44 protein-coding genes, 1 pseudogene and 1 riboswitch (1 of these 46 running past the window's edge) are annotated in these 57,671 nt (G+C 70.7%); of the genes and pseudogenes, 31 read left to right on the top strand and 14 right to left on the bottom strand.

Annotated features, from left to right (window positions below):
• Nucleotides 1-2,495, top strand: partial view of a vitamin B12-dependent ribonucleotide reductase gene (locus ACFU5O_RS34010; RefSeq protein WP_384246299.1) — the 3' portion only. It extends 400 nt beyond the left edge of the window; 2,495 of the gene's 2,895 nt are visible here — the last part of the coding sequence; its start codon lies off the left edge, out of view; it ends in the stop codon at nucleotides 2,493-2,495.
• A gap of 425 nt (nucleotides 2,496-2,920) precedes the next feature.
• Here ACFU5O_RS34010 and ACFU5O_RS34005 read toward each other — a convergent pair whose 3' ends face one another.
• Nucleotides 2,921-3,466, bottom strand: coding sequence for a TerD family protein (locus ACFU5O_RS34005; protein WP_384246297.1), 546 nt, complete (start codon nucleotides 3,464-3,466; stop codon nucleotides 2,921-2,923).
• Between the two features lie 92 nt (nucleotides 3,467-3,558).
• Nucleotides 3,559-4,181, bottom strand: a pseudogene (locus ACFU5O_RS34000) (hypothetical protein).
• Nucleotides 4,182-4,272: 91 nt separating this feature from the next.
• On the opposite strand from ACFU5O_RS34000, the gene ACFU5O_RS33995 reads away from it, so the two are divergent.
• The 7 genes from ACFU5O_RS33995 to ACFU5O_RS33965 all read left to right on the top strand — a co-directional run bounded on the left by ACFU5O_RS33995 (nucleotide 4,273) and on the right by ACFU5O_RS33965 (nucleotide 10,906).
• Nucleotides 4,273-4,878, top strand: coding sequence for a YdbC family protein (locus tag ACFU5O_RS33995; RefSeq protein WP_384246296.1), 606 nt, complete (start codon nucleotides 4,273-4,275; stop codon nucleotides 4,876-4,878).
• 92 nt (nucleotides 4,879-4,970) lie between these two features.
• Nucleotides 4,971-5,630, top strand: coding sequence for a histidine phosphatase family protein (locus tag ACFU5O_RS33990; RefSeq protein ID WP_384246295.1), 660 nt, complete (start codon nucleotides 4,971-4,973; stop codon nucleotides 5,628-5,630).
• A gap of 12 nt (nucleotides 5,631-5,642) precedes the next feature.
• Nucleotides 5,643-6,569: an ADP-ribosylglycohydrolase family protein gene (locus tag ACFU5O_RS33985; RefSeq protein ID WP_384246294.1), complete on the top strand. Its 927-nt coding sequence runs from the start codon at nucleotides 5,643-5,645 to the stop codon at nucleotides 6,567-6,569.
• 207 nt (nucleotides 6,570-6,776) lie between these two features.
• Nucleotides 6,777-8,753, top strand: a complete 1,977-nt coding sequence (locus ACFU5O_RS33980; RefSeq protein ID WP_384246293.1) for a DUF4153 domain-containing protein — start codon at nucleotides 6,777-6,779, stop codon at nucleotides 8,751-8,753.
• A 236-nt stretch (nucleotides 8,754-8,989) separates the two neighbouring features.
• On the top strand, nucleotides 8,990-9,343 hold the full coding sequence (locus ACFU5O_RS33975; RefSeq protein ID WP_384246292.1) for a TetR-like C-terminal domain-containing protein: 354 nt from the start codon (nucleotides 8,990-8,992) through the stop codon (nucleotides 9,341-9,343).
• A 118-nt stretch (nucleotides 9,344-9,461) separates the two neighbouring features.
• Nucleotides 9,462-10,178 carry a ribonuclease HII gene (locus tag ACFU5O_RS33970; protein WP_384246291.1) on the top strand — a complete coding sequence of 239 codons (717 nt, stop codon included), beginning with the start codon at nucleotides 9,462-9,464 and terminating at the stop codon, nucleotides 10,176-10,178.
• 107 nt (nucleotides 10,179-10,285) lie between these two features.
• Nucleotides 10,286-10,906: a hypothetical protein gene (locus tag ACFU5O_RS33965; RefSeq protein WP_384246290.1), complete on the top strand. Its 621-nt coding sequence runs from the start codon at nucleotides 10,286-10,288 to the stop codon at nucleotides 10,904-10,906.
• Between the two features lie 211 nt (nucleotides 10,907-11,117).
• On the opposite strand, the gene ACFU5O_RS33960 is transcribed toward ACFU5O_RS33965, so the two are convergent.
• Together ACFU5O_RS33960 and ACFU5O_RS33955 are read right to left on the bottom strand one after the other, a co-directional pair.
• Nucleotides 11,118-11,747, bottom strand: a complete 630-nt coding sequence (locus tag ACFU5O_RS33960) for a hypothetical protein (RefSeq protein WP_384246288.1) — start codon at nucleotides 11,745-11,747, stop codon at nucleotides 11,118-11,120.
• Nucleotides 11,748-11,961: 214 nt separating this feature from the next.
• Nucleotides 11,962-14,133, bottom strand: coding sequence for a RecQ family ATP-dependent DNA helicase (locus ACFU5O_RS33955; RefSeq protein WP_384246287.1), 2,172 nt, complete (start codon nucleotides 14,131-14,133; stop codon nucleotides 11,962-11,964).
• A gap of 110 nt (nucleotides 14,134-14,243) precedes the next feature.
• On the opposite strand from ACFU5O_RS33955, the gene ACFU5O_RS33950 reads away from it, so the two are divergent.
• From ACFU5O_RS33950 to ACFU5O_RS33930, 5 genes are all read left to right on the top strand, one after another.
• On the top strand, nucleotides 14,244-15,863 hold the full coding sequence (locus ACFU5O_RS33950) for a DUF4192 domain-containing protein (RefSeq protein WP_384246285.1): 1,620 nt from the start codon (nucleotides 14,244-14,246) through the stop codon (nucleotides 15,861-15,863).
• Between the two features lie 251 nt (nucleotides 15,864-16,114).
• Nucleotides 16,115-16,876 (top strand): NUDIX domain-containing protein, encoded by a 762-nt coding sequence (locus ACFU5O_RS33945; protein WP_384246284.1) that lies wholly within the window; start codon nucleotides 16,115-16,117, stop codon nucleotides 16,874-16,876.
• A gap of 649 nt (nucleotides 16,877-17,525) precedes the next feature.
• Nucleotides 17,526-18,479: a FadR/GntR family transcriptional regulator gene (locus tag ACFU5O_RS33940; protein ID WP_384246282.1), complete on the top strand. Its 954-nt coding sequence runs from the start codon at nucleotides 17,526-17,528 to the stop codon at nucleotides 18,477-18,479.
• 486 nt (nucleotides 18,480-18,965) lie between these two features.
• Nucleotides 18,966-20,522: an RNA polymerase sigma factor gene (locus tag ACFU5O_RS33935; protein ID WP_384246280.1), complete on the top strand. Its 1,557-nt coding sequence runs from the start codon at nucleotides 18,966-18,968 to the stop codon at nucleotides 20,520-20,522.
• 169 nt (nucleotides 20,523-20,691) lie between these two features.
• Nucleotides 20,692-21,525: a S1 family serine peptidase gene (locus tag ACFU5O_RS33930; protein WP_384246279.1), complete on the top strand. Its 834-nt coding sequence runs from the start codon at nucleotides 20,692-20,694 to the stop codon at nucleotides 21,523-21,525.
• Nucleotides 21,526-21,697: 172 nt separating this feature from the next.
• Here ACFU5O_RS33930 and ACFU5O_RS33925 read toward each other — a convergent pair whose 3' ends face one another.
• Nucleotides 21,698-21,928, bottom strand: a complete 231-nt coding sequence (locus ACFU5O_RS33925) for a hypothetical protein (protein WP_384246278.1) — start codon at nucleotides 21,926-21,928, stop codon at nucleotides 21,698-21,700.
• Nucleotides 21,929-22,367: 439 nt separating this feature from the next.
• Between ACFU5O_RS33925 and ACFU5O_RS33920 the strand changes: the two genes are divergently transcribed.
• The 3 genes from ACFU5O_RS33920 (at nucleotide 22,368) to ACFU5O_RS33910 (ending at nucleotide 26,852) form a co-directional block, all read left to right on the top strand.
• Entirely contained in the window at nucleotides 22,368-24,485 is a 2,118-nt protein-coding gene (locus ACFU5O_RS33920; RefSeq protein WP_384246276.1) for a type IIA DNA topoisomerase subunit B, read from the top strand.
• A gap of 136 nt (nucleotides 24,486-24,621) precedes the next feature.
• Complete coding sequence (locus ACFU5O_RS33915) at nucleotides 24,622-25,263, top strand: DUF485 domain-containing protein (protein WP_384246275.1); 642 nt, start codon at nucleotides 24,622-24,624, stop codon at nucleotides 25,261-25,263.
• On the top strand, nucleotides 25,260-26,852 hold the full coding sequence (locus tag ACFU5O_RS33910; protein ID WP_384246274.1) for a cation acetate symporter: 1,593 nt from the start codon (nucleotides 25,260-25,262) through the stop codon (nucleotides 26,850-26,852). Before ACFU5O_RS33915 ends, ACFU5O_RS33910 begins: the two co-directional genes overlap by 4 nt.
• Nucleotides 26,853-26,915: 63 nt before the next feature.
• Here the strand turns inward: ACFU5O_RS33910 and ACFU5O_RS33905 are convergent, their stop codons facing one another.
• The 3 genes from ACFU5O_RS33905 to ACFU5O_RS33895 are packed head-to-tail and all read right to left on the bottom strand — an operon-like array spanning nucleotide 26,916 to nucleotide 29,942.
• Nucleotides 26,916-27,521, bottom strand: coding sequence for a hypothetical protein (locus tag ACFU5O_RS33905; RefSeq protein ID WP_384246272.1), 606 nt, complete (start codon nucleotides 27,519-27,521; stop codon nucleotides 26,916-26,918).
• A 10-nt stretch (nucleotides 27,522-27,531) separates the two neighbouring features.
• Nucleotides 27,532-28,281 (bottom strand): response regulator, encoded by a 750-nt coding sequence (locus ACFU5O_RS33900; RefSeq protein ID WP_384246271.1) that lies wholly within the window; start codon nucleotides 28,279-28,281, stop codon nucleotides 27,532-27,534.
• Nucleotides 28,278-29,942, bottom strand: a complete 1,665-nt coding sequence (locus tag ACFU5O_RS33895) for an ATP-binding protein (protein ID WP_384246270.1) — start codon at nucleotides 29,940-29,942, stop codon at nucleotides 28,278-28,280. The genes ACFU5O_RS33900 and ACFU5O_RS33895 overlap by 4 nt, the downstream gene beginning before the upstream one ends.
• 279 nt (nucleotides 29,943-30,221) lie before the next feature.
• Between ACFU5O_RS33895 and ACFU5O_RS33890 the strand changes: the two genes are divergently transcribed.
• From ACFU5O_RS33890 to ACFU5O_RS33880, 3 genes are read left to right on the top strand one after another with little or no spacing between them, the layout of a single operon-like run.
• Nucleotides 30,222-31,313, top strand: a complete 1,092-nt coding sequence (locus ACFU5O_RS33890) for a CobW family GTP-binding protein (protein ID WP_384246268.1) — start codon at nucleotides 30,222-30,224, stop codon at nucleotides 31,311-31,313.
• Nucleotides 31,314-31,355: 42 nt separating this feature from the next.
• Nucleotides 31,356-32,528 carry a DUF1266 domain-containing protein gene (locus ACFU5O_RS33885; RefSeq protein ID WP_384246267.1) on the top strand — a complete coding sequence of 391 codons (1,173 nt, stop codon included), beginning with the start codon at nucleotides 31,356-31,358 and terminating at the stop codon, nucleotides 32,526-32,528.
• Complete coding sequence (locus ACFU5O_RS33880) at nucleotides 32,525-33,667, top strand: DUF1266 domain-containing protein (protein ID WP_384246266.1); 1,143 nt, start codon at nucleotides 32,525-32,527, stop codon at nucleotides 33,665-33,667. The genes ACFU5O_RS33885 and ACFU5O_RS33880 overlap by 4 nt, the downstream gene beginning before the upstream one ends.
• Before the next feature lie 45 nt (nucleotides 33,668-33,712).
• Here ACFU5O_RS33880 and ACFU5O_RS33875 read toward each other — a convergent pair whose 3' ends face one another.
• Nucleotides 33,713-36,163: a DNA topoisomerase (ATP-hydrolyzing) subunit A gene (locus ACFU5O_RS33875; protein WP_384246264.1), complete on the bottom strand. Its 2,451-nt coding sequence runs from the start codon at nucleotides 36,161-36,163 to the stop codon at nucleotides 33,713-33,715.
• 203 nt (nucleotides 36,164-36,366) lie between these two features.
• Between ACFU5O_RS33875 and ACFU5O_RS33870 the strand changes: the two genes are divergently transcribed.
• The 4 genes from ACFU5O_RS33870 to ACFU5O_RS33855 all read left to right on the top strand — a co-directional run bounded on the left by ACFU5O_RS33870 (nucleotide 36,367) and on the right by ACFU5O_RS33855 (nucleotide 41,138).
• Nucleotides 36,367-37,710, top strand: a complete 1,344-nt coding sequence (locus ACFU5O_RS33870) for a M16 family metallopeptidase (RefSeq protein WP_384246263.1) — start codon at nucleotides 36,367-36,369, stop codon at nucleotides 37,708-37,710.
• Between the two features lie 17 nt (nucleotides 37,711-37,727).
• The gene (locus tag ACFU5O_RS33865) at nucleotides 37,728-39,110 is read left to right on the top strand and encodes a M16 family metallopeptidase (RefSeq protein WP_384246321.1); all 1,383 of its coding nucleotides are present in this window, start codon (nucleotides 37,728-37,730) and stop codon (nucleotides 39,108-39,110) included.
• Nucleotides 39,111-39,318: 208 nt separating this feature from the next.
• A riboswitch (cyclic di-AMP (ydaO/yuaA leader) is annotated at nucleotides 39,319-39,483 on the top strand.
• Nucleotides 39,484-39,495: 12 nt separating this feature from the next.
• The gene (locus ACFU5O_RS33860; RefSeq protein WP_384246261.1) at nucleotides 39,496-40,269 is read left to right on the top strand and encodes a M23 family metallopeptidase; all 774 of its coding nucleotides are present in this window, start codon (nucleotides 39,496-39,498) and stop codon (nucleotides 40,267-40,269) included.
• 185 nt (nucleotides 40,270-40,454) lie between these two features.
• Nucleotides 40,455-41,138, top strand: coding sequence for a GntR family transcriptional regulator (locus ACFU5O_RS33855; protein WP_384246259.1), 684 nt, complete (start codon nucleotides 40,455-40,457; stop codon nucleotides 41,136-41,138).
• 179 nt (nucleotides 41,139-41,317) lie between these two features.
• On the opposite strand, the gene ACFU5O_RS33850 is transcribed toward ACFU5O_RS33855, so the two are convergent.
• Entirely contained in the window at nucleotides 41,318-41,599 is a 282-nt protein-coding gene (locus ACFU5O_RS33850; protein ID WP_384246258.1) for an HPr family phosphocarrier protein, read from the bottom strand.
• Between the two features lie 197 nt (nucleotides 41,600-41,796).
• Here ACFU5O_RS33850 and ACFU5O_RS33845 point away from each other — a divergent pair, with 197 nt between their 5' ends.
• The 4 genes from ACFU5O_RS33845 to ACFU5O_RS33830 all read left to right on the top strand — a co-directional run bounded on the left by ACFU5O_RS33845 (nucleotide 41,797) and on the right by ACFU5O_RS33830 (nucleotide 47,657).
• A complete protein-coding gene (locus ACFU5O_RS33845) occupies nucleotides 41,797-45,099 on the top strand; it encodes a GNAT family N-acetyltransferase (RefSeq protein ID WP_384246257.1) in 3,303 nt (1,100 codons plus the stop codon).
• Between the two features lie 39 nt (nucleotides 45,100-45,138).
• Entirely contained in the window at nucleotides 45,139-45,732 is a 594-nt protein-coding gene (locus ACFU5O_RS33840; RefSeq protein ID WP_384246255.1) for a DUF5998 family protein, read from the top strand.
• Nucleotides 45,732-46,928 carry an alkaline phosphatase family protein gene (locus ACFU5O_RS33835; RefSeq protein ID WP_384246254.1) on the top strand — a complete coding sequence of 399 codons (1,197 nt, stop codon included), beginning with the start codon at nucleotides 45,732-45,734 and terminating at the stop codon, nucleotides 46,926-46,928. Before ACFU5O_RS33840 ends, ACFU5O_RS33835 begins: the two co-directional genes overlap by 1 nt.
• Before the next feature lie 78 nt (nucleotides 46,929-47,006).
• Nucleotides 47,007-47,657 (top strand): thymidine kinase, encoded by a 651-nt coding sequence (locus ACFU5O_RS33830; RefSeq protein ID WP_384246252.1) that lies wholly within the window; start codon nucleotides 47,007-47,009, stop codon nucleotides 47,655-47,657.
• A 74-nt stretch (nucleotides 47,658-47,731) separates the two neighbouring features.
• Here ACFU5O_RS33830 and ACFU5O_RS33825 read toward each other — a convergent pair whose 3' ends face one another.
• On the bottom strand, nucleotides 47,732-48,508 hold the full coding sequence (locus ACFU5O_RS33825) for a VOC family protein (protein ID WP_384246251.1): 777 nt from the start codon (nucleotides 48,506-48,508) through the stop codon (nucleotides 47,732-47,734).
• 228 nt (nucleotides 48,509-48,736) lie between these two features.
• On the opposite strand from ACFU5O_RS33825, the gene ACFU5O_RS33820 reads away from it, so the two are divergent.
• Entirely contained in the window at nucleotides 48,737-49,567 is an 831-nt protein-coding gene (locus ACFU5O_RS33820) for a sulfurtransferase (RefSeq protein ID WP_384246250.1), read from the top strand.
• Nucleotides 49,568-50,222: 655 nt separating this feature from the next.
• Here ACFU5O_RS33820 and sepH read toward each other — a convergent pair.
• Nucleotides 50,223-51,269, bottom strand: coding sequence for a septation protein SepH (sepH, locus tag ACFU5O_RS33815; protein WP_384246248.1), 1,047 nt, complete (start codon nucleotides 51,267-51,269; stop codon nucleotides 50,223-50,225).
• Nucleotides 51,270-51,736: 467 nt separating this feature from the next.
• On the opposite strand from sepH, the gene ACFU5O_RS33810 reads away from it, so the two are divergent.
• The gene (locus tag ACFU5O_RS33810; RefSeq protein WP_384246247.1) at nucleotides 51,737-52,600 is read left to right on the top strand and encodes a hypothetical protein; all 864 of its coding nucleotides are present in this window, start codon (nucleotides 51,737-51,739) and stop codon (nucleotides 52,598-52,600) included.
• On the opposite strand, the gene ACFU5O_RS33805 is transcribed toward ACFU5O_RS33810, so the two are convergent.
• The gene (locus ACFU5O_RS33805) at nucleotides 52,597-53,919 is read right to left on the bottom strand and encodes a D-arabinono-1,4-lactone oxidase (RefSeq protein WP_384246245.1); all 1,323 of its coding nucleotides are present in this window, start codon (nucleotides 53,917-53,919) and stop codon (nucleotides 52,597-52,599) included. The genes ACFU5O_RS33810 and ACFU5O_RS33805 overlap by 4 nt on opposite strands.
• Nucleotides 53,876-55,120, bottom strand: coding sequence for an MFS transporter (locus ACFU5O_RS33800; RefSeq protein ID WP_384246244.1), 1,245 nt, complete (start codon nucleotides 55,118-55,120; stop codon nucleotides 53,876-53,878). The genes ACFU5O_RS33805 and ACFU5O_RS33800 overlap by 44 nt, the downstream gene beginning before the upstream one ends.
• Before the next feature lie 157 nt (nucleotides 55,121-55,277).
• On the opposite strand from ACFU5O_RS33800, the gene ACFU5O_RS33795 reads away from it, so the two are divergent.
• Nucleotides 55,278-56,420 (top strand): ferrochelatase, encoded by a 1,143-nt coding sequence (locus ACFU5O_RS33795; RefSeq protein WP_384246242.1) that lies wholly within the window; start codon nucleotides 55,278-55,280, stop codon nucleotides 56,418-56,420.
• Between the two features lie 53 nt (nucleotides 56,421-56,473).
• Nucleotides 56,474-57,274: an inositol monophosphatase family protein gene (locus tag ACFU5O_RS33790; RefSeq protein ID WP_384246241.1), complete on the top strand. Its 801-nt coding sequence runs from the start codon at nucleotides 56,474-56,476 to the stop codon at nucleotides 57,272-57,274.
• Nucleotides 57,275-57,671 lie beyond the last annotated feature (397 nt).

Here is a 57,671-nt window from a genome sequence, read left to right as displayed (position 1 = left end):
CGTACGCCCTCCTGCACCAGATCTTCAGCTTCAACTCGCCGGTGTGGTTCAACGTCGGCACGCCTCAGCCGCAGCAGGTCTCCGCCTGCTTCATCCTGTCCGTCGACGACTCCATGGAGTCGATCCTCGACTGGTACAAGGAAGAGGGCATGATCTTCAAGGGCGGCTCCGGCGCCGGCCTGAACCTCTCCCGCATCCGCTCCTCCAAGGAACTGCTGTCCTCCGGCGGCAACGCCTCGGGCCCGGTCTCCTTCATGCGGGGCGCCGACGCCTCCGCAGGAACGATCAAGTCCGGCGGGGCGACACGCCGCGCCGCCAAGATGGTCATCCTCGATGTCGACCACCCGGACATCGAGGACTTCATCGAGACCAAGGTCAAGGAAGAGGAGAAGATCCGCGCGCTGCGCGACGCGGGCTTCGACATGGACCTGGGCGGCGACGACATCACGTCCGTCCAGTACCAGAACGCCAACAACTCGGTCCGCGTGAACGACGAGTTCATGAAGGCCGTCGAGTCCGGCGGCAAGTTCGGGCTGCGCGCCCGTATGACCGGCGACGTCATCGAGGAGGTCGACGCCAAGTCGCTCTTCCGTAAGATGGCAGAGGCCGCCTGGGCCTGCGCCGACCCGGGCATCCAGTACGACGACACCATCAACCACTGGCACACCTGCCCGGAGTCGGGCCGGATCAACGGCTCGAACCCGTGCAGCGAGTACATGCACCTGGACAACACCTCGTGCAACCTGGCCTCGCTGAACCTCATGAAGTTCCTGAAGGACGACGGCAAGGGCAACCAGTCCTTCGACGTCGAGCGCTTCAGCAAGGTCGTCGAGCTCGTCATCACGGCGATGGACATCTCCATCTGCTTCGCGGACTTCCCGACGCAGAAGATCGGCGAGAACACGCGGGCCTTCCGCCAGCTCGGCATCGGCTACGCCAACCTCGGCGCCCTGCTGATGGCGACCGGCCACGCGTACGACTCCGACGGCGGCCGTGCCCTGGCCGGCGCCATCACGTCCCTGATGACGGGTACGTCGTACCGGCGCTCGGCCGAGCTCGCCGCGGTCGTCGGTCCGTACGACGGCTACGCCCGCAACGCCGCGCCGCACAAGCGCGTGATGAAGCAGCACGCCGACGCCAATGCCACGGCCGTCCGCACGGACGAACTGGACACGCCGATCTGGGCCGCCGCGACCGAGGCCTGGCAGGACGTGATCCGCCTCGGCGAGAAGAACGGTTTCCGCAACTCCCAGGCGTCCGTCATCGCCCCGACCGGCACCATCGGTCTGGCGATGTCCTGCGACACCACCGGCCTGGAGCCCGACCTCGCCCTGGTCAAGTTCAAGAAGCTGGTCGGCGGCGGCTCGATGCAGATCGTCAACGGCACCGTGCCGCAGGCACTGCGCCGACTCGGCTACCAGCCGGAGCAGATCGAGGCGATCGTCGCCCACATCGCCGACCACGGCAATGTGATCGACGCCCCCGGCCTGAAGACCGAGCACTACGAGGTCTTCGACTGCGCCATGGGTGAGCGCTCCATCTCCGCCATGGGCCACGTCCGCATGATGGCCGCGATCCAGCCGTGGATCTCCGGCGCCCTGTCCAAGACGGTCAACATGCCGGAGTCGGCGACCGTCGAGGAGGTCGAGGAGATCTACTTCGAGGCGTGGAAGATGGGCGTCAAGGCGCTCGCGATCTACCGCGACAACTGCAAGGTCGGCCAGCCCCTCTCCGCGAAGAAGAAGGAGAAGGAGAAGGCCGAGCTCACCGAGAAGGCCGAGGAGACCATCCGTACCGCGGTCGAGAAGGTCGTCGAGTACCGCCCGGTCCGCAAGCGCCTTCCGAAGGGCCGTCCCGGCATCACGACGTCCTTCACGGTCGGCGGCGCCGAGGGCTACATGACCGCCAACTCCTACCCGGACGACGGTCTCGGCGAGGTCTTCCTGAAGATGTCCAAGCAGGGCTCGACCCTCGCGGGCATGATGGACGCCTTCTCGATCGCCGTCTCGGTCGGTCTGCAGTACGGCGTGCCCCTCGAGACGTACGTCTCGAAGTTCACGAACATGCGCTTCGAGCCGGCCGGCATGACGGACGACCCGGACGTGCGGATGGCCCAGTCGATCGTCGACTACATCTTCCGACGCCTGGCGCTGGACTTCCTGCCCTTCGAGACCCGCTCGGCGCTCGGTATCCACTCCGCGGAGGAGCGGCAGCGCCACCTGGAGACCGGCTCCTACGAGCCGGCGGACGACGAGGTGGACGTCGAGGGTCTGGCCCAGTCAGCCCCCCGTCAGCAGGAGCCCCTGAAGGCGGTCGCCCCGCCGAAGGCCGAGGTCCCGGCCCCGAAGCAGGCGCACACCTCCGCCGAGCTCGTCGAGATGCAGCTGGGCATCAGCGCGGACGCGCCGCTGTGCTTCTCGTGCGGTACGAAGATGCAGCGGGCCGGCTCCTGCTACATCTGCGAGGGCTGCGGGTCGACCAGCGGCTGCAGCTGATCCCGGGCGCCTGCTGGACTTGAACCAGCTGGTCAGGGCGGTGGAGCCGGTATCCGGCTCCACCGCCCTCGGCCTTCTCGGCCCAGCGCTGCTGTGTCTGATGCGTCGGATCGCGCGCCTGCGATCCCGGACACCGCCGTTGCCGGGTGGTGCGGTGGACGGCACACGGGGTGACGCGGAGGGCGCCGACCTGCGGTCGGCGCCCTCCGTCGTGTCGTGAACCCGTCCTGTGTCACATCGCGCCGGGTATCTCGGGCCGGTCGATGATCCGCAGCCACGCCCCGTCCGGCCGGCGGCGCGGGACCTGTACCCGGCCGCCCGTGCCGTCGGCCGGGCGGTGGAGGTAAGGGCGAGGTCGCCGTAGCGGACCGTGGGAAAGGGCTCCTCCACCGGAAACGGCAACGGCGCATCCGAACGGCCGTGACTCAGAGGAACCGGGCGCCCATGAGCTTCGCGAACTCCGCCGGGTCGGCTTCGAAGCCGCGGACGGAGGTGCGGAGTTGCCATGCTCCCGTGTCGTCGCGGGTGAATTCCGCGATCGTCGCCGCGGTGGCGTCCGGTACGCCTGAGAGGTCGTCGTTCGCCAGCTCGACGGGACCTTCGAGTATCCGCACACCGGTGTTCGCGATTCCGGAGAACGTCTTCTCCGCCCTGCGCTGCTGGATGACCACACCCACCACGACCCGTGCGTAGCCGTCGGCCAGGCGGTCGAGCTCCAGGGTCATGATCTCGTCGGCCCCGAAGCCCTGGCCGGTCGTGCTGTCCCTGTTGAGGGTGATGGTGCCGTCGGGGGAGCGGCTGCCGAAGTGCACGAGATATGCGGGCTCGCCCTGCGGACCGTCCGTCGTGTAGGTCGCGGCGACGATGTCGAGATCGATGGGTGGTTCGCCGATGGGGCTCGGGTCCCATTTGAGCGTCACCTGGACCTTACGGAGCCCCTTGCTGAGACTGCTCACCCTGCTTCCCTTCATCGTGGACAGCCGTTGCGGACGTCAACGCCCCTGTGGAAGGCCCATGTTGTCACGTGTGGGAGTTCGTACTCCGAACGCTTTCGGCCACGTGGTCAGTGCGGGATGCGCCGGGGCGGGCGCTGCGGTACGGCTTCGTCCCGGAACAGCTCTATGGCGCTGCTCACCTGCCGCATCAACTGTGTGTGCTCGATCTTCTCGAGGTAGAGGCAGCGCCGTGCGACGCCCTCCAGTTCGAAGGCGAAGTAGAGCGACATCAGCGGATTGATGAACAGTTCACTGCCGCGAGTGCGTGAGGTGAACCGGACGTCTCCGAACGCGCCCTGGACGGCGGCCGCTATGGAGCCGCTCACGATGCTGGGATGCTCAGGAGTGCTCGCCCGGGCGTGCTCGACGGCGTCGAGGAAGAGGGCCCCCTCCCGGGTCGTACGCGAGACGGAGAAGCTGCCCAGGTACGCGCCGTCGCGCTCCAGGGCCGCGATGTTCTCCAGGACGAGACCGTGGCCGCGATGTCCGGGGCGAGCCACGCGTCGAGCGGCAGACCCTCGAGAGCGCTGAACGACAGGTTGCCGAGATACACGTCCTTGCCTTGGTGGAGCAGCGAGAGCGCCACGGGCAGCCCCGCGTAGACGTCGAATCCGCCGCCCGCGCCGGCGACGAGAACGCGCTCGGCGGACTCCAGGCGTGCGAAGACGGGGTTCATATGGAGCGCGGTCATGTCGATCATTGTGTGCGGTACCGGGTGACGGCCGGTATCGCTTTCTGCCGGAGAGTGACCAGGGCCACGTCCCGGGCCGTACGATGGCGCGGTGCTGGTCAAGTGGATTCGCTGCACCGTCGTGGACCGTCGAGGGTTCGAGCGGGGGCAGCGGAGGTGGGCGGGGCTGCTGGGTGAGCCGGGATTCCGGGGGCAGGGCGGAGGGTGGAGCCGGGGGCGGCCGGGTGTGGCACACGTCTTCGCGTTCTGGGAGACGCGCGCCTTCTACGACTCGTTCATGGCGCGCTCCCACGACAGGCTGGCGGCGGCGCAGTCGGGTACGTTCACCGACACCCAGGTCAAGCTCTTCGACCATCGCTTCGACGTGAAGACCGGCTTCGAGCCCCGCTTCACCGATGCCGACGTCCTACGCGTCGCCCACTGCAAGGTGCACGAACACAGGGTCGAGCACTTCTCGCTGATGCAGGAGAAGGTGTGGAATCCGGCGATGGCGGGGTCACCCGGGATGGTGCGTGGGCTGTTCGGGGAGGCGCCCGGGAACGAGTTCCTGGTGCTCTCCATGTGGCAGTCGGCCGCAGAGCACGGTAAATATCGCGTGGAGCGGGTGGAACGGCTGTCGTTGCGCGCGCAGACGGAGGCGGACGTCGCCGCGCTCGCCGGCGATGTGGTCGAGCTCGAGCCTTCCTGGACCGTGTGATCGACCCGGCGTCCGCGCCCCTTCGCAGTGACACGCGGACGGGCGCTGTGCGGGGGGCTCGTCCTGGCCCCGCCCGATCTAGTGTTTGTCGTATGGCACGACCGCGGCGCATCGTTCTTGTCCGGCACGGCGAGTCGGAGGGGAATGCCGACGACTCGGTGTACGAGCGTGAGCCGGACCACGCCCTGCGGCTGACCGAGCGCGGTTGGCGCCAGGCAGAAGAGACCGGGCAGCGGCTGCGTGAGCTCTTCGGGCGGGAAGGGGTCAGCGTCTACGTCTCGCCGTACCGCCGCACCCATCAGACGTACAAAGCGTTCCGTCTCGACCCGGATCTCGTCCGGCTCCGGGAGGAACCGAGGCTGCGTGAGCAGGACTGGGGGAACTGGCAGGACAGGGACGACGTACGGCTGCAGAAGACCTACCGCGACGCTTACGGGCACTTCTTCTACCGCCTGCCACAGGGTGAGTCCGGCGCCGACGTGTACGACAGGGTGGGGGCGTTCCTGGAGAGCCTCTACCGGAGCTTCGAGGCACCGGACCACCCGCCCAATGTGCTGCTCGTCACCCATGGTCTGACCATGCGGCTGTTCTGCATGCGCTGGTTCCACTGGACGGTGCCCGAGTTCGAGTCTCTCTCCAACCCAGGCAACGGCGAGACGAGAATGCTGCTGCTGGGCGAGGACGGGCGGTACACACTGGACAGGCCGTTCGCGCGCTGGTGCACACCCGAGTGGTACGGCGTCACCGGATAGAGTGGCCGGGCGATGACCGCTGATTCCTCTCCCACCCCACCCGACTCCGTCGACCGGCGTTTCGACCGCGCCCTGGCCAGCCTGCGTGGGCTGTGCGTGGGGGACGCCCTGGGCTCCCAGTTCTTCGTGCCCTCGAACTATCCGCTGCTCAAGCGGCGCGAGCTGCCGTCCGGCCCCTGGCAGTGGACCGACGACACCGAGATGGCGTGTTCCGTGCTGGCCGTCCTCGCCGGCCACGGCCGGATCGACCAGGACGCACTCGCCCGCTCGTTCGCCGAGCGCCATGACTTCGACCGCGGCTACGGGCCCGCCGTCAACCGGATGCTCCGGTTGATCCGTGAGGGCGACGACTGGCGAGAACTCGCCTCGGCGTTGTTCAACGGTCAGGGCTCGTGGGGGAATGGTTCGGCGATGCGGATCGCCCCGCTCGGCGCGTGGTACGCCGATGATCCGGAGCAGGCCACGCACCAGGCCGAGATCTCGTCGTACACGACGCATCAGCATCGCGAGGCCGTGGTGGGCAGCATGGCCGTCGCGGCAGCCGCGGCGCTGGTCGCGTCCCCGGACGGGCCGCCGACGCCGACCGAACTGCTCGACGGGGTGGTCGCTCTCGTGCCGCGCAGTGCCGTGGGCGCGGGACTTCGCCGGGCACGGGACATGCTCGACTACGGCGATGCCGGGACGGTCGCCGCGGTGCTCGGCAGCGGGCGTCGCACGAGTGCGCACGACACGGTGCCGTTCGCCCTGTGGTCGGCCGCCCGCGCGCTCGGCGACTTCGAGCAGGTCTTCTGGACGACCGCTCAGGTCGGCGGGGACGTGGACACGACCTGCGCGATTGCCGGGGGAGTGGTCGCGGCTGCGGACGCCGGTGCTCCGCCGGTGGACTGGCTGGAACGTACCGAGGCTCTGCCCGAGTGGCTTCCGACCCGAGTCGGCTGAGTGCCGGGCGCCAGCTGAGTGGCTGCAGCCCTGTGGCCCGACTGTCACGGTCCTGCCACAGCGTCTCCGCGGCGGCCTGAGCCGGCCAGGGGAGGGCTACCCTTTCGGCCACGCCGCGCGTTGATCATGACCGGCGCGTGCCGACGAGACGCCGGGACCTGCGGGCGGCCATAGGCCGGGCAGGGGAGCCCGGTCGGGAGGGGTCCCGTGTCAGACGTACCGTCCACGCCAGAGGGAACAGAACCGGAACCGGGCCCGGGCAAGGAATCGGGCCCAGGGGCGGACCAGGTTCAGGACCGAATACCGGATCAGGAGCGGGGAGCGGCAGAGGATTCACGCACGGAGTCGGGCAGCGAGCCGGAGCCGGTCCGGAAGCAGCAACAAGGGCCGCCCGCCGACACCGAGCCGCGTGTCTCCGTCAACAAGTCGCAGTCACCGGGTTCCGAGCCGCGAGCTGCTGCCCGGGCGTCGCAGCCGCAGCCGCAGCCGCAACCGCCTGGTCCTGGTCCTGGTCCTGGTCCTGGTGCTGTTCCTGGTCCGGGGCCCGCGCCGGGCCCAGGACATGTGCCCCCTTCGCCCTGGCCGCACCATGCGCAACCCTGGCCTCCGCCGAGGCCCCGCCCCGAGTCCCGGCTGGCCGGGATACGACCCGGCCCACCCGCTCCCGTACGTGTCGCAACACTCTGGTGCGCCCTCGCCACCGCGCTGCTGAGCGCACTGCTGCTCGGCGAGGGGCTCGGAGTGAACCTGCTGATCGTGGCCGTGCCGGCCGCGCTCGCCGCGTTCTTCGCGGCCCGGACCGCAGGCCGCCGGCTCCGCCCCTGGACGGCGGTGTGGGCACTCGGCGCCCTGGCCCTGCTGACCGTTCCCGCACTGCGCGACGCAGGCTGGCCCACCTTCCTGGCCGTCGTCTCGGCGCTCGCGATCGGCTCGCTCGCCCTGCACGGTGGCCGCAGTTGGCCAGGGGTGCTGTTCGGACCGATCGGTCTGTTCGACACGCTCGTCACCGGCCCGGCCTGGGGCTGGCGGGGGCTGCGTGAGCGGGCCGAGGGTTCGCGCGGCCGCTGGGGACCCGTGGTCAGGACGATCGCGGTGGCAGCGGTCCTGCTGATCGTGTTCGGCGCCCTGTTCGCCGGTGCCGACGCCGCTTTCGCCGATCTGCTCGGCGAGCTGATCCCCGATGTCTCGCTCGTCGACGGCCCGTGGCGGTTCTTCCTCTTCCTTCTCGGCCTCGCCGGCGCGCTCGCCGCGGCACGCACCGCGGCCGCCCCGCTCCGCTGGGACCGCCTCACCATGGGGAAGGGCAAGGCCAGAGGCAGGCTCGAATGGGCGCTCCCGCTCGTCGTCCTCAACCTTCTCTTCGCCGCGTTCATCGCCGTCCAGCTCGCCGTCCTTTTCGGTGGGTACGACAAGGTTCTGGACGAAACGGGACTGACCTACGCCCAGTACGCCCGGCAAGGGTTCTGGCAGTTGCTCTGGGCCACCCTGCTCACGCTGATCGTCATCGGGCTCGCCCTGCGCTGGGCACCGCGCGACGGTGCCCGCGACCGCACCCTCGTACGTACCGTGCTCGGCACCCTGTGCGTGCTCACCCTGGTCGTCGTGGCGTCCGCACTGCGCAGGATGGACCTCTACGTCGATGCGTACGGACTCACGCGGCTGCGCGTGTCCGTGGCCGCGATGGAACTGTGGCTCGGTCTGGTGATCGTACTGATCATCGCCGCGGGGCTCTTCGGCAACCGCCGGCTGCCGCGCGCCGTGGTGGGCAGTGCCGCGGCCGCTGTGCTGGCGTTCGGCCTCGCGTCCCCGGACGCGCTGATCGCCGAGCGCAACGTGCAGCGCTACGAGAAGACCGGCAAGATCGACGTCGACTATCTGCGCGATCTGTCGGCGGACGCCGTACCGGCCCTGGACCGGCTGCCGGAACCCGTGCGTTCGTGCGCGCTGCGATCGATCGAGCTCGATCTCGAGGATCCGGGCAAGCCTTGGTACGTGAACAGCTGGGGCGAGGCCCGTGCCCGCTCGCTCCTGGCGGAGCGCCCTGCCGATCGCGGGTCCGACTGCCCGGACGAGGGGGACGGGCCGTTCGGCGGGGACCGCGACGAGTACGGCGAGGATTCAGGGTTCGACGGCGGCACCGGGGAGGGCTACGAAGAGTACGACCCGGGCACCGGCATGGACTGAGCCACGTCGCGCGCTGTGCCGGCTTTGGGGATGTCGGTACAGCCGCCGGCGCCAAGCGCGGTGAGCGTCAGGTCACGAAGTCGAGGCCCGTTCCACATCCGAAGAGCACGGGATCACCATGAGTTGGCAGATGGTGACGACGGCGAGGGCGACTCCCGGACGCCCCTCCCGACGTGCGGCGCCCGGCTTTCGCCGTGCTTCGAGTTGAGGGGTTGTCACTATGGCCCCTCCCACACATGAGTTACCTCTGTCAGCTCTGCCGGCGCATGCGTGCGGCCATGTTCTCCAAGTCCGGGTATGCGCTTCGCTCGGTACTTCACGAATGTGACTCCTCCACGGCTGAGCGCCTCCAGGCCTTGATCCTGGATGGGGTCGTCGAACCCTCGAACCGGCTCGTCGATGAGGTGGTGAGCCGCGGAATCGAGCGGAGAGACGTCCGCCCCGACGTCACCGGCGGCATGCTGTTCGATGCGATCCCGGCGATGATGATGTACCGGTCGAAGGTGTGCGGCAGCGAATGGTTGGATGCCGACATCGCCGAGATGATCGATCAGATCATCGTGCCTCTACTGCGCCCGCAAGCCGGCTGAACCCGGGTCCGCGGACCGGCCGAACACCGGTCGGCGGCCCTGCCGATCCGGCCCCGGGTCGGGAGATCGGGATCCGGGGTGTCGTGGCCCGCCCGAGCGGCGTACCCTGTCTGGCGCCATGCCGTACGAACCACCCACACATACCGTTGAGCGCTCGCTCCGGGCCACCACTGGTGCCAAGATCATCGCCGGAGTCGATGAGGTCGGGCGCGGGGCGTGGGCCGGACCGGTCACGGTATGCGCCGCCGTCACGGGGCTGCGCAGACCGCCTGACGGGCTCACCGACTCCAAGCTGATCAGCCCCAAGCGCCGTACGGAGCTGGCGGGCAGGCTGGAGGAGTGGGTGACCTCGTACGCCCTCGGGCACGCGACTCCGGAGGAGATCGACGACCTGGGCATGACCGCGGCGCTGCGGCTCTCCGCCGTGCGCGCCCTGGACGCGTTGCCGGTGCGGCCGGACGCGGTCATCCTCGACGGCAAGCACGACTATCTGGGTCTGCCCTGGCGTGTCCGTACGGTCATCAAGGGCGATCAGTCCTGCGTCGCCGTGGCGGCCGCCTCGGTGATCGCCAAAGTGCGCAGGGACGCGCTGATGGCCGAGTTGGGGCAGGAGTCGGTGTGCGAAGCCTTCGGGTTCGCCGACAACGCGGGCTATCCTTCGCCCGTCCACAAAGCAGCGCTGGAAGCACTCGGCCCCACGCCGTACCACCGTCTGTCCTGGGCCTTCCTCGATGGCCTCCCGCAGTGGCGGCACCTCAAGAAGATCCGGGTCCCCGCACAGGCGGCCGCGCCGGAGTGTCTGGAGAGCGGGGGCCAACTCGGCTTCGACTTCTGACCCGGGCCGGTCCACCGACCGCTGTGCGAACCGGTTGACCAGTCCGGTCGCGCTTATGTGCCCACCCGCCGATGCCGGATGCACCGGCGTTTGATAAATATCCACTCATGCCTCTCATCCCCGAGGAGCCTCAGATTCACGAGAGCGCCCAGGGTCCCCGCGTCACGCCGGCCGCCGGCCGCACCGCGCCGACCCCCCGTCCCGTACCCGGTCCGCGTACCGCGGCCACGCCCCGTCCCGGACGCCCGGGCCCCGGCCCGGCCCGGCCCACTCCACCGGCACAGCGCACGCACGGCTCTGCCGGGACGACGACGTCGCCCCGGTCGGAGAATCGTTCCGTACCGCAGATCCAGCTGATCCCCGCCCCGGCCGGCGGAGCGCTCGACGCCGCCGGCGAGGCTGTCGACCTGCTGCTCGACTCCGGTCGGGCTCCCGGCGACATCCTGGTGCTCACCACCGGTGAACAGCACCCCTGGGCGGCCCATGAACTGTCCTTCGGCGAGAGCGCGTACTGGGCGCAGCACGACGCCGGAGACGATGTCTTCTACGCGGACGCCGCCTCCGTGGGCCGTGCGTCGACCCGGCCTGTGGTCGTCGTCGCGGTCAACGGCGCCAACGAGGACGAGATCGCCCGGGCCCTGCCCGTCGCCATGGACCGCGCGGGAATGCTGCTCATCGTGTGCGGTGACCCGCAGCGCGTCAACGCCGTGCTCGGCGCGGGCGTCTGAGCCTGCGCCGCGCCGTCGGCGGCGCCGCCGGCCCTCGTTGCGGGGTGCGGTCGGGACGCCGGACCGCCGTGCACCGTGCGATGGCCGGTTGGGTCGACGTGCGCGCGGGATTCGACGTGACGGTACGTGGGGGCAGGAGACGGTCAAGGCGTAGCGGGACCGGGACGGGTACGCGCAGTGAGCGTCGCGCGAACTCGTCGCGAGCACGCGGTCAGCGGGCCGCCGTGCGCCGCAGAATCTCGGCAGCCCCGCTCGCCGATCGCAGCGGGAGCATTCCCGTCTCGACCGCCAGGCCGTCGAAACCGTCCGGCCTGGACTCGAAGTTGGGCCGACGGCCGCCCCGCCCCTCACCGAGCACCTGCCACCCGTCGCGCGTCAGCGTGATGTACGCGCCGCAACGCAGCCCGTGCAGGGTGCAGGCGTCACGCAGCCCCCACATCCACGCGCCGTCCTCCTCCGTCCAGCGTTCGTCGCCCTCACGGCAGTAGAGCAGCACCGCGGTGCGGGTCGGCGTACGGCGGCGCAGGTCGTGCGGGATCACCCGGCGCAGATGCGCCAGCAGGGCATTGCGGAAGTCCCAGCCGTCGGCGGGGACGGCACGCCGGGCGAACGATGCGCTGGCCGTGAGCCGTTCCTCATGGTCGAGCACCGCCACCACGGCCGTCGACGGGGTTGGCCGGTGGCGTGAGTGCAGGCCGCTGACGACCTCGCGGGGATTGCGCAGCAGAGGTATCCCCGCTGCCGTCCACTCGGCAGGTTCGAGCATCCTGGCGAGGCGGCTCGCGGAGTCGGCCGATCCTTTGATCGAAGTGTCTGCGGACGAAGCGAATCCGAAGGTCACGTTCCTCCCTTCGCATACGCGCCCACAGTGCGGGCAGGGGTCGGTGAGGCGCACCGTGGCACAGCCCTTCGAACCGCGACCGGGCCGTGCGGGGGGCGGATCCAATTCTTGCGGGCCTGCGGGCGGGCGGCAACGAGCAATTGAGGCCGCTGACTGGAATGGACAGGTATGACGGTCATATCCCTGCCCAATCAGGCCAACTGTCACGCGCAATTCATGCTGACACGGCGAGGACCAGCGGAAACACCCCCTCTGCTCCGGATCGGCGCAGCAACCGCGACGCCACGGCGAGGGTCCAGCCGCTGTCCGAGAGATCGTCGATGAGCAGAACAGGCCCTCCGGCGGACCCGATCGCCCGAGCCAGTTCCGGCGGAACGGTCAGTGCGTCGTGCAGACCGCGTACCCGCTGAGCGCTGTTCGTGCGAGAGAGGCGTGTGTCCTCCGAACCGGGGGTGTACTCGACCGAGCCGAGAAGCGGCATACGGCCGACCTCCGCGATCCGGGACCCCAGAGAGGCGACGAGCTGCGGCTTGCTCCGCGAGGCGACGGTGACCACCCCGGCGGGACGAGGCGGCGCGTCGGCGGCTCCTGACGACCAGCCACCGGGCCCCTTGGCCCAATCGGCCAGCACACTCACCACGGCGTTCACGACGTCGTCCGGAACCTGCCCGTCCGGCGACTGAGGAGTGAGCATGGGACGAAGCCGATTGCCCCATCCGATATCGGAAAGCCGCCCGAGCGCCCGGCCCGTGAAGGACTGCTCCTCGACCGGAATACGGCCCTTCAGATCGACGCCCACGGCGGCCAGTCCGGTCGGCCACATCTTGCGCGGCTCCACCTCCACGCCTGGCCTGCCCAGTTCCCCGCGCGCCGCATCCAGTGCCGCGGTCGACACCGCGGGGTCGAAGCGGCCTCCGGCGCAGTTGTCACAACGTCCGCACGGGGCGGCCTCCTCGTCGTCGAGCTGCCGCCGCAGGAACTCCATCCGGCAGCCCACGGCCGACGCATAGTCACGCATCGCCTGCTGCTCGGCCTCGCGTTGCCGCGCCACCCAGGCGTACCGCTCGGCGTCGTACACCCAGGGCTCGCCCGTCGACGTCCAGCCGCCCTTCACGCGGTGCACCGCGCCGTCCACGTCGAGCACCTTGAGCATCGTCTCCAGGCGCGTACGCCGAAGCTCGACCAGCGGCTCCAGCGCGGGCAGCGAGAGGGGCCTGTCCGCCTGTGCCAGGACGTCCAGTGTGCGGCGCACGAGCTCCTCCGGAGGGAAGGCGACCGATGCGAAGTACTGCCAGATCGCCTCGTCCTCCTTGCCGGGCAGGAGCAGCACCTCGGCATGCTCCACTCCTCGCCCTGCCCGGCCCACCTGCTGGTAGTAGGCGATGGGGGACGAGGGCGAACCGAGATGGACCACGAAGCCGAGGTCGGGCTTGTCGAAGCCCATGCCCAGCGCGGAGGTGGCCACCAGTGCCTTCACACGGTTGGCGAGCAGATCGTCCTCGGCCTGCTGCCGGTCCGCGTTCTCCGTACGGCCCGTGTACGACGCCACCGTGTGTCCGCAGTGCCGGAGATACGCCGTGACCTCCTCGGCCGCGGCGACGGTGAGGGTGTAGATGATTCCGGAGCCGGGCAGGTCGCCGAGGTGGTCGGCGAGCCAGGCCAGACGGTGGGCGGCATCGGGGAGCTGAAGAACACTCAGGCTGAGGCTTTCCCGGTCGAGCGGGCCGCGCAGCACCAGGGCGTCGGTGTCCGCACCCGTCCCCAACTGCTCGGCGACGTCCGCGGTCACGCGTGCATTGGCGGTGGCGGTGGTGGCGAGCACCGGAACACCCGGGGGCAGGTCGGCGAGCATCGTTCGCAGCCGCCGGTAGTCGGGCCGGAAATCATGGCCCCAGTCCGAGATGCAGTGAGCCTCGTCGACGACCAGAAGCCCGGTGGCGGCAGCGAGCTTGGGCAGCACCTGATCGCGGAAGTCCGGGTTGTTGAGCCGCTCGGGACTGACGAGCAGCACGTCGACCTCGCCCGTGGCGACCTCCGCCTGGATCGTGTCCCACTCCTCCGTGTTCGACGAATTGATCGTCCGGGCGCGGATACCCGCGCGGGCGGCAGCTTCCACCTGATTGCGCATGAGCGCGAGCAGGGGCGAAACGATCACCGTGGGGCCGCTGCCTCGCTCGCGCAGCAGCGACGTCGCGACGAAATACACCGCGGACTTGCCCCAGCCGGTCCGCTGCACCACCAGCGCCCTGCGCTTGTCGGCGACGAGCGCCTCGATGGCCCGCCACTGGTCCTCGCGCAGCCTGGCGGCGCCGGTGGAGTCGCCGACGAGGCGTGCGAGGACGGAGTCGGCCGAGGTCCTCAGATCTGCGCGGTCTGCGTTGGTCATGCCCCCATGCAACCCGATGGCACGGACAAAGCGCGAACGGGGCGGTCGACCTGTGGATAACGTTATCCACAGGGCTGGCGGCGATGCCTTGATCACGGGACCGTCGAGGCATGCGAGACAGCAACGAACACAACAAGTCCCATGAATCCCACGAGTCCCACGGTCGGATCGACGAGTCGCACGGCTGGCCGGACATTTCCCACGGCCGGGCCGAAGAGTTCGACGCCCGCGTCGATGAGGCCCACGATCGGGCCGATGCGGCGCGCGGGGCGGATGAACCTCATCGTCAGGCCGGCGAGATCCGTGACCGGCCCGACGAACTCCACGGCCGGCCCGACGAGCCGTCCATCACCCTGCGCGGGCCTGCCGAGCTCGCGGATGCCTTGCCCTATCTGATGGGTTTTCATCCGACGGATTCGGTGGTCATGGTCGCGCTGCACGGCACGCGCGGTCGCTTCGGTGGGCGGCTCCGGGTAGGCATTCCCACCATGCAGCGGGAGTGGCTGCCGGTCGCAGAGCAGCTCGCGGAATGCCTCGTCGAGGCGGGCGAGCGGCGCGGAGCCAGGCCGGACGGCATTGTCGTCTTCCTCTGTCAGGACCCGGGGGAGGGAGAGACGGGCCGCACGGTGATGGAGCGGCTGCGCCCGCTCGCGCAATGGCTGAGGACGGCCTGCGGCTCGTTCGACGTGCCGGTGTACGAGGCGCTGTGCGTTTCCGACGGCCGCTGCTGGTCCTACTGCTGCCCGGATTCCCGCTGCTGTCCCGCAGAGGGCACAGTTCTGGCGATGCAGGGCACGTCCGTGATGGCCGCCGCGGCCGCCTATGCGGGGATCCAGGTCCGGGGGTCGCTGCGGGACCTGGAGGCGCGACTGGAACCGCCTCGCGACTCCACCCCGACCGAGCAGGTGCGAGCGCTCGACGACGCGGCTTCCGCGCTGGTCTCGAGGATTCTGGACCAGGAGAGCCGTGTGAAGGTCGGCGCTGAGACGCTGGGGCTGGCCCGCCGGCTGATGAAGCGGCTCGGGGAGAGGACACCCCGGGCCGTCGGATGGCCGGAGGCGGACGCACAGGACGACAGGCTCATTTCGCATGACGAGGCGGCCGCCGTGATTCTCGGACTTCAGGACCGGGAGACCCGGGACCGGGCGGCCGCCTGGATGGAGGGGCCGGATGCCGATCATGCTCTGCGGCTCTGGCGGACGCTGGCCCGTCGCTGCGCCGGGCCGTACGCGGAGCACGCGGCGGCGCCGCTTTCGCTGGCCGGTTGGGTTTCCTGGTCGACCGGAGATGAACCAGGTGCGAGGGTCGCGCTCGGCCTCGCTCTGCGCGCGGACCCGGAGTACGTCTTCGCGCGGTTGCTCCACCAGGCATGCAACGACGGTCTGGATCCGGAGGGGCTGCGCCGCTGTCTCCGGGGGAAGGCGGCCCCGGAGACCGGCGACTCCGGTACCGACACCAGCACCGGCGGCGGTGGCGAGGGCGTGCCCGGAAGCCACCACTCGACCGTGCGGGCCAGGCGGCGGGCGGGATCAGTGCGTTCCGGGCGTCCGGCAGGGAAGAGGGCGAAGAGGACGACCGCACCCAGCGGCTCCGAGGCACCCGGGGCAGACACGCCTTCCCGGCGCCGCCCCACCCCGGGCTTCACCTCGGGCTCCGGGTCGGCGACCGGCCGGAGCAGGGCCCGCACGGCCGACGGAGCCCACCGGCGCGGTCCGGAGGCCGGTCGTTGACCTCCTTCGCCCTCTCCAGGGCGGGGCCGTCCACGTGACGGCGGTCGCCGGTGGAGCCGCTTGCTGACGGCGGTCGCGGTCGGAGTCCGTGCGTCACGGCAGCAGGCCCCGGCGTGACGGGGCAGCCGCCGGAGGACTTCGACCGGGTCGCCATGAGGCGCGCGACAAGCGGACGGAGGGCCCTTAAGAAGTCGCCTTCCCGGATCACGAAGGGAGTGTTTATCGTCAGGCAGACGACTATGATCGGCGGCATGTCGCCCTACGACCCGTCGGCCTTCCCGCCCTTCGCAGTCACCGTCGACCTGGTCGTGCTCACCGTACGCCGCCATGCGCTCTGCGCACTGGTCGTACGCCGCGGAGAGCCGCCGTTCCAGGGGCGCTGGGCGCTGCCCGGGGGATTCGTGCGAGCCGATGAGGATCTCACGGCGGCAGCGGCGCGGGAGCTCGTGGAGGAGACGGGGCTGTGTGTGCACGATCCCGGTTCGCCCGAGCCGGACAACGGTGCCCACCTGGAGCAGCTCGCCACCTATGGCGCCCCGAAGCGGGACCCTCGTATGCGGGTGGTCAGCGTCGCCCATCTCGCACTCTCCCCGGATCTGCCGGCGCCCCGGGCAGGAGGCGACGCGAACAGCGCGCGCTGGGCGCCTGTCGAGACGTTGCTGAACCCGGAGGGCGGCGGACGGGAGGGCGAGGCGCCCGCGCCACTCGCCTTCGACCATGCACAGATCCTGGCGGACGGCGTGGAGCGGGCCAGGTCGAAGATCGAGTATTCCTCGCTCGCCACGGCGTTCTGTCCACCGGAGTTCACGGTGGGCGAGCTGAGGCGGGTGTACGAAGCGGTGTGGGGTGTCGCGCTGGACCCGCGGAACTTCCACCGGAAGGTGACGGGCACGCCGGGCTTCCTCGTTCCGGCGGGCGGGACCACGACCCGCCAGGGCGGCCGCCCTGCCCAGCTGTTCCGCGCCGGTGGTGCGACGCTGCTCAACCCGCCCATGTTGCGGCCCGAGGTCTGACGGACCGGCCGCCGCGGCAGCTCGGCGCTACTGTCTGCCGATACGGGCCCCGGGCCCCGTCCGCCGACAGCGGCGAAGTCCCGGGCTCCGGTCGGTGTGCTCAAGGCCCGCGTCCGGCGATTGAGACGGTCACTCCCCCTCGTCCGCCCGCGCCGACTTGGTTCTTCTGCGGAAAACTGGGCCTGGCTTCCCGGGAGTTGGGCGAGCACCCTCGTCGAATGCGCCTCGGGAGGGTTGCCCGGCTCCCGGGGCCTCCTGGACCACCGTGCGAGTGGCAGTCCTGCCCGCCCTGGGCCGGTGATGTTCGTCCCGCTCGTGCCCAGGGCGCTCCGCACCTCGAGGACGCTCAATTGCCGCGCTTCCGCGCGGCTTGTCCGAGCCGGGCCCTCCGCGGCAGCCGTACAGGGTCGTACGAATGCGCCGCTGCCTCTCGAAGGGGCCGCGCACGGTCGCCCAACCGGTGTGCGCGGCGCTGGCGTTGTCGCGGTCCGGGCCGCTCCGCGGGAGCCGTTCACCGTCGCCCGCAACAGCCCCCGTTTGTTGATCGAAACGCGCCCGAGGACCCGGAGAACCACGCAACTCCCCGGTGAATGACCGTTTCTTCCCGATAAGTCGTCAATTGTGGAGGGGGCGCTGATCACCCTTTCGTGTGCTTTTCACCAAAGACCTCAAGGGTCGTCGGGGCCGCGCCGACAAAGGATGCGTGAGTACCCTTGCGCACACCATGATGACCGCCGCCCGCCCCGCCGAGTCCGGCCTCGCCGGCCCGGGCGAACTCGACCGATACCCCTATCCGGAGGCACCCGGCGCCGACCGGGTGGACCGTGTCGGACCGCCCGCCTGGGACACCTCGGACGCCGAGCTGGGCCGGGCCGCCGGCCGCCGTACGGCGGGGAACCGGGGTCGCGGGCTCCACGGTCAACTCGTCCAGCAGCTGGGCCAGATGATCGTCTCCGGCGACCTCGGAGCCGACCGTCCGCTCGTACCCGAGGAGATCGGCCAGCGCTTCGAGGTGTCCCGGACCGTCGTCCGGGAGTCGCTCCGCGTTCTCGAGGCCAAGGGCCTCGTCAGCGCCCGCCCGAACGTCGGCACCCGGGTCCGTCCGGTCAGCGACTGGAATCTGCTGGACCCCGACATCATCGAGTGGCGCGCCTTCGGCCCGCAGCGTGACGATCAGCGCCGCGAGCTCACGGAGCTCCGCTGGACGATCGAGCCGCTCGCTGCCCGGCTCGCCGCGGGGCACGGCAGGGAGGAAGTGCAGCAGCGGCTCGTCGACATGGTGGAGATCATGAACCACGCCCTCACTCAGGGTGACGGGATCACGTACACGCGCGCCGACGCCGAGTTCCACTCGTTGCTGATCCAGGTTGCCGGCAACCGCATGCTGGAGCACCTGTCGGGCATCGTCGCCGCCGCGCTCCAGGTGTCGGGCGGCCTGGCGGCAGGATGCGACCGCCCTTCCGACGCGTCCCTTGCGCACCACGCACGGCTCGTCGACGCCCTCGGTGCCGGTGACGCCAACGGCGCGGAGACGGCCATGCGCCAACTTCTCACGGCCCACCCTGAGGTGGACCGCGTCGTGCCCGCTCCGCGCGAGCACTGATCGCGGCACGGCCGGGGCGTCCCAGGGGCGCATCCCATCGTGTGTCGCCGGATCCATGGATCCGGCGACACGATCGTGGGCCGCGTGTACCGGACACCGGGCCACGGCCGGCCGCCGGGGCGTAGCGGGTCGTGGGGTGGCGGATTCGAGGGGTTGTGGGGTTGTCGGGCGCGAGGCGGGGAAGGGATTCGCGGGAGCTTCCGTCACGGAGGTTGTCCAGGTGATTCTGGAGCAAACTTCCCATCTGGTCGTTTTGTCACAAATGAGGTGTGACTCGGGCCACGCGGATTGGGCGTAACGCTCCTCGAAACAGCGCGATGACCTAAGAGGTGACAGCCGAGGAAGGAATACAGCCGCCATGTATGGCGCTGTCCATCTCTGAGGCTCAGCCCGCGCCGCCGGTACATCCCCAACCGGTGGTCGTCGGCTCCGGCCCGATCATGGGCGGGGCCGGAAGCCGTTTTCCATCGTTCCGAGAGGTTGTTCGTGTCGGCCAGCACATCCCGTACGCTCCCGCCGGAGATCGCCGAGTCCGAGTCTGTGATGGCGCTCATCGAGCGGGGAAAGGCTGATGGGCAGATCGCCGGCGATGACGTGCGTCGGGCCTTCGAGGCTGACCAGATTCCGCCAACCCAGTGGAAGAATGTTCTGCGCAGCCTCAACCAGATCCTCGAGGAAGAGGGTGTGACGCTGATGGTCAGTGCCGCGGAGCCCAAGCGCACCCGCAAGAGCGTCGCAGCGAAGAGCCCGGCAAAGCGCACCGCCACCAAGACCGTCGCTGCCAAGACGGCCACGTCGAAGACCGTCGCTGCCGCCACCGCGGCACCGGCGTCCGAGACGGTCGAGGCCACGGCCGACGAGACCGAGGCCCCCGCGAAGAAGGTGGCTGCGAAGAAGACCGCGGCCAAGAAGGCGACGGCGGCCAAGAAGACCGCCGTCAAGAAGACGACGGCGGCCAAGAAGACCGCCGCCAAGAAGGACGGCGAGGAGCTGCTCGAGGGCGAAGAGGCTCTCGACGAGGCGCAGCCCGGCAAGGGCGGAGCCGACGAGCCGGAAGGTGCCGAGAGCGCGGGCTTCGTGCTCTCCGACGAGGACGAGGACGACGCCCCCGCGCAGCAGGTTGCCGCGGCCGGTGCCACCGCCGACCCGGTCAAGGACTACCTCAAGCAGATCGGAAAGGTCCCCCTGCTCAACGCGGAGCAGGAGGTCGAGCTCGCCAAGCGCATCGAGGCGGGTCTGTTCGCCGAGGACAAGCTGGCGAACTCCGACAAGCTCGCCCCGAAGCTCAAGCGCGAGCTGGAGATCATCGCCGAGGACGGGCGCCGCGCCAAGAACCACCTGCTGGAGGCCAACCTCCGGCTGGTCGTCTCCCTCGCCAAGCGCTACACCGGCCGCGGCATGCTCTTCCTGGACCTCATCCAGGAGGGCAACCTCGGCCTGATCCGCGCCGTCGAGAAGTTCGACTACACCAAGGGCTACAAGTTCTCCACGTACGCCACCTGGTGGATCCGCCAGGCGATCACCCGCGCCATGGCCGACCAGGCCCGCACCATCCGTATCCCGGTGCACATGGTCGAGGTCATCAACAAGCTCGCGCGTGTGCAGCGCCAGATGCTCCAGGACCTGGGCCGCGAGCCCACGCCGGAGGAGCTGGCCAAGGAACTCGACATGACCCCGGAGAAGGTCATCGAGGTCCAGAAGTACGGCCGTGAGCCGATCTCGCTGCACACCCCGCTGGGCGAGGACGGCGACAGCGAGTTCGGTGACCTGATCGAGGACTCCGAGGCGGTCGTCCCGGCCGACGCGGTCAGCTTCACGCTTCTGCAGGAGCAGCTCCACTCGGTGCTCGACACCCTGTCGGAGCGCGAGGCGGGCGTGGTCTCGATGCGCTTCGGTCTCACCGACGGCCAGCCGAAGACCCTCGACGAGATCGGCAAGGTCTACGGCGTCACGCGTGAGCGGATCCGCCAGATCGAGTCCAAGACGATGTCGAAGCTGCGCCACCCGTCGCGTTCGCAGGTGCTGCGGGACTACCTGGACTGAGTCGGCGATACGCCGTCGGCCGAGCCGGCGGCGTGTCCTTCGCGGCAGAATCCGAGAGCCCGGTTCCCGAGAGGGGGCCGGGCCCTCGCACGTTGTGCACCGGGTGCGGGCTGCTCCGGCCTGACTGACTCTGAGTGGACGGATTACCACCGGAGAGTCAGGAGACGGTATGCGTCGCCCCATTGCCCGAACACTGGCAGGACCACTGGCCCTGATGGCGGCCGCGGTCCTTGTGCCGCTGACGCAGCCTGCGCCGGCATCCGCCGACGGCGTGATCATCGGCGGCCGGCCGGCTCGGTCCGAGGACAGCCCCTGGGTCGTCGCCCTGTCCAGTCGTGACCGGTTCGGAGGTATGAGGGCAGGTCAGTTCTGCGGCGGTGCGGTCGTGGCGCCCACGAAGGTGCTCACGGCCGCCCACTGTCTCAGCCGTGAGGTGCTGGGGGCGTCTGTGGGAAACGTCCGCGATCTGCGCGTCATCGCGGGTCGGGCGGAGCTGCTGGGCTCGGGCGGTCAGGAGATCCCGGTACGGGAGGTGCGGCTCGCGCCCGCCTACAACGCGAGCACGAACTCCGCCGATCTTGCCGTGCTGACGCTGTCCAAGGCCCTCCCCGCGGACCGTGTGATCGCGGCGGCGGCCAGTGGCGACCCGGCGTATGCGCCCGGCACCGCCGCGGTGGTCTACGGCTGGGGGGACACATCAGGGGCCGGCAGCTACGCGTACACGCTGCGCTACGCACCGGTGCGGGTGCTGCCGGACGCGGCGTGCGACAAGGCGTACGCGGGCGTTCCGGGCGGCCCCCGCTATGAGCCTTCCACGATGCTCTGCGCAGGAGACGAGCACGGTGGCCACGACGCGTGCCAGGGAGACAGCGGAGGGCCTCTCGTGGCGGGCGGCCGGCTGATCGGGCTGGTCTCCTGGGGCAGCGGATGCGGCCGGGCCGACAGCCCGGGCGTCTACACCCGGGTCGGCACGGTTCTTCCGTCGGTCGGCGGCCGGCCCTGAGAGGCAGACGCCCACCTCAAGTCCCGGGCGCTTCACCGAGGGGCATGTGCGGACGGCGACCGCGCTGTTGCTGCGAGTCATGAGAATGGGCGGTCACCCCCGGCAGGAGGGGCGGCCGCCCATCGGCCGGTCCTGGACCGGCCCTTGGCTCGTCGTCGGACGCGAGAGTCAATCAGCGCTCGTCGTCGCCGGTGCTGTCCGGTACGGCGGTCAGCCGGTCGGTCTCATCCTGTATCTCCGCGGCGATCTTCTTGAGTTCCGGCTCGAACTTGCGCCCATGGTGGGCACAGAAGAGCAGCTCACCGCCGCTGGTCAGGACGACACGCAGGTACGCCTGGGCGCCGCATCGGTCGCACCGGTCAGCGGCCGTCAGCGGGCTCGCGGGGGTCAGAACAGTAGTCACGTCGCCTCTTCTCTAGCTCGACGAGCTGTCGTACCAGGGTCAACATCCAACCAGGCCGAAAACGTTCCCGCTCCCGCCTTTTCCTCGAAACTTCTCCTTCAAGGTGGCTGTCTGCTGCCGGTTGGCGGCGAATGTGCCGTATTGCTTAGCTTTACGGTTTCGCATTGCTTGTCTGTGCAGTTTCGGTCCCCCCGGCTGGGTTGCCGGTTGTTCATGAGGACGTGCCCGGAGCCTAAATGGTTCATGCCCGGAAGGGAACGTGATGTGCACGTCACTCCATCGAGGGATCGAACGTGTATGCGATCGTCGTCTAGCATGAAGAATCATGAGGGTGGCGTTACATCGGCTCTACCAGGCCTCGGTACCCTCTGACCGGCGACCGACGCCGGGGCCTTTACCCCACAGGGGCCAGATCCAAATTCAGCGAGGAGCGAACCGCGTGACCGCCGAAACGTCCGTGCCGTCCAGTGCGCTGCTGACCGCAGACCGTGACGGTTCCAACTACACAGCGCGGCACTTGCTGGTTCTCGAAGGCCTCGAAGCTGTCCGCAAGCGGCCCGGCATGTACATCGGGTCGACCGACAGCCGTGGTCTCATGCACTGCCTCTGGGAGATCATCGACAACTCCGTGGACGAGGCCCTCGGTGGGTACTGCGACCACATCGAGGTGATCCTCCACGACGACAGCTCCGTCGAGGTCCGGGACAACGGCCGGGGCATCCCCGTCGACGTCGAGCCCAAGACGGGGCTCTCCGGCGTCGAGGTCGTCATGACCAAGCTGCATGCCGGCGGAAAGTTCGGCGGCGGTTCCTACGCCGCCTCCGGCGGTCTGCACGGTGTCGGCGCCTCCGTCGTCAACGCATTGTCGTCCCGTCTCGACGTCGAGGTCGACCGGAACGGCGCGACCCACTCGATCAGCTTCCGCCGCGGTGTCCCCGGCATGTTCACCGAGTCCGGTCCCGACGCCCCCTTCGACCCGGCCAACGGGCTGATCAAGGGCAAGCGGGTGCCCAAGACCCGCACCGGCACCCGTGTGCGCTACTGGGCGGACCGCCAGATCTTCCTCAAGGACGCCAAACTCTCCCTCGAGACGCTCCACCAGCGCGCCCGCCAGACCGCCTTCCTCGTGCCCGGTCTCACGATCGTCGTCCGCGACGAGCGTGACCTGGAGGGCGAGGGCAAGTCGCAGGAGATCTTCCGCTTCGACGGCGGCATCAGCGAATTCTGCGAATTCCTCGCCCAGGACAAGCCGGTCTGTGACGTCGTGCGCCTCACGGGCCACGGCTCCTTCAAGGAGACCGTCCCCGTCCTGGACGACCGCGGCCACATGACTCCGACTGAGGTCACCCGCGACCTCGCCGTCGACATCGCGCTGCGCTGGGGCACCGGCTACGACACCACGCTCAAGTCATTCGTCAACATCATCGCAACCCCCAAGGGCGGCACACATGTGACCGGATTCGAGCGCGCCGTCACCAGGACGGTCAACGAGGTGCTGCGCTCCATGAAGATGCTGAGGGTCGCCGAGGACGACATCGTCAAGGACGACGCCCTCGAAGGGCTCACCGCAGTCGTCACCGTCCGGCTCGCCGAGCCCCAGTTCGAAGGCCAGACCAAGGAGGTCCTCGGCACCTCCGCGGCCAACCGGATCGTCGCCAATGTCGTCGCCAAGGAGCTGAAGGCGTTCCTGACGTCGACCAAGCGGGACGCCAAGGCGCAGGCCAGGTCCGTCCTGGAGAAGGCCGTCGCCGCCGCCCGTACGCGTATCGCGGCGCGCCAGCACAAGGAGGCCCAGCGCCGGAAGACGGCCCTGGAGTCATCGTCCCTGCCGGCCAAGCTCGCCGACTGCCGCAGCGACGACGTCGAGCGCAGCGAGCTCTTCATCGTCGAGGGGGACTCCGCGCTCGGCACGGCGAAGCTCGCCCGGAACTCCGAATTCCAGGCGCTGCTCCCCATCCGGGGCAAGATCCTCAACGTTCAGAAGTCGTCTGTCTCCGACATGCTCAAGAACGCCGAGTGCGGCGCGATCATCCAGGTCATAGGAGCGGGCTCGGGCCGCACCTTCGACCTTGACGCCGCCCGGTACGGCAAGATCGTCCTTCTCGTCGACGCCGATGTCGACGGCGCGCACATCCGCTGCCTGCTGCTCACGCTCTTCCAGCGCTACATGCGGCCGATGGTCGAGGCGGGCAGGGTCTTCGCCGCTGTGCCGCCGCTGCACCGGATCGAGCTCGTCCAGCCCAAGAAGGGCCAGGACAAGTACGTGTACACGTACTCGGACAACGAGCTGCGTTCCACGCTGCTGGAGTTCCAGCGCAAGGGCGTCCGCTTCAAGGACTCGATCCAGCGCTACAAGGGCCTCGGGGAGATGGACGCCGACCAGCTGGCGGAGACCACGATGGACCCGCGCCACCGCACGCTGCGCCGGATCAACATCAGCGACCTGGAATCCGCCGAGCAGGTCTTCGACCTCCTGATGGGCAACGAGGTCGCCCCGCGCAAGGAGTTCATCACCAGCTCCGCGGCGACGCTGGACCGCTCGCGCATCGACGCCTGATACCCGACCTCAGGGGCGGAACCGCAGCATCCGTCACCTAATGGGGTGAAGAGGAGGAGAGAAGAGTCCGGGATCTCCCCGTTCTGTCCATTCTTGGCACGCGACCGCAATGGTTCGCTGACAAGGAGAACTGAGCGTGGAGAAGCAGGACGGCCGGGACGACGGGGCTGAACGCATCGACGACCCGTGGTACGACGCGCTGGCCTCCGGATGGGGCGAGCTGGACGGCACGGGTGTACCCGTGGCCGCGGCGCCCTCCGGGGCGGCGTACCCGGAGCGCCACCGCACGGCGACCGACATCTATCTGGAAGTGCAGCGCAGCACGGCCTTCCAGGAGGTGCGCACCCGCTATCGGCGGTTCGTCGTTCCCGCGACTCTCGTCTTCTTCGTCTGGTACGTGGCGTATGTGGTCGCCGCCACAGCCGCACCGGGTCTGATGGCGAGGCCCGTCGCGGGCGCGGTCAATGTGGCGATGGTGGCGGGACTCGGCCAGTTCCTCAGCACCTTCCTGTTGACGTGGGCGTACGCCCGGCATGCCCGGCTGCGCAGGGACCGCGCGGCACTGGATCTGCGGTGGACGGTCTTCGACCAGACACGGGACCAGGACCCCGTCCGGGAGAAGGGCTGTACGGGGAGCGCACCGGGGCCGGTGCAGAGCGTGCAGCCGCCGCAGAGCATGGTTCCGGCGCAGGCCGTGGAGCGGACGAGGAGCGCCGAGTCGGTGCAGGCCCTCGAGCCGGTGCGGGACCTGACGCAGATGCGGGGGGCCGAGCGTTGACCGGCGACCACCAGACTCTTGCGCTGCTGCTCTTCAGCGCCTTCATCGCGGTGACCCTGGGCATCACCACCTGGGTCAGCCGCAACCGGCACGGTTCCGCAGAGGAGTTCTACGTGGGCGGGCGACTGTTCTCGCCGATGGAGAACGGTTTCGCCATAGCCGGGGACTACATGTCAGCGGCCTCCTTCCTGGGTATCTCCGGGCTGATCGCCCTCTACGGCTACGACGGAATGCTCTACTCCGTGGGCTTCCTCGTCGCCTGGCTGGTCGTTCTGCTGCTCGTCGCCGAACTCGTACGCAACTGCGGGCGGTTCACGCTCGCCGATGTGGTCGCGGCCCGGATGAGGGAGCGCCCCGTACGCATCGCGGCGGGCACTTCCTCGGTCACCGTGTCCGTTCTCTATCTGGTGGCGCAGATGGTCGGGGCCGGCAGCCTGGTCGCCCTGCTCCTGGGCGGGACGAGTGAAGCCGCACGCTCCTGGACCGTCATCGGGGTCGGTGCCCTCATGGTGATCTATGTGTCCTTCGGCGGGATGCGGGCCACCACGTGGATCCAGATCGTCAAGGCCGTGCTGCTGATGGCGGGCGCGATCACGCTCACCGTGCTCGTACTGGCCCGCTTCCACGGCGACTTCAACCAACTGCTCAACTCCGCTGCCGAACAGAGCGGCCACGGCAAGGACTTCCTCTCGCCGGGGCTGCGTTACGGCGGCGACTGGACCGCCCGTCTGGACTTCATCAGCCTCGGGCTCGCCCTCGTGCTGGGCACCGCCGGACTGCCCCACATCCTGTCCCGCTTCTACACCGTGCCGACCGCGCGGGCTGCACGCCGCTCGGTCGTCTGGTCCATCGGCCTGATCGGCAGCTTCTACCTGATGACGATCGTGCTCGGCTTCGGCGCCGCGGCCATCCTCGGCACGAACGAGGTGCGCGCGTCGAATGCCGCGGGGAACACGGCGGTTCCGCTTCTCGCCCTCGATCTCGGCGGCGGCGCGGGCTCCACGGGAGGCACCGTGCTGTTCGCCGTCGTGGCGGCGGTGGCCTTCGCGACCATCCTGGCCGTCGTAGCCGGGATCACGCTCGCCTCATCGGCCTCGGTCGCGCACGATCTGTACGCCTCGCTGAAGCGTCGTCATGCCAAACAGCACAGCGAGGTCGCGGTGGCGCGGGTCGCCGCGGCGTTCATCGGAGCGGCAGCGATCGCGCTCGGACTGCTCGCGCGCGATCTGAATGTCGCCTTCCTGGTCGGCCTGGCCTTCGCCGTCGCCGCCTCGGCCAATCTGCCGGTGCTGCTGTACTCGCTGTTCTGGCGGAACTTCACGACCCGTGGCGCGGTGTGGTCGGTCTACGGCGGGCTGATTCCCGCGGTGCTGCTGGTGCTGGTCTCGCCGGTGGTCTCGGGCAGTCCGGAGGCCCTGTTCCCCGGCGTGGACTTCCATGTCTTCCCGCTGCAGAACCCTGGTGTGGTCTCCATCCCGCTCGGCTTCCTCGCGGGCTGGATCGGCACCGTCACCTCGTCCGAAGTGCCGGACGAGGCGAAGCACGCGGAGACGGAGGTGCGGGCGCTGACGGGGGCGGGGGCGGTGTGAGCCGTGAGGAGCCGACGGGGTGAGGGGTGACGGAGCGAGGAGTCCGAGCGGTGACGGGGCGCGTCACCAGCACCAGACGACGATCCGGACGCTTTCCGTACCGTAGGTGGCGGCAAGGTCGCGCATGGCCGTCCAGACCGGTGCCCAGCGGCTGTCGTGCTCGGCGAGCATCCGCAAGGTGAGACGCACAGGACGGTGGACAAAGCCGTCCAATGGCACCTCGCCGCCCGGCGGCCACTCGGCGGGCGCCAGGATGCTGTCGCTGCCGAATGCGACCGATGCCTCTTCTGCCAAGGCCCGCGACGCCGGAACGACGTCGTGCAAGGTGAGTTCGCCGCTCGATTCCCGCCGCCACCGCCCGGCGTAGCCCCACGCCGGGTCGGGGGAGAGCGGGGCGTCCCAGTCCAGGGCGACCAGTTCCGCCCAGGTCGCCCAGGTGTGGCTCCACTGCCATTCTTCGCCGGCGGCCTCGCGTATCGACTCCGAGGCGTCGTCGGGCAAGCCCCGGTCACCGAAGAGCGGATCCAGAATCTCGTATCCGCCGCAGTTCCACAGAGCCCCCCAGGCCGTCTGGTCGCGGCCCAGCCGGAAGTCCATCAGGTCCGCTTCAAGCTCCCAAGGGTGCCCCGGCTCGCGACTTTCGATCCCGCCGTCCATGTCCGTCCCCACGGCGGCGAGCCTAACGGCTGTCCTCCGGAGCCTGCCGGTCAGATCCGGACGACATGTCCTGGACGCCCGCCGCCCACGTGTACCTGTGCTCCGGGCGGCCCGTCTCCCCGTACCTCAGGGACAGATTGACCCGGCCCGAGCGTTCCAGGAGCTTCAGATAGCGCTGGGCGGTCTGGCGGCTCACCCCGGCGTGTTCGGCGATCTCCTGGGCGGAGAGAGCGGCCTCGGCGGCGAGGAGCACCTTGCGGACCAGCCCGGCGGTGGTCGGGGAGTGGCCCTTGGGGAGCCCCGGGGAGCTCGTGGCGGAGAGGGCGCCGAAGATGGCGTCCACTTCGGCCTGTTCGGCCTCGCCGCCGCGGTCCAGGGTGCGGCGCAGTCCGGCGTAAGCCTCCAGCCTGGCGCGCAGGCCGGTGAAGTTGAACGGCTTCACCAGATACTGGAGTGCACCGTGCCGCATCGCCGCCTGGACGGTGGCGACATCACGGGCCGCCGTCACCATGATCACGTCGGTCTGATGCCCATGACGGCGGAGCTCGCGGACGACCGAGAGCCCGCTCTCGTCCGGCAGGTAGTGGTCCAGCAGAATCAGGTCCACGTGCAGTCCGGCGATCCGGGCGAGTGCCTCGGTGGCCGAGTGGGCCTGTCCGACGACGTGGAAGCCCGGCACCCTGGCCACGTAGGCCGCGTTGATCCGCGCGACACGGACGTCGTCGTCCACGACCAGGACATTGATCGGTGCGTCGGTCATTGCGTCGGTCATCGTGGCTCTCCCGCGGTCGCGAGCCCGGATTCCACCAGCGCCTCCGGGAGTACGACGGTGAACTCCGCCCCGCCGCCCATGTCGGCGCCCGATTCGGCCACGCGGACGCTGCCGCCCTGCCGTTCCGCGAAGCGCCGGACAAGTGCCAGCCCCAGCCCCCGCTTGCCGTGTGCGGGGAGCTCCTTCGTGGACCATCCCTCGGTGAAGATCAGTTCGCGCTGTTCGGCCGGGACGCCGGGTCCACTGTCGGCGACCCTCAGGACCACCGTGCGTCCCTCGCCGCGCAGCTCGATCCCGATGCGCGGATCCTCGGAGCCGGCGGCGGCGTCCAGCGCGTTGTCGACGAGATTGCCGACCACCGTGACCAGGCCGCGCGGGTCGACCAGCCGGTCGGGGAGGAGTGTGCCGGGCGCGATCCGCAGCGAGACACCGCGCTCCGCCGCGACCGTCGCCTTGCCGACGAGCAGCGAGGCCAGCAGCGGGTCGTGGATCTTCTCGGTGACCTGCTCCGCGGTGGCCCGGTGCACACCCACGACCTCGGTCACGAACTCCGCGGCCTCCTCGTGCAGCTCCAGTTCCAGCAACCCGAGCAGTGTGTGCATACGGTTCGCATGCTCATGGTCCTGGGCACGCAGCGCGTCGATGAGGCCGCGCGTCGAGTCCAGCTCCCGGCCGAGCTGCTCCAGCTCCGTGCGGTCGCGGAGCGTCGCGACGGCGCCTCCGTCGTCCGTCGGCATCCGGTTGGCTATCAGTACGCGGTGTCCGCGCACGGTCACCAGGTCCTCGCCGGTCACCCGCCCGGACAGCACGTCCGTCGTGCGGCCCGGGCCGAGGACCTCCTCGAGCGGCTGTCCGACGGCCTCCGGCCCGAGGCCGAGGAGGCGTTGCGCCTCGTCGTTCGTCAGCCTGATCCGGCCCGACCTGTCGAGGGCGACCACCCCTTCCCTGATGCCGTGCAGCATCGCTTCGCGTTCGGCGAGCAGCGACGAGATGTCGGAGAAGGCCAGGTCATGGGTCTGCCGCTGGAGTCTGCGGGAGATCATGTAGGCGGCGAGGGCGCCGGCCGCCAGGGCGCCCCCGGCGTAGGCGAGCAGTCCGGGGATCGCGGCGAGCAGCCGGTCGCGGACGCTGTCGTACTCGATCCCGACCGAGACGGCGCCGATGATCTTCCCCCCGTCGTCGCGGAGAGGGACCTTGCCCCGGGCGGAGCGGCCGAGGGTGCCGCTGTCGATCTCCATGACGTGGTGCCCCGCGAGCGCCTGGCGGGGGTCGGTGGAGACGACCCCGCCGATGTTCCTGGGGTCGGTGTGCGACCAGCGCACCCCGCGGGTGTCCATGATCACGACGTACTCGGCCCCGGCGGCCAGCCGGATGCGCTCGGCCTCCCGCTGCACGGGGCCGTCGGCCGACGGCCGCGAGGCCAGAAGATCGTCGGCGACCTGTGGTGAGGCGGTGGTCTCGGCTATCGCCAGCGCGCGCCGCATCGCCTGGTCGTCGAGCTGGGCGCTCAGCGGGGCCAGGAAGAGGCCGGTGGCCAGCACGGTGACACCGGCGGCGATGGCCAGCTGCATCAGCAGGACCTGCGCGAAGACCCGCCGCGGCCAGCCGAACCGCCGCCGTCTCGCGGGCGCGCCCTGGGGGCCGGTCGGTGCGGGGCTCATAGGGATGCACGGTAGAGGGCGGGGACGCGCTTCGGAAATCTCGCTGTCGCGGTCGCCGCGGTGCCTCGTCCCTCGCGAGTGCTGCTCTCCACGGCGCCTCGTCGCCGCGGTCCGGGGACCGAGCCGGGGCGCTCCGGGCACCGAGCCGGCCGCAGCGATCACCGGGGTGCGCCCGGAACCTGGAACCGGCGGCATGGCCGGGGACGGCGGCGGGCCGGCTGCGGGGCGCCGCATATTCTGGGGCGGGACAATCGGGTCGTCGTCCGGAGAGGTGCCGCGTTGAGCAAGCAGCAGATCCCCGTCATCGTCCTCGCGGGCTTTCTGGGATCGGGCAAGACGACCCTGCTCAACCATCTGCTGCGGGCGGGTCGCGGTACCAGGATCGGCGCGATCGTCAACGACTTCGGATCGATCGAGATCGACGCCATGACCGTGGCCGGTCAACTGGGTGACTCCACGGTGTCGCTCGGAAACGGCTGTCTGTGCTGTGCCGTCGACGCGAGCGAGCTGGACGTCTTCCTCGAGAAGCTCACCCGGCCCGCCGCCCGGCTCGATGTGATCGTGATCGAGGCGAGCGGCCTCGCGGAACCGCAGGAACTCGTCCGTATGCTCCTGGCCAGCGAGAACGAACGGATCGTGTACGGCGGCCTGGTGCAGGTCGTCGACGCGGCCGAGTTCGACGCGACGAGGGAGAGGCACCCCGAGATCGAGCGGCATCTCGGCATCGCCGATCTGATCGTGCTGAACAAGGCGGACCGGGTCGACGCCGCGGCGGCCGGTCGTCTGCGGTCGCGTATCGCGGGGCTCGCCGACGGAGCGGCCGTGATCCCGGCCTCGTACGGACGTGTCGATCCCGCGCTGCTCTTCGAGTGCCGCCCGCGGACCGAGCGCGTAGGACAGCTGTCGTTCGAGGACATCGACGAGGACGGGAACGACGAAGCGGGGACCGGGCACCACGGCCACGACGGTCATCTGCACACCGCCTACGAAACCGTCTCGTTCACCGCAGCCGACGCCCTGCACCCGCGCCGGCTGCTGGACTTCCTCGACTCGAGGCCCGAAGGGCTCTACCGGATCAAGGGATTCGTCGACTTCGGCGACGCGGACCCGCTCAACCGGTACGCCGTCCACGCCGTCGGCCGGTTTCTCCGCTTCTACCCGGAGCCCTGGCCGGCGGTCGAGGCAGCCGGGCCCCGGGGCACAGAGCTGGTCCTCATCGGCTCCGGCATCGACACCGGAGTCCTGCTCGAGGAACTCGACGCGGTCAGGGTGACCGGTCCGCAGGACGCGCCGGCCGAGCACAGCATGTGGGGTGTTCTGCGGTACGTGCCCGAGCCCCGGGATGAGGAACCGGACGACTACATGCAGTGACCCGTTGTCCGGCGGGAGTCGGGCAGTTCATAGGATCGACCCGTGACGACAGGTACAACCGCGTGGGCCCCGCCGACTGAGACCGAGCAACTGCTGTACGAGGCAAGGGAGGCAAGGGAGGCGAGTGCGAGTGGTGTGCGGGGCGCGGAACTCGCCGTACTCTCCCGCGCCCCGCTGTTCCTGACCCTCCCTCGGCTGCACGCGGACACCCCTGGATTCCGCGCCCTGCCGGCTTCCGTCAAAGACCCGGAGACCGGCAAGCCGAGCCTCCCGGTGTTCACGGCGGGCATGCTGCCGCCATGGAACCCGGAATGGGTGCACCGGTCCGTCACCCTTGCCGAGCTGGCACAGGAGTGGCCGAACGACCGATGGCGGCTGGCGGTCAACCCGGGCTCACCTTGCGCGATCACTCTCGAGGCCAGGCGCTCGCACCGACAGGCCTGGCTGAGGGCCGCGGCGGACACCGGTGGCCCCCGGCGCGGACTGCTGGTCACGCACACGGGCGGTCCGTTGCAGGGCTCCCTTGCGCACGGTCTGGCCTGCGGCGCGCATTTGTCGGTGCACAACAGCGTGGCGTGGAACGAGCTCGGCACGACGTACTTCGACTACTTCCGTGACGCCGCGACGCTGCGCGGCATCTGGAGGGTCACGAACCGCGCGGGCTTCCTCGACAAGCTGGACGCCCTGTGCAACGCCATGCTCTGCGGCAGGGAGGAAGCCATCGCCCTCACCGCCCGCACCGGACTCACCGACCGGCTGGGCCGGTCACCCTCCCACGAGGAGTGGCTGGATGCCGTCACCCGGGCCCTGCTCGTGCGCAGGGCGGACACGGAGACGGTCGAGGAGGTCCGGGCGACCGCCGGGCGGATCGCCTGTTACGAGGAGCGCTTCCGCGCCGACGGGGTGCTCGGCGCCGGTGAACGGGTCGATTCGCTGAGCGCGTTCGACTACGGACGGATCGTCGCCTTCGTACGGATGGCGCTCGGCGCACGCCTGTGCGCCCCTCAGGAGGCCGAGCAGGCGGTCCTCACGGCCGGCAGGCTGAGCCGCCAGAGGTACGCCTCGTGGGGCGCGTTCTCGGCCGCGTACTCGCTTGCACGTGTACTCGCCTTCGACGAGGACGAGTTCGGGCAGACGTACCAGGAGTCGGTCGCCCAGCACCGGATCCTCACCCAGGACCAGAAGAGCCCCTGCCGGAGCGTTCCGTGGTCATGAACTGGGTGCCGCCGACGGCGGTGGAGCGTGAACTCTACGAGGCCCGGCTGCGCCAGGACGTGGACGCGCAGCTCAAGGTGCTGGCGGCCGAGGAGCTGTACATAGGCCAGCCCCGGCACGAGGTCGACGCCGAGCCGGACATCGTCCGCTGGCGGGCCGCCGTGGACCCGGTGACCGGGGGCCGGTACAGGCCGCTGCTCACGCGGGGCGTGCTGCCGCCGTGGCATCCGGACTGGGTCTTCCACAGCGTCTCGCTCGACTGGGTGGCGGAGTTCGACTGGCCGGACCCGAAGCAGTGGCTGGTCGTGAACGGCGGCACCCCCGCCGCCGTGACCCTGCCGGCCTCGCCTCAGCACCGCGCGGTCTGGCGCCGCTACTACGCCGAGAACGACCGCACGACGGACAACCGGCTGACCGCCCTGCACACCGGGCCCCTGTTCGGTCCGCTCGCCTTCGGGCTCGGGTGCGGGGCGCACCTCGCCGTCTCCAACGGCGTGCCCTGGAACGAGGTGGGCACCGTCTATCTCGACTACGAGTCCCAGCGGCGCATGCTCCGCGAGTCCTGGTCGATCAGCGACAACGCGGGATGGCACAGGCAGATGAGCGCCCTCCTGGACTACTCCAACAGCCCGCCGCAGCCGGAGTTCGCGCTGCGGGTCCGCGAGCAGTTGCGCAGGGGACTGGGCGAGCTTCCGGCCGCCGATCTTTGGCGCGAAACCGCTGCCGGATCCCTCCACGACCAGGGCGCGCCGCCCGGCGTCGTCAAGGACATGGAGGAGCTCGTGCGCCGCATCATGCGCTACGAAGCCCGTTTCCGTGCCGACGGACTGCTTCCCGACGACGGCCGGGTGGTCAGTGCCGCCGCGTACGACTACGGGCGGGCGCCGTCCGTGGCCCGATGGGGGCTGGCCGCGCGCCACTGCACCCCGCACGAGGCGGAGCAGGCGATCGTCCACGCGGGCGCGCTGAGCAGGTCGGCGTACCACTCGTGGGAGGAGTTCTCGGCGGGGTACACGCTGGGCCGGGTGCTGCGCTTCGACGAGGACGAGTACGGCGACTACTACCAGGGCGCGCTGTCGTCCCACCGGCTGCTCATGGAGAACGAGGGCAGCCCCTGGCGGAACATCCCCTGGAAATGACGGCGGGCCGCCCCCTCCGCGACCGGCGGAGGGGGCGGCGGCGCATCAGGAGGCAGGACCCGCCAGCGACGCGACCGGCTTCTCCAGCGGCGTCCCCGACCCGTCGCGCCGGGGGTCGGCCTCCGGCAGGTCGGACGGAGCGCCGCTCTTCTGCGCCGCACGCGCCGGGGCCGCGCCCGCCCAGGCCAGCAACAGAACGTCCTCGCCCCTGAGGAACCGCTGGCAGCGGACACCACCGGTCGCACGGCCCTTGCGCGGATACTGGTCGAACGGCGTCAGCTTGGCCGTCGTCACCGAGTCGTCCAGCGCACCCGTGGAACCCGCGGCCGTGAAGACCACCGCGTCGGCCGCCGGATCCACCGCGGTGAACGAGATCACCTTGGCGTCCTGGGCGAGCTTGATGCCCGCCATACCGCCCGCCGCACGCCCCTGCGGCCTGACCTGCGAGGCCTGGAAGCGCAGCAGTTGCGCGTCGGAAGTGATGAAGACCAGGTCCTCCTCGCCCGTACGCAGCTCGACGCCGCCCACGATCCGGTCACCCTCCTTGAGCGCGACGACCTCCAGCTCTTCCTTGTTGGCCGGATAGTCCGGAACGACGCGCTTGACCACACCCTGGAGCGTCCCCAGCGCGAGGCCCGGCGAGGACTCGTCGAGAGTGGTCAGACAGACCACGGTCTCGTCCGCCTCCAGGGAGAGGAACTCGGAGATCTGCGCCCCGCCCGAGAGATTCGGGGCGCCGGCGGTCTCCGGCAGCTGCGGGAGATCGATCACCGAGAGCCGCAACAGCCGCCCGGCAGAGGTCACCACGCCCACCTCGCCGCGCGCCGTCGCAGGCACCGCGGACACGATCACATCGTGCTTGGCGCGCTTGCCGCCGTCCTCCGGCAGCGGCTCCCCGGTGACCGTACGAGCCAGCAGCCCCGTCGAGGACAGCAGCACACGGCACGGGTCGTCCGCGACCTGCAGTGAGGCGGAAGGCACGGGCGAGCCCGCGGACTCCAGCAGCACCGTGCGCCGGTCGGTGCCGAACTTCTTGGCCACCGAGGCCAGTTCGGACGACACCAGCTTGCGCAGCTCGGCGTCCGAGTCCAGGATCCGCGTCAGCTCCTCGATCTCCGCGGTCAGCCTGTCGCGCTCGCTCTCCAGCTCGATCCGGTCGAACTTGGTGAGCCGGCGCAGGGGGGTGTCCAGGATGTACTGCGTCTGGACCTCGCTGAGCGAGAAGTGCGCGATCAGGCGCTCCTTCGCCTGCGCGGAGTTCTCGCTGGAGCGGATGAGGCGGATGACCTCGTCGATGTCGAGGAGCGCGACGAGCAGACCCTCGACCAGGTGCAGCCGGTCGCGCTTCTTGCCCCGCCGGAACTCGCTGCGGCGGCGGACCACGTCGAAGCGGTGGTCGAGATAGACCTCGAGGAGCTCCTTGAGGCCGAGCGTCAGCGGCTGGCCGTCGACCAGCGCCACGTTGTTGATACCGAAGGACTCCTCCATCGGCGTCAGTTTGTACAGCTGCTCGAGGACCGCTTCGGGGATGAAGCCGTTCTTGATCTCGATCACCAGGCGCAGCCCGTGCGCACGGTCGGTGAGGTCCTTGACGTCCGCGATGCCCTGGATCTTCTTCGCGCCGACCAGGTCCTTGATCTTCGCGATCACCTTCTCCGGGCCGACCGAGAAGGGCAGTTCGGTGACGACGAGGCCCTTGCGGCGCGCCGTGACCGTCTCGACCGTCACCGTCGCCCGGATCTTGAAGGTGCCACGGCCCGTCTCGTACGCGTCCTTGATCCCGGACAGTCCGACGATCCGGCCGCCGGTCGGCAGGTCGGGGCCCGGGACGTAACGCATCAGCGTCTCGAGGTCGGCACCCGGATGCCGGATCAGGTGCCGGGCGGCGGCGACGACCTCGCCCAGGTTGTGCGGCGGCATGTTCGTCGCCATACCGACAGCGATGCCCGACGCGCCGTTGACCAGCAGATTCGGGAAGGCGGCCGGAAGCGCCACCGGCTCCCGCTCCTGCCCGTCGTAGTTCGGCGAGAAGTCGACCGTGTCCTCGTCGATCGACTCGGTCATCAGGCTCGTCGCGTCGGCCATCCGGCATTCCGTGTACCGCATGGCGGCCGGAGGGTCGTCGTTGCCCAGCGAGCCGAAGTTGCCGTGGCCGTCGACCAGCGGCAGACGCATCGAGAAGGGCTGTGCCATACGCACCAGGGCGTCGTAGATCGACGCGTCACCGTGCGGGTGGAGCTTGCCCATGACCTCGCCGACGACGCGGGCGCACTTCACATAGCCGCGGTCGGGGCGCAGGCCCATCTCGTTCATCTGGTAAACGATCCGGCGGTGTACGGGCTTCATCCCGTCCCGGGCGTCCGGCAGGGCCCGGGAGTAGATCACCGAGTACGCATACTCGAGGAAGGAGCCCTGCATTTCGTCGACGACGTCGATGTCGAGGATCCTCTCCTCGAAGTCGTCGGGCGGCGGCGTCTTCGTGCTGCGGCGGGCCATCGCTGCTGCGGCTCCTTCACCAACATGAACCTTGAACGGGATCTGACGCCGACCATTGTGGACCGTCCCGCTGACAACGCCGACCGCGACCCGGAACAGCGGGCCCGCACCCCGCGCGGAAGCGCCGGGAACTTCGCCAGGCGTCGGCACGCTTGCATACAGTGGCAGGACACTCAAAACGCGATCGAAGGGACTACATGCCCATGGGTCACACGGCCACAGCGCAGGCCGGCTCCGGCGGCCTGACAGCAACCGAGCATCGCCTGGCCAACGGTCTGCGGGTGGTGCTCTCCGAGGACCACCTGACCCCGGTCGCCGCGGTCTGCCTCTGGTACGACGTCGGCTCACGCCACGAGGTCGAGGGGCGCACCGGCCTGGCTCACCTCTTCGAGCACCTGATGTTCCAGGGCTCCGCGCAGGTGCCGGGCAACGGTCACTTCGAGCTGGTGCAGGGGGCCGGCGGCTCGCTCAACGGCACGACCAGTTTCGAGCGCACCAACTACTTCGAGACCATGCCCACCCACCAGCTGGAGCTCGCGCTCTGGCTGGAGGCCGACCGCATGGGCTCGCTGCTCACCGCGCTCGACGACGAGTCGATGGAGAACCAGCGGGACGTCGTCAAGAACGAGCGCCGTCAGCGCTACGACAACGTTCCGTACGGCACGGCCTTCGAGAAGCTGACCGCCCTCGCCTACCCCGAGGGCCATCCGTACCACCACACCCCGATCGGGTCCATGGCCGACCTGGACGCGGCGACCCTCGAGGACGCCCGGAACTTCTTCCGCACCTACTACGCGCCGAACAACGCGGTGCTGTCGGTCGTCGGGGACATCGATCCGGAGCAGACCCTGGCCTGGATCGAGAAGTACTTCGGCTCCATCCCGACCCACGACGGCAAGCAGCCGCCGCGCGACGGTTCCCTGCCGGACATCATCGGCGAGCAGCTGCGCGAGGAGATCGTCGAGGAGGTGCCCGCCCGCGCCCTGATGGCCGCCTACCGGCTGCCGCACGATGGCACGCGCGAGTGCGACGCCGCCGACCTGGCGCTCACCGTCCTGGGCGGCGGAGAGTCGTCCCGGCTGCACAACCGACTGGTGCGCCACGACCGTACGGCCGTCGCCGCCGGCTTCGGCCTGCTGCGGCTCGCCGGGGCCCCCTCGCTCGGCTGGCTGGACGTGAAGACGTCCGGCGGGGTCGAGGTCCCCGACATCGAGGCTGCCGTCGACGACGAGCTGGAGCGGTTCGCCGCCGAGGGCCCCACGCCCGAGGAGATGGAGCGTGCCCAGGCCCAGCTGGAGCGCGAGTGGCTGGACCGGCTCGGCACGGTCGCGGGCCGAGCCGACGAACTGTGCCGGTACGCGGTGCTGTTCGGCGACCCGCAGCTGGCGTTCAGCGCCGTGTCGCGGGTCCTCGACGTCACCGCAGAAGAGGTGCAGGCCGTCGCCCAGGCCCGGCTGCGCCCGGACAACCGTGCGGTGCTGGTGTACGAGCCCGCCGGGGCCACAGAGGACGACGACGCAGAGGACACAGAGGGAGCCGCACAGTGACCGACGCTGCCGTGACCATGGACTTCCACCCGCAGCCGGGCCCCGGCGAGGCCAGGCCCTGGGCCTTCCCGGCCCCCGGCCGGGGCACCCTTGACAACGGACTGACCGTCCTGCGCTGCCACCGCCCCGGCCAGCAGGTCGTGGCCGTCGAGATCTTCCTCGACGCCCCGCTGGACGCCGAGCCCGAGGGGCTGGACGGCGTCGCCACGATCATGGCGCGGGCGCTCTCCGAGGGCACCGACAAGCACACGGCGGAGGAGTTCGCCGCCGAGCTGGAGAGGTGCGGCGCCACCCTCGACTCGCATGCCGACCACCCCGGCGTCCGTGTCTCCCTCGAAGTACCGGTCTCCCGTCTCCCCAAGGCACTCGGCCTGCTCGCAGAGGCCCTGCGGGCGCCGCTGTTCGCCGACAGCGAGGTCGAGCGGCTCGTACGGAACCGGCTGGACGAGATCCCGCACGAGACGGCGAACCCGGCCCGTCGCGCCGCCAAGGAGCTCTCCCGGCAGCTCTTCCCCGTCTCCTCCCGGATGTCCCGGCCCCGCCAGGGCAGCGAGGAGACGGTGGAGCGCATCGACTCCGCGGCCGTAAGAGCCTTCTACGAGGCGCATGTCCGTCCCGCCTCCGCGACCGCCGTGATCGTCGGCGACCTCACGGACGTCGATCTCGACGCCGTGCTCGCCGACACCCTCGGCGACTGGACCGGCGGCGCGGCCGAGCCCCGTCCCATGCCGCCGATCACCGCCGACGACACGGGCCGTGTCGTCATCGTCGACCGACCCGGCGCGGTGCAGACGCAGCTGCTCATCGGCCGCATCGGCCCGGACCGCCACGACAGCGTCTGGGCGGCCCAGGTTCTCGGCACGTACTGCCTCGGCGGCACCCTCACCTCCCGGCTGGACCGCGTCCTGCGGGAGGAGAAGGGCTACACCTACGGGGTCAGGGCCTTCGCCCAGGTGCTGCGGTCGGTCGCCCCGGCCGTCCCCGGAGGGGCCACGGGCGCGTCCACGATCGCCATCAGCGGCTCCGTCGACACCCCGCACACGGGCCCGGCCCTGGACGACCTCTGGAAGGTGCTGCGCACGCTCGCCGCGGAGGGTCTGACGGACGCCGAGCGCGATGTCGCCGTGCAGAACCTCGTGGGCGTGGCCCCGCTGAAGTACGAGACCGCGGCGTCGGTCGCGGGCACGCTGGCCGACCAGGTCGAGCAGGGTCTCCCGGACGACTTCCAGGCCCGGCTGTACGCGCGGCTGGCCGGGACCGGCACCGTCGAGGCGACGGCGGCGGTCGTCAACGCCTTCCCGGTGGACCGCCTCGTCACGGTCCTGGTGGGGGACGCCTCGCAGATCGAGGAGCCGGTCAAGGCTCTCGGCATCGGTGAAGTGACGGTTGTCACCGGCTGATTGACCGGCCATGGCCTGAAGTGACCCGGGAGGGCCCTGTTGACCGAGTGTCAACGGGGCCCTCCCGTATGTCCGCTTTGTTGGAGAGGCTGCCTGTCTGACCTGTGGCGTGCGCTACAAATACGCGTGTCTGTTTGGTGATTGAAAGATGGCCCGCTTAGCGTCATCTGCGCTGTCCGCCAGTTGCACCAGCCGCACCCGCGGCATCGGACAGCCATCGCCGAGTCCCCGTCGGGCGCGAGCCTGGGGAGCCGGGGACCCATGTGTCCCCTGGGGTGAATCGGACGCCTTCGTCCCGTTGCGGAGGGGCCCGTAGGAGACCTTCCTGCTCCGAACCCGTCAGCTAACCCGGTAGGCGAGAAGGAAGGAAAGGATCAGCCACTACATGGCGTTCACCCGTGCCACCGGGAAGCATCGTGGTCCGAGCCGGCTTTCGCGCAAGCGTGCCGGCATCGCGGGAGCCGCGGCCCTCGCCACCACCGGCGTCATCGGAACCCTTGCCTCCCCGGCGCTCGCCGCCGACACGGACACCGCGTCCTCCCTCGAGGACACCGGCCTGGGTCAGATCATCGCCGCCGACACCCTCGCCGAGCAGATCGACGCCCAGGCCGACGCCCAGCAGCGGGAGGCCGAGCTGATCGCCGCCCAGGCGAAGGCCGAGGCCGAGGCGAAGCGTAAGGCGGAAGCCCGGGCCAAGGCCGCCCACGAGGCCAAGGAGCGCGCCGCCCGTGCGGCCGAGCGCAAGCGGCTGCTCTCCTACACCCTTCCGGTCACCGGCTCGTACGTCAGCACCAGCTACCACGCCGGCGGCGCGCTCTGGTCCTCCGGCAGCCACACCGGCGTCGACTTCCACGCCGCGTCCGGCACCCCGGTCGTCGCCGTGGGCATGGGCACGGTCGTTGAGGCCGGCTGGGGCGGCGCCTACGGCAACAACATCGTGATCAAGATGAACGACGGCACGTACACCCAGTACGGCCATCTGTCGTCCATCGGTGTCTCGGTGGGCCAGCGGGTCACCCCGGGCCAGCAGATCGCCCTGTCCGGCTCGACCGGCAACTCGAGCGGCCCGCACCTCCACTTCGAGGCCCGTACGAGCCCCGACTACGGCTCCGACATCGACCCGGTCGCGTATCTGCGCGGCCACGGCGTCAAGGTCTGACGCCCCGCGTGCGGCGCGAAGGCCCCGGCCCGGTCCTCAGGACCGGCCGGGGCCTTCGGAATGTTCAGGCCAAAAGATATGCAGGTATTGCCGTACCCCATCGGAAATTGCGGCCCATTGCAATAGAGTCACCGAACAGACGTCGCTCGACTGGGTTTCGCGCGGATTAAAGGCGGAGGTTCGGTATGCGCATTCCTGCGCGCTCGGTATGCACGGCTATCCGCGACGACATCGTCTCCGGTGTCTTCGAGCGCGGCAGCCGGCTGGCCGAGGAGCAGTTGGCGCGCCGCTACGGTGTCTCACGCGTCCCTGTGCGCGAGGCGCTGCGCACCCTGGAGTCGGAGGGTTTCGTCGTCACCCGCCGGCACGCCGGCGCGTGCGTCGCCGAGCCCACCGAGCAGGAGGCGGCAGACCTCCTGGAGATCAGGATGCTGCTGGAGCCGCTGGGTGCGGCGCGGGCCGCGCAACGGCGCACGGAGGCCCATCTCAAAGTGCTGCGCGGCCTGGTCAGGCTGGGTCAGGAGCGGGCCCGCAGGGGCCAGGGCGAGGATCTGCGCTCGCTGGGAAGCTGGTTCCACGAGACCCTGGCCCAGGCCTCCGGCAGCCCCGGCCTCATCGCGCTGCTCACCCAGCTCCGGCACAAGATCGCCTGGATGTACGCGGTCGAGCAGCCCGCCCGGCCCGTGGAGGCCTGGGGCGAGCACGGTGCGATCGTGGACGCGGTGGCACGCGGCGACGCGGAACGGGCACGGGCGCTCACCGCGTTGCACGCGGAGCGGACGACGGGGGCGCACCGGCTGCGGACCGCGCTGCCGGAGGCCGTGAGGACTTCGCAACATACCGTAAACACGGCGAGCGTCCGCCATTAACAAAAGCGCCGTATACAAATAGCGACCGCTCGAAACAGCGGAGCCGTGGAACCAGTAATTACCGGTTCCACGGCTCCGTCGTGTGAATTGTCTTTCGACCGGGTTTCCGGGTTGCTTTCCGCCGGTTTCCCGATCCCCTTGTTTATGGGCGGGTTTCCGGTCCGGACGGGCTGTCCCGCTCAGACGGTCTCGGGAAGCTCCTCGAGGCCTTCGGCGACAAGCTTGGCCAGACGGTCGAGGGCGGCGTCGGCGCCGTCGGCGTCCGAAGCGAGCACGATCTCCTCGCCGCCCTCCGCGCCCAGACCGAGCACTGCGAGCATCGATGCGGCGTTGACGGGGTTGCCGTCGGCCTTGGCGATCGTCACGGGGATGCCGGAGGCCGTGGCGGCACGGACGAAGATGGAGGCGGGGCGGGCGTGGAGGCCCTCGGCCCAGCCGACATTGACGCGGCGCTCAGCCATGGTGATGCCCTTCGAGTCCTCAGTAGTTGTCTAGACCAGTCTCTCATGTGCGTGAGAGTGGTCGCGACCGGCCTTCCGTCCGTGTCCCGGCCGTCGGTCGCTCCCGGCGGCGGGCCCGTCCGGCTGCCCGGGGGTGCCCCCAGACTGCACCCGCGCTTCCGCCTTCGCGACCCGTGCCCGGGCCGTAGTCTTGGCCCATGCAGACCCCGTCGGACCACGCGTACCCCGACCACTGGGAAGCCGACGTGGTGCTGCGCGACGGTGGGACCGCGCGCATCAGGCCCATCACCACCGATGACGCGGACCGGCTCGTCAGCTTCTACGAGCAGGTCTCGGACGAGTCCAAGTACTACCGCTTCTTCGCCCCGTACCCCCGGCTCTCCGCGAAGGACGTGCACCGGTTCACCCACCACGACTACGTGGACCGGGTGGGCCTTGCGGCCACGGTGGGGGGCGAGTTCATCGCGACCGTGCGCTACGACCGGATCGATGCCACCGGAATGCCCGCTTCCGCACCCGCCGACGAGGCGGAGGTCGCGTTCCTGGTGCAGGACGCACACCAGGGGCGGGGTGTCGCCTCGGCGCTGCTCGAACACGTCACGGCCGTCGCGCGCGAGCGCGGCATCAGGCGGTTCGCGGCCGAGGTGCTGCCCGCGAACAGCAAGATGATCAAGGTCTTCACCGATGCCGGCTACACGCAGAAGCGCAGCTTCGAGGACGGGGCCGTCCGTCTGACGCTGGATCTCGAACCGACCGCCAAGTCGCTCGCGGTACAGCGCGCCCGGGAACAGCGCGCCGAGGCGAGGTCCGTGCAGCGACTGCTGGCGCCGGGGTCGGTAGCCGTGATCGGGGCGGGCCGGACGCCGGGAGGGGTGGGCCGCGCCGCCCTGGGCAACCTGCTGGCATCCGGCTACACCGGGCGGATCTACGCCGTGAACCGCGCCCTTGCCCCGGACGTGCGCTCCCTGGACGGCGTACCCGCCTTCCGCTCGGTCGCCGAGATCGGCGAGCCCGTCGACCTCGCGGTCGTGGCCGTTCCGGCCGAGCGCGTCCCGGAGGTCGTCGCCGACTGCGGCGAGCACGGGGTGCAAGGACTGGTCGTGCTGGCCGCGGGGTACGCCGAGAGCGGCGCCGGCGGACGGGAGCGGCAGCGCGAACTGGTGCGGCAGGCCCGCTCGTACGGGATGAGGATCATCGGGCCCAACGCCTTCGGGATCATCAACACCGCGGACACCGTCAGGCTGAACGCGTCGCTCGCCCCGGAGTCCCCCGCGCCCGGACGGACCGGCCTGTTCACCCAGTCCGGGGCGATCGGCATCGCCCTGCTCAGCGGGCTCCACCGGCGTGGCGCAGGGCTGTCCTCGTTCATCTCGTCCGGCAACCGGGCGGACGTGTCAGGGAACGACTTCCTTCAGTACTGGTACGAGGACCCGGACACCGACGTCGTTCTCCTGTATCTCGAATCGATCGGCAACCCGCGGAAGTTCACCCGCCTGGCACGGCGCACCGCGGCGGCCAAGCCGGTCGTGGTGGTACGGGGCGCCCGCCACAGCGGGAGCGCGCCGCCGGGACACGCGGTGCCCACGACACGGGTTCCGTACGCCACGGTCTCGGAGCTGCTCGCGCAGGCGGGGGTGATCCGCGTCGACACGGTCACGGAGCTCGTCGACGCGGGACTGCTGCTCGCCGGGCAGCCGCTGCCTGCGGGGCCGCGGGTGGCGATCCTCGGGAACTCCGAGTCGCTCGGGCTGCTCACGTACGACGCCTGTCTGACCGAGGGGCTGCGGCCGCTGCCCCCTCGCGACCTGACGACGGGCGCGACTCCTCAGGACTTCCGCGATGCGCTGGCGGAGGCGCTGAGGAACGACATGTGCGACGCGGTCGTTGTCAATGCGATTCCCTGGGTGGGGGAGGGCGGTGTGACGGAGTCGGGCGACGGCGAGGTCCTTGCGGCTGCCCTGCGCGCCGCGGCGACGACGGCTCCGGCCAAGCCCGTCCTCGTCGTGCACGTCGAACTCGGCGGCCTGGCCGACGCGCTGGCGGCCGCGACGAGCTCGGCGCCACCGCGGCGCGGTGCGGCGGTGGACAACGACCGGGCTCCGGCCCACGCGGAGGAGCGCGGAGAGACCCACCAGGTCCCGGGAGGGGGCCCGCGGCCCGCGACCGGCCCGGCCTCACCGTCGGCCACGGCGGGCTCGCCGCCTCGCCACGGAGGCGAGCCTGCTGTTCGCCCCGCAGCGTCGTCCTGGTCGTCGCCGACGGACGCGGGTGGCCCCGCGTCCGACTCCGCAGGCCGGGCAGGGGCGTCGGCCGAGGGCCTCCCCGGTCCTCCCCCTGCGGGCGGTCCGGCTTCGGCGCCGGACCCCACGGCACAGGATCCGGGTGGGCCCGGCCAGGACCGGGCATCCGGCCCCGCGGTCGCGGCATCCGCACCGGACCCCGCCGCGCACGGCCCCCGCGGGGCCGCCGGCCGTGCCGCTCCGGCCACGGACCCGGGCGTGGGTGCGGCGGACGGTCCGGGGGGAACCGACGGCCCGGCGGGCAACCCCCGCGCCCGGCTGTCCCCGGGGTCCGACGCCGATGCCGCCGGGCAGGAGCGGAGCGGGAGCCGGTCCGCCTCCCCGGAGCCCCGGATTCCCGCATACCCGGCAGCGGAGCGGGCCGTACGCGCCCTCGCCCAGGCCGTCCGGTACGCGCAGTGGCGACGGGATGCCGCCGAGCCCGGGAAGGTGCCGGAGTACGAGGACATCGACGAGGCCGGCGCGGCCGCGCTCGTCGGGCGGGTGCTGGACGAGACCCCGGCGGGGGACGGCGGGGTCACGCTCAGGGACGAGGACGCGCGGGTACTGCTCGGGCGGTACGGGATCGACGTACGGGCCACCCTGCCTGCCCCCGGCCCCGACGCCGCGGCCGATGCCGCCGCGCGTCTCGGCTACCCGGTGGCCCTGAAGACCACCGCACCCCACCTGCGTCACCGGCCGGACCTCGGCGGCGTTCGCCTCGACCTCGCCGACGAGCAGCAAGTGCGCCAGGCCTACGCCGAGTTGACCGAGGCCCTCGGCAAGCCCGAGGAGCTCAAACCCGTCGTGCAGGCCATGGTCCCCCGCGGCGTGGACACCGTCGTGCGCGCCGCCATCGACCCCGCCGTCGGCGCCGTGCTGTCGTTCGGGCTCGCGGGCCCCGCCACGGAGCTGCTCGGCGACACGGCCCACCGCCTCGTCCCCGCCACCGACCGCGACGCCGCCGAGCTCATCAGGTCCGTCCGGACCGCGCCGCTCCTCTTCGGCTGGCGCGGGTCCGCGCCCGTCGACACCACGGCGCTCGAAGAGCTGTTGCTGCGCGTCTCCCGGCTGGTCGACGACCACCCCGAGGTGGTCGGCGTCAGCCTCGAGCCCGTCGTCGTCGCCCACCACGGCCTCTCCGTGCTCGGCGCGGGCGTGCGGCTCGCCCCGCCCCCGCCCCGTACCGACCTGGGACCGCGCACGCTCCCCAGTTACTGAGCGCACTCCCCGGTCCCGCGGCCCCGTAGGATGGAGCCCATGGCGAAGACCGGTACGACGACCCAGGGGCTGCGCGCGGCGATCGAGCGCAGTGGCTACTACCCGGCTCTCGTGGCCGAAGCGGTGGAGGCCGCTGTCGGTGGTGAGCAGATCGCGTCGTACCTGGTGCACCAGGAGACGACGTTCGACGCGAACGAGGTCCGCCGCCATGTCACCGTCCTGGTCCTCACCGGCACGCGCTTCATCGTCAGCCACACGGACGAGCAGGCCGCCGACAACAGCTCCCCGACGCCGTACGCCACGACCTCCACCGAGTCGGTCAAGCTCGACCGCATCTCCTCGGTCGTCGTCAGCCGCGTCGTCGCCAACCCCGAGTCGTACAAGCCGGGCACCCTCCCGCGCGAGGTCGTCCTCACCATCGGCTGGGGCGCCGTCTCACGGATCGACCTGGAGCCCGCGGCCTGCGGCGACCCCAACTGCGACGCCGACCACGGCTACACGGGGAGCTCCACCGCCGACGACCTCAGCCTGCGCGTCAGCGAGGCGGGTGACGGCCCGGAGACGGTCCGGCAGACGCTCGCCTTCGCTCAGTCGCTGTCCGAGGCCACGGCCGCCACGACGGTCACCCGCTGATGTCCCGGCCCGCCTCCCTCTGGCCCGACGAACCCCTCCCGCTCGCACTCGACACCGCGGCCGTACCGGCGTACGGATCCGCATCCCTGGCCGATCTGCTGCCGACGATCGCCTCGGGCCAGGGTGTGCCCGGACTGCGGCCCGTCATCGCGGAGCTGAAGCCCGCCGACCGGAACTGTGTCTTCCTCATCGACGGGCTCGGCTGGCAGCAGCTCAGGGCCCACCCCGACGAGGCCCCGTTTCTGACCTCGCTCCTCGCCACGTCCTGCGGCGGCACGGGCGAACCGATCACCGTCGGCTTCCCCGCCACCACGGCCACCTCGCTCGCCTCCTTCGGTACCGGTCTGGCGCCGGGCAGGCACGGCCTTCCCGGCTACACCGCCCGCAACCCCGGGACCGGCGAGCTGATGAACCAGCTGCGCTGGAAGCCCTGGACGTCGCCGCGTGTCTGGCAGCCCTATCCGACGGTCTTCCAGCTGGCCGACGAGGCAGGGGTGCACACCGCCCAGGTCTCGTCCCCGACGTTCCGTGAAACCCCGCTCACCAAGATCGCGCTGAGTGGTGGCACGTTTCACGGCCGGCTGACCGGCGAGGAGCGGATGGACTTCGCCGCGGAGCAGCTCGCCTCGGCCGACCGGTCCCTCGTCTACACGTACTACAGCGAGCTCGACGGCAAGGGTCACCGCTTCGGCGTCGACTCCGATGCCTGGCGCGGCCAGTTGATGTACGTCGACCGCCTCGTCCAGCGTCTCGCCGAGCAGCTCCCGCCGCGTACGGCGCTCTACGTCACGGCCGACCACGGCATGATCGACATCCCCTTCGACGAGGAGTCGCGCATCGACTTCGACGAGGACTGGGAGCTGCGTGCCGGTGTCGCCCTGCTGGGCGGCGAGGGCCGGGCCCGCCATGTGTACGCGGTGCCGGGCGCCGAGGCCGACGTACTCGCCGTCTGGCGGGAGGTACTGGGCGACCGCTTCTGGGTGGCGAGCCGTGACGAGGCGATCGAGGCGGGCTGGTTCGGCCCGAAGGTCGACGAGCGCGTCCACCTGCGCATCGGCGATGTGGTCGCCGCGGCCCATGCCGATGTCGTGATCACCGCATCCGTGAACGAGCCGAACGAGTCCGCGATGGTCGGCATGCATGGTTCCATGACCCCCGCCGAACAGCTCGTCCCGCTCGTCGAAGTACGTTCGTAGCCCGACGTACCCTCGCCGCCCCAGTCCCCCACGGTCCACCCGGTACCCGACCGAAACCTGAAAGGTCGTCACTTCCTCATGCCCGAGCTGGTGTTCTTCTCCGGAACGATGGACTGCGGAAAGAGCACCCTCGCTCTTCAGATCGAGCACAACAGGTCCACCCGCGGGCTCCAGGGCATGATCTTCACCCGTGACGACAGGGCGGGGGAGGGCAAGCTCTCCTCGCGCCTCGGCCTGGTGACGGACGCGGTCGAGGCCGCCGAAGGCTTCGACTTCTACGCGTACCTGGTCGACCAGCTCTCCAAGGGGGGCCGTTGCGACTACGTCATCGCCGACGAGGCCCAGTTCCTCGCACCCGAGCAGATCGACCAGCTCGCCCGTGTCGTTGACGACCTGGAGCTCGACGTGTTCGCCTTCGGGATCACCACCGACTTCCGCTCCAAGCTCTTTCCCGGTTCGCAGCGGCTGGTGGAACTGGCCGACCGGGTGGAGGTGCTGCAGGTCGAGGCGCTGTGCTGGTGCGGCGCCCGCGCCACCCACAACGCCCGCACGGTTCATGGGGAGATGGTCGTCGAGGGCGCCCAGGTGGTGGTCGGTGACGTGAACCAGTCGGCGGACGAGATCGGTTACGAAGTGCTGTGCCGGCGTCACCACCGGCGCCGGATGACGGCCGCCTCTGCCCGCGCCGCCGCGCTCTCGCCGGACGTCCTCCCGGTCCCGTCCGCCTGACCGGGCGGAAGGGTCGGGGGCCGCGCGGGGCAGGAGGGTGGCCGGAGCCCTCTGCGTAGTGCCGGCCGCGGGTCTCAGCGCTGGGCCGACCGCACGATCGTGAAGACCGCACCCTCCGGGTCCGCGACCGTCGCGAGCCGCCCGTACGTGCCTTCCTGGGGTGCGTGCAGCACATGCCCGCCGAGGTCCACCACCTCGGCCGCAGTCGCATCGGTGTCCTCGACCTCGAAGTACGTCATCCAGTGCGAGCCCCTGTCGCGGGGCAGGGCATGGCCGACGCCGTGCAGGGAAGCCACCGCGCGGCCCTCCAGATGCAGGGTCGTGTAGTCGAAATCGGCGGACACCACGGGCTCGGAGCCGTAGCCGAAGACCGACTGGTAGAACTTGCTGACCGACGACGTCTCCCGCGTCACCAGCTCGTACCAGACCGGTGTGCCGTGGGTGCCGAACAGGGCGGTGCCGGAGTGGGCCGCGGCCTGCCAGATGCCGAACACCGCGCCCTCGGGATCCGCGGCGATCGCCAGCCTGCCGGCGTCCGCCGCGTCCAGCGGCCCGACGCCGACCGTGCCGCCGCAGCTTCTGATCTGCTCGGCGGTGTCGTCGGCGTCGTCCGTCGCGATGTACGGCGTCCAGGCGATCGGCAGATGACGGTCGGGCGGGAGCTGTCCGATGCCCGCCACCTCCTTACCGTCGATCAATGCGCGGACGTACGGGCCGAGCTGCTGCGGACCGGGGACGAAGTCCCAGCCGAACAGCGCGCCGTAGAACTCCTGTGTCGCGGAAAGTCCGTGCACCATCAGGCTCACCCAGCAGGGCGTGCCCGGTCTGCGCCGAGTCGCCTCGGTCGTCATCGTCGCTCTCTCCTCGGACCGTCGTGACCGTACGGTGGGGAACCCGCAACGGGCTGTGGTGGGCAGCGGTCGCGCGCCGCCCCGTGCAGATGCTTGCACCACCCGGCGCGCGGCGTGTCCCGACCGCGCCGCGTTCCCGGGGATCTCCCTGGAGGATGCCCGTTTTGGCATTGCCCATCCCCTCCGATGCCGTCAAGGCACGCCGTGCCCTGCGCGAGGATGGCTTCTATGACCCCCATCATCACCGCAACAGAACTCATGAGCGAGTCGGCCGGTGCGCGGCCGCCCGTCCTCCTCGACGTCCGCTGGCAGCTGGGCGGGCCGCCGGGACGCCCCGCGTACGGGTCCGGGCATCTGCCCGGAGCCGTGTACGTCGACCTCGACACCGAGCTGGCGGGCCCCCCCGGCGCCGGGGGCCGGCATCCGCTGCCCGACGTGACGGCCTTCGGCGCGGTGATGCGCCGCGCGGGAGTCTCTGGCTCCACTCCCGTCGTGGTGTACGACGGCGGCCAGGGCTGGGCGGCGGCACGGGCGTGGTGGCTTCTCCGGTGGACGGGGCACCGGAACGTGCGGGTGCTGGACGGGGGCCTCGCGGGCTGGGAGGGTCCGCTGACGACGGAGGTTCCCGCGCCGGAGCCGGGCGACTTCACGCCGGTGCCGGGCGCCCTGCCGCTGCTCGACGCGGACGGCGCGGCCGCTCTGGCCCGCGCGGGGCTGCTGCTGGACGCCCGTGCCGCGGAGCGCTACCGCGGCGACGTCGAACCGATCGACCCGGTGGCCGGCCATGTCCCGGGCGCGGTCTCGGCCCCGACGACGGAGAACGTCGACGCGGACACCAGCACGTTCCGCTCCGCGGAGGAACTGTCCGAACGCTTCAAGAAGCTTGGCGCCCTGGACGCCGCTGAGGTCGGCGTCTACTGCGGCTCGGGCGTCTCCGCCGCCCACGAGGTCCTGGCCCTGGAGATCGCGGGCATTCCCGCGGCGCTGTACGCGGGCTCCTGGTCGGAGTGGTCCGCCGACGGGACCCGGCCGGTGGCCACGGGACCGGACCCGCGGTAGCCCGCGCCGGGCGCCGCCGCGCGCCGAGGCCTCCTCGCAGGTCCGGCGGGGCAGGCCCGGCGGGCGATTCCCATGGCCGGGTCCTGTCCCCACGGCCTGACGCCGGGCCGCTCTGCGGTCGGCGGCCCTGTTCGGAGGGTGGGTGTGCCAGCTGTGCTGCCCCGGGGACGCCGTGCTGAGGGTGTCCGCCGCGGAGCACGGGCCAGTGGCCTGGGCCGACCGCGGGTCCGGACGGCCGGGGCGATCGGTGGCCCTGTGCCGCTGTTCGGCGGGCGGTGTACGGCTGTGTGGCCCCTGGGACACCGACCCGGTGGTGTCTGCCCGGGCTAAGAGGCCCGGGTGGCCGCCGGTCGGGTTTCTGTTCGGCGGGCGGTGTACGGGTGTGCTGCTCCCGGACTCCAGGCGGTGACCCCGTCGTGGCGGCGTCTGCTTCGGTGCGAGCGCCGGGAGCCGGAAACGCCAGGCGTCCGGATTCGGTCGCGCTGGTGCGTCAGCGGCGCAGGGCAGAGCTCCGGACATCGTCCGTGGCGCCGCAACACGAATCGCCTCCGGGGAGGCCGCACCCTGGGCCCGGTGCGGTCCCGGGTGCACGGCGAAGGGCTCGTACGGAATCCGTACGAGCCCTTCCGCGGCGCTGGGCAGAGCCGCTGCGCCGCTACTCCTGCTTCTTCCTCCGGGTCCCGAACACGATCTCGTCCCAACTGGGGACGGCCGCGCGGCGGCCCGGGCGGACGCCGTCGGCCTCCGCCTGGCGGTCGGTCGTGCCGGTGAGACGGTCGCGGTGTCCAGTCACCGAGCGGGGCATGAGAACGTCCGCGTAGGCCGAGCCCGCGCCCGCCGACGCGGCAGGGGCCGGCGGCTCTTCGGCCTCGGGCTCCTGCGCCGGGTCCGTCGCGGGCGGATCGATCGGTGCGGGGCGCTCGGGGACGACCATGTCGCCGCGAAAACTCGGAACCGCTTCCAGAAGGCTGGTCAGCGAATCGCGCTCGTCCTCCTCGGCCTCGGCCGAGGGCGGGACGGGGGCGGGTCGCTCGAGTGCGCGGTCGAGCGACCGGTCGAGCGGCCTGTCCCGCGGCAGCCGGGCGATACGGGGCACGAACGGGAAGCTCGGCTCCTGCGCGATCATGGCGTCGTCGGTCTCACCGATCAGCGCACGCGCCTCGTCGTCGACGGCCTGCACGAGCCGCCGCGGCGGGTCGTACGTCCAGCTCGCCGAATGGGGCTCGCCCGCTACCCGGTAGACGAGCAGCACCTCCCAGGTGCCGTCGTCGCGGCGCCAGGAGTCCCACTGCACGGAGTCCTTCTCGGCACCGCGCAGCAGGAGCCGCTCCTGCACCGCCTCGCCGAGCTGCGGGCCGGTGTTCTCGCCGGGACGGCGTACGGGAGTCTTTCGCGCACGCTCCGCCATGAACGCGCGCTCCGCGAGCACGGGTCCTTCGAAGCGCCGTACCCGGTCGACCGGGATTCCGGCGAGCTGAGCGACCTCCTCGGCGGAGGCACCGGCCCGTATGCGCGCCTGGATGTCGCGAGGGCGGAGATGACTCTCCACCTCGATCTCGATCTGGCCGAGGCGCGCGCGGTCGTTGCGCACGGCAGCGCGCAGCCGCTCGTCAATCGGAAGCGTGTACTCCGTGCTGTCCGCAGCCTTCAGCACCAGTCGTGTGCCGTCGTTGGAGACGGCCACGACACGCAGTTCGGGCATGGGGACCTCCCGGGTGGTGCCTGCCGACGTCACGTGCGTCGCTGCTTCCGCTAGTCGAGTGTGGCCTGCCCGGGTGCAGCCTGCCACAACCTTGCCGAGTTGCCCGGCGTGTCGGGCATGGGCCCTGGATCGCCGTTATGGCACGGTTACCTGTCTGCAACGCAGCGTGACGGATCTCGTCACTCTGTGCAGCAGGCGCCCGTGCGGTGCCGCGGCGCCGCCGGTTCGAGTGCCGCTGTCGGCCCCCTCCCGTAAGCCCGGACGCCCATGAGGGAGACCTGACCCAGGGCTCGCCACAGTACTCCATTCGGGCCATGCGGGTGGACCGGCGCGCCGCCGAACTTGTCGCCGGGGGTGGGAGTTGAGTCGCCGTACCCGGAAACCGAGGGTGTCAAGCTTCACAGAATCCCCAGAACCGGAACCATTCGCTTCGCCTATATGTCCCTTCTTGGTGCATGGTGGGACAGATGGGTGAGCAGAGGCCGGAGATGTATCAGAAGCGGCACGGCAAGGGGCGGGCGGCAGCGCAGCAGGAGGCACAACAGCAGGAACGGCGGCCGGATCTGAGCGTCCCCCAGGTCGCGGGGAGCGCGCTCGCGGCCGTCGCGGCGGCGGTCCTCGCGTCCCGGCTCGGGGTCTACGGCACCGTTGTCGGCGCGGGTGTGGTGAGCATCGTCGCCACCTGTGGAGGCCCGGTCTTCCAGCACCTGTTCCGGCGAACGGGCGAACAGATCCGCGATGCCACGGTTCATGCCCGGCCCAGGACCCGGCAGTCCGCGCATCGTCCACCGAACGAGGTGTGCCCCGAAGGGGAGTTCGGCACGTCCACGACTCATGGCACCCGTATCCGCGGCTGGAAGCGCTCCGTTGCGGCCGCCGCTGCCGTCTTCGCCGTGGCGATGCTCGGCGTCACGACGTACGAGATCGCTTCGGGCAAGGATCTGGGTGGTGGCACGGGCACGACGGTCGGCTCGGTCGTACGAGGTGGCGGTGGTGGCAGCGGCGAGGACTCCGCGCCGGGCGGCACCTCCCCCGACGGCACCCCCGACGGCACCTCGGACGCTCCGCGGCAGAAGGGGAATCCGGACGAGGGCGGCCGGGGCGGTGACGGGAACGCCGGTCCGGGCAACGGCTCCCGTGACGGGCAGAGTCCCGACCCGAGCCCTCGGGGCGGGGGCCCGGACGGGGACGGGAGCCGGGGCGACGGCGCGAGCGGGTCCGTACCCGCCCCTGACGCCTCCACCCCGGCCGGCGAGTCCCCACAGCCCCCTGCGCCCAGCGGCCCGCCGCCGCCGTCCTCCTCTGCGGAAACGGACGCGGGCGCTTCCTAGTCGCCCAGTACCCGCCGCAGATAGTCGTTGCCGAACACCCGCTCGGGATCCAGCCGGTCCCGGAGCGCGGTGAATTCGCCGAACCGCGGGTAGACGTCGTCGAAGTACTCCGCGTCGCGGGTGTGGATCTTGCCCCAGTGGGGGCGGCCGCCGTGTGCGGTCATGATCCGCTCGACCGCGGTGAAGTACGTGCGGTACGGCGTGCCCTTGTACATGTGCACGGCGATGTAGGCGCTCTCGCGGCCGGAGGCGGTCGAGAGCGTGATGTCGTCCGCCGGGGCGGTCCGCACCTCCACCGGGAAGCTGATCCGCAGCGGCGAACGCTCGATCATGGCCTTCAGCTCGCGCAGTGCCTCGACCGCCGCCTCCCTCGGCAGCGCGTATTCCATCTCGACGAAGCGCACGCGGCGGGGACTTGTGAAGACCTTGTAGGGAATGTCCGTGTACGTGCGGGCGGACAGGGCGCGACTGGAGACCTTCGCGATCGCGGGGATCGTCGCGGGCACCGCCCGGCCGAGCGAATTGACCACCTGGAACAGGCCGTTGGACAGCAGCTCGTCCTCGATCCAGCTGCTGACCGCTCCGGGCGGGGCGGCGGGACCGGCGCTGCGGTTGTTGCGCTTGGTGTTGCAGCTGCCGGTGTGAGGGAACCAGTAGAACTCGAAGTGCTCGTTCTCCGCGTGCAGCTCGTCGAACTCGGCCGTGACGCGGTCGAACGTCATGGGCTCCTCACGGGCCGTGAGCAGGAACAGCGGCTCCACCGCGAACGTGATCGCGCTGACCACGCCCAGTGCGCCGAGGCCGATCCGGGCCGCGGCGAAGACCTCCGGATTCTCCTTCTCGGAACAGCGCAGCAGCGAACCGTCCGCCGTGACCAGCTCAAGGCCCCTGATCTGGGCGGCGATCGAAGCCGAGTCACGGCCGGTGCCGTGCGTGCCGGTACTCGTCGCGCCCGCGACGGTCTGCTCCATGATGTCGCCCATGTTCGCGAGCGAGAGATCCTCGCGGGCGAGCGCCTCGTTGAGGCGCTTCAGCGGTGTCCCCGCGTCGACGGTCACCGTCATCGCCGTACGGTCGATCTCGCGTATGCCGGTGAGCAGATCGGGCCGGATCAGTACGCCGTCGGTCGCGGCGATCGCGGTGAACGAGTGGCCGGTGCCGACCGTCTTCACCCGCAGGCCGTCCTCGGCGGCCCGGCGTACGGCAGCGGCCAGCTCGTCGGCCGTGGCCGGCGACACCTCCCGCACCGGGCGGTAGGCCACCGTGCCCGCCCAGTTATGCCACGCGTTCCCCGTCCTGGTCCTGGATGTGCTCGTCATCCTGCCCCTCCCGCGTCGGCGCCGGCGTGCGCAGCCGGCGGTACCCCAGGAACGCCACCACGGCCGCGACCGCTCCCGCCACCGCGGGCACCGCGTACGCCGCACCGGCCCCGTACGTGTCGACCACCCATCCAGAGGCCGCCAAGCCGAGTGCCACACCGACCGCGAGCCCGGTACCCGTCCAGGTCATGCCTTCGGTCAGCTTGGTGCGCGGTACGTGCGCTTCGACGAGGGCCATCGTGGTCACCATCGTCGGGGCGATGGCCAGGCCGGCGACGAAGAGCGCCACGGCCAGGATCGTCAGATTCCCGGCCAGTTGGAGGGGGATCATACTCACGGCCATCGCGCATACACCCAGCACCCATCTGCGGGACGGCTCGCCCTTCAGATGAAGCAGCCCGAACACCGCCCCGGCGAGACAGGACCCGAGCGCGTACACCGCGAGGACCAGGCTCGCCGCCGCCTTGTTGCCCTGCTCCTCGGCGAAGGCCACCGTCACCACGTCGACCGATCCGAAGATCGCGCCCGTCGCGACGAACGTGGCGACCAGGACCTGCAGACCGGGGGAGCGCAGCGCGGAACCGCCGGAGTGGTCTCCACGGGGATGCGGTACGGGCTCGGTGCCGCGCTGGGCCACCAGCCACAGGACACCGACGACGAGGAACGCGGTGGCCAGCAGCGGCCCGGCCTCGGGGAACCAGATCGTCGACAGACCGATGGAGACGATCGGGCCGACGATGAAGCACACCTCATCCATGATCGACTCGAAGGCGTACGCCGTGTGCAGCTGACGCGGCGAGTCGCCGTGGATGAACGCCCAGCGGGCGCGGGTCATCGCGCCGACGGCGGGGATGCAGCCGGCGCCGGCGGTGAAGGCGAAGAGCGTCCAGTTCGGGGCGCCCTGCCGGGCACAGAGGAGCAGGCCCGCCACGGCCGCCGCCGAGACCAGCAGGGCGGGGCGCATCACCCTCCGCTGCCCGTGCCGGTCGACCAGCCGGGAGACCTGGGGGCCCAGTACGGCGGCCGAGAGGGCGAGCGTCGCGGAGAGCCAGCCGGCGAGGCTGTACCGCCCCGTCAGCTGGGAGACCATCGTCACGATGCCCACGCCCATCATCGCCAGCGGCATCCGGCCGAGGAAGCCGGCGGCGGAGAACGCGACGGTGCCGGGGGCGGCGAATATCGTGCGGTAGGGACTGGGCAAGGGGCGCTCCGTCGGACGTGGACGTGCGGGCGCGCGAGCGAGCGACCCGTAAGGCGTGTGGAAGGCTGGTACAGCTTACGGGTTAGGTAACCCTTACTCCAGTCCGCGGTAAGGGGCCTGCCCGCCCGAGGGCAAGGGAGGGTGGGAGGATCGCACCATGGCCGAACAGCTGCATCCCGCTCCACGCGACCCCGCTCCCTACGACGCCTTGCTGCTGCTCTCCTTCGGCGGCCCCGAGGGCCCGGACGACGTGGTTCCGTTCCTGGAGAACGTGACCCGTGGCCGCGGCATCCCCAGGGAGCGGCTGAAGGAGGTGGGTCGGCACTACTTCCTGTTCGGCGGCGTCAGCCCGATCAACGAACAGAACCGGGCGCTGCTCGACGCGCTCCGCAAGGACTTCGCGAGTGCGGGTCTGGACCTGCCGGTCTACTGGGGCAACCGGAACTGGGCGCCGTATCTGACCGACACGCTGCGGGAGATGGTGCTCGACGGGCGCAGGCGGGTCGCGGTGCTCGCTACCAGTGCCTACGCCTCGTACTCGGGCTGCCGGCAGTACCGGGAGAATCTGGCGGACGCCCTCGCCGCGCTCGAGGCGGAAGGTCTGCCGCTGCCTCGGGTCGACAAGCTGAGGCACTACTTCAACCACCCGGGGTTCATCTCTCCCATGGTGGACGGCGTGCTCGCCGCGCTCGCGGACCTTCCCGAGGACGTGCGGGCCGGAGCGCATCTCGCCTTCACGACCCACTCCATCCCCGACGCCTCGGCCGACGCGTCGGGACCGGCCTGGGAACACGGCGAGGGTGGGGCGTATGTGAAGCAGCACCTCGACGTGGCCCGCGTCATCGTCGACGCGGTGCGCGAGGAGACGGGGACCGAGTACCCCTGGCAGCTGGTCTACCAGTCGCGCAGCGGCGCGCCGCACACCCCCTGGCTGGAGCCGGACATCTGCGACCACCTCGAGGACCTGGACGGGAGCGGGGCATCCGCGGTCGTGATGGTGCCCATCGGGTTCGTCTCGGACCACATGGAGGTCCTGTACGACCTCGACACGGAGGCCACGGCCAAGGCGGCCGAGCTGGGCCTGCCGGTGCGGCGCGCGGCGACGGTGGGTGCCGATCCGCGGTTCGCGGCGGCGATCCGGGACCTGGTGCTCGAGCGGGCGGCGACCGAGCGGGGCAATGTGGTGGAGAGGTGTGTGCTGGGGGCGCTCGGGGCGTCGCACGACCTGTGCCCGATCGGGTGCTGCCCGGCGAGGTCGGAGCGGCCGGCCGCGGCCGGTGCCGACAGTCCGTACGCATGACGTCGACAGCCCGTACGCGAAAGCACGTATGAGTACGTATGAGGGAGATCTTCGTGACCGACCCCGTGCTGGGTGAACTGCTGTCCCTGGCCCTCGAGGCCGGGCGCAGGGCCGGAGCACTGCTGCGTGACGGCAGGCCGGAGGATCTGGCCGTCGCCGCGACCAAGTCCAGCCCGATCGACGTCGTCACCGAGATGGACATCGCCGCGGAGAAGCTGATCACCGGCTTTCTGTCCGGGGCCCGGCCGGACGACGGATTCCTCGGCGAGGAGGGCGCATCGGCGCAGGGGACGAGCGGTGTCCGCTGGGTGATCGATCCGCTCGACGGCACGGTGAACTATCTCTACGGCCTGCCCACATGGGCGGTGTCGATCGCCGCCGAGCGCGACGGCGAGACCGTCGTCGGGGTGGTCGAGGTGCCGATGCGGGGCGAGACGTACCACGCGGTGCTCGGCGGCGGCGCCTTCTGCGGCGACCGGCGGCTGAGCTGCCGGCCCGCACCGCCGCTGGACCAGGCTCTCGTCTCGACCGGGTTCAACTACGTCCAGTCGGTGCGCAGTCACCAGGCGGAAGTCGCACGGCAGCTGATCCCCCGCCTGCGCGACATCCGGCGCGGTGGCTCGGCCGCCGTCGACCTCTGTGACGTCGCGACGGGCCGTCTCGACGGTTACTACGAGCGCGGCCTCAACGCCTGGGACCTCGCCGCGGGCGATCTCATCGCCCGCGAGGCGGGCGCGCTGACCGGCGCCCGCCCGGGGGAGCCTCCGTCCGGCGACCTGGCCCTGGCGGCCTCACCGGGCGTCTTCGAGCCGCTGCAGCGGCTGCTCGACGAGCTGGGCGCCTGGCACGACTGACCTCCGCCCGGGCGCGTCCGCGAAGCAGCGCTGTCCGCCCCGGGCAGGGCCTGCGACGTCCGGTGGCGGGGGGCATCGCCGGTGCCCGAAGGGCGGGCGGGGACACGCGGTGGGGACACCGCCCGGCCGGAGTCCGGGGAGGTCGTGCCCGTCCGAACCACGCGGACGAGCCCGACAGAGCGGCGTCGAGGCACGCTCCCCGGCTTCGCCGGGCCCCACCCGTGCGCGAAGGCCTACGGGGAGGCGTGCCCGGTGGTAACTCCAGGCGAAGCCCGGGGGATTCGCGGGCCGGTCGGGAGTCCGCGGACAGCTCCCAAAGGTCCCGGAACACGCCCCCCTGTGCATGGAGGCCCCGTACATGCGGAAGGGCCCGGCGCCGTCCCGCCGCGCCGGGCCC

The organism is Streptomyces sp. NPDC057445 (genome assembly GCF_042802855.1).
Lineage (GTDB): Bacteria > Actinomycetota > Actinomycetes > Streptomycetales > Streptomycetaceae > Streptomyces.
The sequence above is the reverse complement of the archived record's forward strand: the minus strand, read 5'-3'. Positions and strand labels throughout refer to the sequence as shown.

What these genes read in the sequence shown, in the direction of transcription:
- ACFU5O_RS34005 (WP_384246297.1), bottom strand. Translation starts at nt 3,466, where the DNA reads ATGAAGGGAAGCAGGGTGAGCAGTCTCAGCAAGGGGCTCCGTAAGGTC.
- ACFU5O_RS33990 (WP_384246295.1), top strand. Translation starts at nt 4,971, where the DNA reads ATGGCACGACCGCGGCGCATCGTTCTTGTCCGGCACGGCGAGTCGGAG.
- ACFU5O_RS33985 (WP_384246294.1), top strand. Translation starts at nt 5,643, where the DNA reads ATGACCGCTGATTCCTCTCCCACCCCACCCGACTCCGTCGACCGGCGT.
- ACFU5O_RS33975 (WP_384246292.1), top strand. Translation starts at nt 8,990, where the DNA reads ATGAGTTACCTCTGTCAGCTCTGCCGGCGCATGCGTGCGGCCATGTTC.
- ACFU5O_RS33970 (WP_384246291.1), top strand. Translation starts at nt 9,462, where the DNA reads ATGCCGTACGAACCACCCACACATACCGTTGAGCGCTCGCTCCGGGCC.
- ACFU5O_RS33965 (WP_384246290.1), top strand. Translation starts at nt 10,286, where the DNA reads ATGCCTCTCATCCCCGAGGAGCCTCAGATTCACGAGAGCGCCCAGGGT.
- ACFU5O_RS33955 (WP_384246287.1), bottom strand. Translation starts at nt 14,133, where the DNA reads ATGACCAACGCAGACCGCGCAGATCTGAGGACCTCGGCCGACTCCGTC.
- ACFU5O_RS33950 (WP_384246285.1), top strand. Translation starts at nt 14,244, where the DNA reads ATGCGAGACAGCAACGAACACAACAAGTCCCATGAATCCCACGAGTCC.
- ACFU5O_RS33945 (WP_384246284.1), top strand. Translation starts at nt 16,115, where the DNA reads ATGTCGCCCTACGACCCGTCGGCCTTCCCGCCCTTCGCAGTCACCGTC.
- ACFU5O_RS33930 (WP_384246279.1), top strand. Translation starts at nt 20,692, where the DNA reads ATGCGTCGCCCCATTGCCCGAACACTGGCAGGACCACTGGCCCTGATG.
- ACFU5O_RS33900 (WP_384246271.1), bottom strand. Translation starts at nt 28,281, where the DNA reads ATGACCGACGCAATGACCGACGCACCGATCAATGTCCTGGTCGTGGAC.
- ACFU5O_RS33895 (WP_384246270.1), bottom strand. Translation starts at nt 29,942, where the DNA reads ATGAGCCCCGCACCGACCGGCCCCCAGGGCGCGCCCGCGAGACGGCGG.
- ACFU5O_RS33880 (WP_384246266.1), top strand. Translation starts at nt 32,525, where the DNA reads ATGAACTGGGTGCCGCCGACGGCGGTGGAGCGTGAACTCTACGAGGCC.
- ACFU5O_RS33875 (WP_384246264.1), bottom strand. Translation starts at nt 36,163, where the DNA reads ATGGCCCGCCGCAGCACGAAGACGCCGCCGCCCGACGACTTCGAGGAG.
- ACFU5O_RS33870 (WP_384246263.1), top strand. Translation starts at nt 36,367, where the DNA reads ATGGGTCACACGGCCACAGCGCAGGCCGGCTCCGGCGGCCTGACAGCA.
- ACFU5O_RS33865 (WP_384246321.1), top strand. Translation starts at nt 37,728, where the DNA reads ATGGACTTCCACCCGCAGCCGGGCCCCGGCGAGGCCAGGCCCTGGGCC.
- ACFU5O_RS33860 (WP_384246261.1), top strand. Translation starts at nt 39,496, where the DNA reads ATGGCGTTCACCCGTGCCACCGGGAAGCATCGTGGTCCGAGCCGGCTT.
- ACFU5O_RS33855 (WP_384246259.1), top strand. Translation starts at nt 40,455, where the DNA reads ATGCGCATTCCTGCGCGCTCGGTATGCACGGCTATCCGCGACGACATC.
- ACFU5O_RS33850 (WP_384246258.1), bottom strand. Translation starts at nt 41,599, where the DNA reads ATGGCTGAGCGCCGCGTCAATGTCGGCTGGGCCGAGGGCCTCCACGCC.
- ACFU5O_RS33845 (WP_384246257.1), top strand. Translation starts at nt 41,797, where the DNA reads ATGCAGACCCCGTCGGACCACGCGTACCCCGACCACTGGGAAGCCGAC.
- ACFU5O_RS33840 (WP_384246255.1), top strand. Translation starts at nt 45,139, where the DNA reads ATGGCGAAGACCGGTACGACGACCCAGGGGCTGCGCGCGGCGATCGAG.
- ACFU5O_RS33835 (WP_384246254.1), top strand. Translation starts at nt 45,732, where the DNA reads ATGTCCCGGCCCGCCTCCCTCTGGCCCGACGAACCCCTCCCGCTCGCA.
- ACFU5O_RS33830 (WP_384246252.1), top strand. Translation starts at nt 47,007, where the DNA reads ATGCCCGAGCTGGTGTTCTTCTCCGGAACGATGGACTGCGGAAAGAGC.
- ACFU5O_RS33825 (WP_384246251.1), bottom strand. Translation starts at nt 48,508, where the DNA reads ATGACGACCGAGGCGACTCGGCGCAGACCGGGCACGCCCTGCTGGGTG.
- ACFU5O_RS33820 (WP_384246250.1), top strand. Translation starts at nt 48,737, where the DNA reads ATGACCCCCATCATCACCGCAACAGAACTCATGAGCGAGTCGGCCGGT.
- sepH (WP_384246248.1), bottom strand. Translation starts at nt 51,269, where the DNA reads ATGCCCGAACTGCGTGTCGTGGCCGTCTCCAACGACGGCACACGACTG.
- ACFU5O_RS33810 (WP_384246247.1), top strand. Translation starts at nt 51,737, where the DNA reads ATGGGTGAGCAGAGGCCGGAGATGTATCAGAAGCGGCACGGCAAGGGG.
- ACFU5O_RS33805 (WP_384246245.1), bottom strand. Translation starts at nt 53,919, where the DNA reads ATGACGAGCACATCCAGGACCAGGACGGGGAACGCGTGGCATAACTGG.
- ACFU5O_RS33795 (WP_384246242.1), top strand. Translation starts at nt 55,278, where the DNA reads ATGGCCGAACAGCTGCATCCCGCTCCACGCGACCCCGCTCCCTACGAC.